We start from the raw sequence: 55468 nt of genomic DNA on the forward strand, positions 1-55468 counted from the left end.
CTCCGGCCGGGCCGGCAAGGCTGGATGCGCAAAAGGCTGGCCAGTGGTTTGCCGAGCGCGGTTATCGCTGCCGTATCTACCCTGGAGTGGGGCAGGCCGAAGGCTATCTGGCGGGCTCCGATCAGCAACGGTTACAGGATCTGCACGATGCCTTCGCTGACCCGACCATCGACGCAGTCCTGTGCATGCGCGGTGGCTATGGCAGCATGCGCCTGCTCGATCAGCTCGACTTCGACCTGATCCGGCGCAACCCCAAGCCGCTGATCGGCTATAGCGACATCACTGCGCTGCACACGGCTATCTATCGTCATAGCGGCTTGATCAGCTTTCATGGAGCGATGCTCAACGCTGACCTGCTGGGTGCCAAGCTCGCACCGACCGAGTCGTCGCTGATGGCGCAGTTGAGTGGGGCGCTAGGGGAGGGTGATGCCATCGTGCACCCGGCTGAATTCGTCTTGAATTGCGTGGTGCCTGGTGTTGCCAGGGGGCGTTTGCTGGGCGGCAACCTGTCGATTCTGGGGGCGACCCTGGGAACACTGGCGCAGATCGATACGAAGGGCTGCATCCTGTTCATCGAGGACGTCAATGAGCCGCTTTACCGGGTGGACCGGCTGCTGACCCAGTTGCGTCTGGCAGGCAAGCTGGCGGGCGTGAAGGGGGTGCTGGTGGGGGATTTTGCCGGTATCACCGTGGCGGCGTTGACGCCCCTGTTGCTGGACATCTTCGCGCCGTTGGGTGTGCCAGTGCTGGCCGGGTGGCGCAGCGGGCATTGTGACCCGAACGTGTGTTTGCCGCTGGGGGCAGAGGTGGTGCTGGACAGCGAGGCGCGGAGCCTGGTGTTGGCGCAGGATTTGTTCAAGGGGTGAGATTGTCGGGGCCGCTTTGCGGCCCATCGCGATACGAGGCCGCTCCTACAGGGGGATGAGCAGGAGCGGCCTTGTGTCGCGATGGGGCGCAAGGCGCCCCCGGCATTATCACCGTTGACGCAGGCTATCGAGCAACTTGTGCGTCGGGTACCCATCTGCTGGCCACCCAAAACCCTGCTGCGCATTGCGAATGGCCTTGCGCGTATTGGCACCGATGATGCCATCGGGGTTGCCCGCATCATGCCCATTGGCGTTGAGCAGGTTCTGCAGCTCCATGCGCTCGCTGCGGCTCAGCGGCAGGTCTTCCTTCGGCCAGCTGCCTGCGATGAAGCCCCAGCCCGAGAAACGATCGCCCAGCAAGCTCACGGCCAGTGCATAGGACGATGAGTTGTTGTACTTGAGAATGGCGCGGAAGTTGTCCAGCACCAGGAATGCTGGGCCACGGGCGCCGGCCGGCAGCAGCAGGGCTGCGGAAAGTTCGTTGCTGCCCATCGGCAGTTTGGTGCCCGCCGGCAGTTTCACACCCAATTGCAACCACTCACTGACGGGCTTGCGCAGCGCGCCATCGGCCAGCCAGAAGTCGAAGCCTGCAGGTACCTGAACCTCGAAGCCCCATGGTTGCCCGCGCTTCCAGCCGGAGCTTTGCAGGTAATGCGCAGTCGATGCCAAGGCATCCGGAGTGCTGTTCCAGATATCGCGGCGGCCGTCACCGTCGAAGTCCACTGCATGGGTGTTGTAGGTGGTGGGGATGAACTGGGTCTGGCCCATGGCGCCGGCCCAGGAGCCACGCATGGCCTCTGGCTGAATGTCACCATGCTGGATGATCTGCAGCGCGGCAATCAGCTGATCCTGGGCAAACTGCGGGCGGCGGCCTTCATACGCCAGGGTCGCGAGTGAGCGAATTACCGACTTGCTGCCTTGGAACTGGCCAAAGTTGCTCTCCATGCCCCAGACCGAGACCAGGACCTGACGGTCTACACCATAGCGCTGTTCGAGGCGGGCCAGCAGCTCGGCATTCTGCTCAAGCAGTTTCTTGCCGTTTCGCACTCGCAGTGGCGACAGCGCTCCTTCCAGGTATTCCCACACCGGGCGGGTGAATTCGGGCTGGCTGCGGTCTGCCTTGATCACATCCATGTCCGGCGTCACGCCAATGAACGCGCGGTCGAAAGTGCTTGCCGAGATACCAGCCTGCAGCGCTTGCTGGCGGAAGCCGGCCTGCCATTGGGCAAATGTTTGCAGCGGCTGAATTTCAGTGCTGACGTCGGGCGTGGCGCTGGGCAGAGTCACTACCGGCGCGGGCTGGGCGGGGGCCAGCGGCAGGGCGTCGGCGGCGGTGGGCTTTTCCGCGCAGGCGACGAGCAGGATTAAGCTGGAGGCCGCGAGCAGCTGGCGGGATTTCCAGCGAGGGGTAAGACTGAAGGGCATGCACAGATCCAGAATTTCAGGTCAGGTGCCGACCATATCATGCCTGCGCTTTCGATGCTTTCATGCGGCCAAAAAGTAAGAAGCCTCCCAATCTCTCGATTGGAAGGCTTCGCGGCGGTAGCTGCCTTTGCCCTTGTCCGGTCGCTCCTGGCGGCAGCGGAACAAGGGTTGGGCGACGATGGATTTGGCCTTGTTGGGGCCGTGCTTCTTCGGCTTTTTGCTCATGGCGGAATTCCCGGGGCGGGTGGGTTTCGGGGCGGACTCTAGGCCTGTAGAGAGGCCGGGGCCAATTGATTGTGTCAATGGTTTGAAATACCGGGGCTGCAAACAAGCTCCCAGTATTTGAGTCACTCAGGCGGTAGAGCCAACCGCTGCCCGGCCATGAGCAATGACAAGCGTGACAGCCCGGTCCATGGTGACCCCACGGCTTGCCCCTTGATCTGTGCATCGATGCGCTGGGCATCCTGCAGCAGCTGCGCCCAGCGCTGCGCCGACAGGCGCTGCAGGGCTTTGCTGACCAGCGGCCGGCGCTTGTCCCATACCGGTGGGCGGGCCTGGCTGAAGGCCTTGTCCAAGGGCACACCCTGGCTGAACTGCTGCGAAAGCCCCGCGAGCAGACGCAGTTCGCGCGCCAGGGCCCAGAGAATCACAGGTGGCTCCACGCCTTCACCGCGCAGGCCTTCGAGCATGCGCAGGGCATGCGCAGCTTCGCCATTGAGAATGGCATCGACCAGGCCGAAGACATCGAAGCGCGCGCTGTCGGCAACGGCCGCCTGCACAGTGTCTACGGTGATCTGGCTGCCGTCGGCGAGCAGTTTGAGCTTTTCGATTTCCTGGGCAGCAGCCAGCAGGTTGCCTTCGACACGTGCGGCAATGAGGTCGACCGCATCACGCTGGGCCGAAAGGCCGGCCTGTGCCAAACGCTGGTTGATCCACTGCGGCAACTGCTGGGCATCCACCGGCCAGATCTGGATGAACTGGCAATGGCTGCCCTCGATCAGGGCCTTGCCCCATTTGGTCTTCTGCGCACTGCCATCGAGTTTGGGCAGGCTGACCAGCAGCAGGGTGTCCTCGGCAGGGTTGGCGCAGTATTCCATCAGCGCCGCTGCGCCTTTGTCACCAGGCTTGCCCGAGGGCAGGCGCAGTTCCAGCAGCCGGCGTTGGGCGAACAGGGACAGGCTGGCGCCCGCCTGCAGCAGGGTGCCCCAGTCGAAACTGGCGTCGGCGCTGAACACCTGGCGCTCGTCAAAGCCCTGCTGACGCGCAGCATTGCGTATGGCGTCGGCGGCTTCCTGGCACAGCAGCGGATCGTCGCCACTGACCACATAGACCGGGGCCAGAGCGCCTTGCAGGTGCTTGTTGAGTTGGGCGGGGGCGAGCTTCATCGGAAACAGGCGGGGCACCGGAGTGCCCCGCACGGGCTTAATTGCCCGGAATTTCCAGCGGCGATTGCTGCGGCGTTTCCGCCTGCTGGCTGCGCGCGGCCTCCAGTGCGGCGGCTTCGGCCTTGGCGCGTTCGTCAGCTTCGCGCTGCAACTGGTCCAGCTGAGGCGGCGTCAGCATCTGCAGGCGCACGACCATGGCGTTGACCAGGTCGCGGCGCATTTCTTCGCGGGCAACAGTGGCTTCCTGGTCGGAACCGGTGATGTTGCCGCCGTCGCGTACATAGATTTTGCGCACTTCCAGCTTGTCGCTCATCAGCTCCAGGTTGTTCAGGCCAAGGATGCTGTAGCTGAGCACTGTGGTCAGTTCGTACTCGGCAGATTGGTTGCTGCTGGCGTAGGACGCTGCGCGCTGGGTTTGCTGTTCGTTGGTCAGTACCAGGCGATACGGGGCGCCGGTGTGCACATTGACGCCGCTGCGCTCCAGTACTTCGCGCAGTTGAGTCACGGTCGGGCCGTAGGCATCACGTGCACTGACGTCCATTTCCTTGACGCTGAGCTCGGAGGTGCCGGTGCCGCGCAGCTGGAAACCGCAGGCGCTGAGCATGATGGCCAGGCCCAATACCAGCAGATTGCGTTTGATCATGTTGTTGCTCCCTTGTGGGCCGATACCGCCCACCCGCACTGGCTGCAGGTGGGCGTTGCCATCAGTTGGCGACGATGTTGACCAGCTTGCCTGGCACTACGATGACCTTGCGGATGGTCAGGCCATCGATGAAGCGCAGGACATTTTCGTTGTTGCGGGCGGCGGCTTCGATTTCTTCGCGGCTGGCGGCTGCAGGCATTTCTACCTGGCCACGCAGTTTGCCGTTGACCTGGACCACCAGGGTGACGGTGTCCTGCACCAGAGCGCTTTCATCGACAACTGGCCACCCAGCATCGATAACCGCTTGCTCATGGCCCAGCGCCTTCCACAGTTCGTGGGAAATGTGCGGGGTGATCGGGGCCAGCAACAAGGTGACGGCCTCCAGGCCCTCTTGCAGCAGCGCACGGTCTTGCTCGGTGCCCTGGGGGGCCTTCTCCAGGACGTTCATCACGGTCATCACCTGGGCGATGGCGGTGTTGAACTTGTGGTACTGGCCCACATCGGTGCTGGCCTGCTTGATCGCGGCGTGAATTGCACGGCGGATGACCTTCTGCTCGTCGTTCAGCGTGGCGAGGTCCAGTTTACCCGGCAGGCCCTGGTTGACGTGGCCCTGGGCCAGGCGCCAGACACGACGCAGGAAGCGGCTTGCACCTTCGACGCCAGAGTCCGACCATTCCAGGCTCATGTCGGGCGGCGAGGCGAACATCATGAACAGGCGGCAGGTGTCGGCGCCGTAGGCTTCGATCATCGACTGCGGATCGACGCCGTTGTTCTTCGACTTCGACATCTTCTCGGTGCCGCCGATTTCCACCGGCAGGCCGTCGGTCTTCAGGCGTGCGCCAATGATCTTGGCCTTGGCATCGCGCTCGATTTCGACGTCGGCCGGGTTGAACCAGTCCTTGCCACCGTTGCTGGCGACGCGGTAGTAGGTATCGGCGACCACCATGCCCTGGGTCAGCAGGTTCTTGAACGGTTCATTGGAGGTGACCAGGCCTTCGTCACGCATCAGCTTGTGGAAGAAGCGCGCGTAAAGCAGGTGCAGAATGGCGTGTTCGATGCCGCCGATGTACTGGTCGACCGGCAACCAGTGGTTGGCTGCTTTCGGATCGACCAGGCCCTTGTCGTAGTTCGGCGAGGCGTAGCGGGCGAAGTACCAGGACGACTCGACGAAGGTGTCCATGGTGTCGGTTTCACGCTTTGCCGCGGCGCCGCATTTCGGGCAGCTGCACTCGTAGAACTCGGGCATGCGCGCCAGTGGCGAACCGGCGCCGTCCGGCACCACGTTCTCTGGCAGGGTGACCGGCAGCTGGTCTTCCGGCACCGGCACGTCGCCGCAGGACGGGCAGTGGATGATCGGGATCGGGCAGCCCCAGTAACGCTGGCGGCTGATGCCCCAGTCGCGCAGGCGGAACTGGGTGCGGGATTTGCCCAGCTCCTTGCGGATCAGGGCCGCCTCGATGGCATCGAAGGCACCAGCGAAGTCCAGGCCGTCGAACTCGCCGGAGTTGATCAGCTGGCCGTGCTCGCCGTAGGCCGCCTGCCATTCGCTGCCGACTTCGTCGCCGGCGCTGGTGCGCACCACAGCCTTGACCGGCAGGTTGTACTTGTGGGCGAACTCGAAGTCGCGCTCGTCGTGGGCCGGTACGGCCATTACGGCACCGTCGCCGTAGTGCATCAGCACATAGTTGGCGACCCATACCGGCAGCTTTTCACCGCTCAGGGGGTGCTCGACCAGCAGGGAAGTGGGCATGCCCTTCTTCTCCTGGGTGGCCATGTCGGCCTCGGCAACGCTGCCGCTCTTGCACTCGTCGATGAATGCCTGCAGCGCCGGGTTGCCCTGGGCGGCCTGGGTAGCCAATGGGTGCTCGGCGGCAACGGCAACGTAGGTCGCGCCCATCAGGGTGTCCGGACGGGTGGTGAAGACTTTCAGCGTACCTTCGTGGCCGATGCTCGCCTGATCGTACGGGAACTGTACTTCCATGCCGCGCGACTTGCCGATCCAGTTGCGCTGCATGGTCTTGACCTGCTCAGGCCAGCCCGGCAGCTCGTCGAGGCTTTCCAGCAGCTCGTCGGCGTAGTCGGTGATGCGGAAGTAGTACATGGGGATTTCGCGCTTTTCGATCAGCGCGCCCGAACGCCAGCCGCGGCCGTCGATGACCTGCTCGTTGGCGAGCACGGTCTGGTCGGCCGGGTCCCAGTTCACGGTACCGTTCTTGCGGTAGATGATGCCTTTTTCGAACAGGCGGGTGAACAGCCACTGTTCCCAGCGGTAGTAGTCCGGCTTGCAGGTGGTGACTTCACGTGCCCAGTCGATGGCAAGGCCCAGGCTCTTGAGCTGGGTCTTCATGTAGTCGATGTTTTCGTATGTCCACTTGGCCGGGGCGACGTTGTTTTTCATCGCCGCGTTTTCCGCTGGCATGCCGAAAGCGTCCCAGCCCATCGGTTGCAGGACGTTCTTGCCCAGCATGCGCTGGTAGCGGGCAATCACGTCGCCGATGGTGTAGTTGCGCACGTGGCCCATGTGTAGCTTGCCGCTCGGGTACGGGAACATCGATAGGCAATAGTAGGTGTCTTTGCCTGGCTGTTCGGTAACAGCGAACGACTGTTGCTCGTCCCAGAAATGCTGGGCGGCGGCTTCGATATCACGGGGCGTGTATTGTTCGTGCATGGCTACTTTTGGCTGAGAGAGAAGAGACCTTGTTCCAGGCAGCGGAACCTCGCTGCGTCCGGCACTCCGGTGTCGTGAGAGTGAACGCCGTAGCATACAGTAGCGCCGCGCATCGTGGGAAACCCTGATTGCGAATGGCCGCTGGTCGCTGCATCGGGCTGCTTTTCGAAGCGGCGCTAAGCTCAGGTGTGGGGGGAGATATTCTTTATCTTCAATGAGGTGAACGGATGGGAGAGACGCAGCTACCCGCAATCAAACCGGAGCTTTACGAACGCCTGATCGACCGTCTTGGCCTGGCCCTGGAAGTCGCCAGAACGTCGGTACGATTGCGCGACGAGATGCCAGCCGAGCTGGAGTTGCGTGGCCTGAGCCATGCAGAGTTCGAAGTGATCAAGGCTTACCTGGACTCGGTCCCGGAACGCCGTAATGCCTGCGCCGGTAGTTACCCGCATGCGGAACCGACATCGGCGAAGATCATCTGGCTCAAGGACAAGAAACGCCCCGCCACGACGGCGACACCCAGGACGCTGCCACATCGCTAGCCGTTCAGGGCGCCCGGCGCAGGCCATCGCGCCCCGGTAATTCAACAAACACTTCACTCGATCGGCGCCGGCAGCGCACTTGTTGACCGGCGCCGATCCTCATAGGCTGCACGCCTGCCAAGGAGGTGTAGCCGATGCCGATTCGATTTTTCATCAAACAATGGTTGATGCCGCCGGGCATCCTGTTCCTGCTGTTGCTGGCGGCCTGGTGGTTGCGCGCCCGGCGCCCGCGCCTGGCGGCGCTGTGCTTTGTGCTGGGGCTGGGTGGGTTGTGGTTGATGAGCCTGCCGCTGGTGGTGCAGCACGGTGCGCGCCTGCTGGAAACCGAGCCCCCGCTGGCATCCGGCGATTGGGCCAGCCTGGCGCGCAGGGCGGATGCCATCGTCGTGCTCGGCGCAGGGCGTGAGCGCGGTGATCCGGCCTGGGGCGGTGAGGACCAGCCCTCGGCAACGGCGCTTGAGCGTATGCGCTTTGCCGCGCGACTGGCCAAGGCTTCGGGCTTGCCGGTGCTGACCAGTGGTGGTTTGCACTACGGTACCCCGCCGAGCGAGGCGCGGCTAATGGCGGATCGGCTGCGTGAAGATTTCGCTGTCGAGGTCAAATGGAAGGAAGAGGCCAGCCGAACTACGTGGGAAAATGCCCAATTCAGCGCGCAATTACTCAAGCCACTGGGTATTGGGCGTGTGGTGCTGGTGACCCAGGCGTGGCACATGCAACGTTCGCGCTGGAGCTTCGAGCAGGCCGGGTTTGAAGTGATACCGGCGCCGATGGGGTTCCTTGGGCGGGACCATGCGCGGCCGTTTGCCGGGTTGCTGCCGGAAAGCCGGGCGATGTGGCAGAGCGGGCAATTGCTGAATGAAGCGGTAGGGTTGGCGGGGTATCGGTTGTTCTATTGATTCAAGAGAGCACTCGAGCCCGTGGAGCGGCCTTGTGTCGCGAAAGGACTGCGCAGCAGTCCCAGGATATCTGTGGCGCCGCTGATATCCTGGGGCCGCTTCGCAGCCCATCGCGACACAAGGCCGCTTCTACGGCCTGATCAGACGGTTTTGGCTATGCGCCCCGCCAGCAATGCCCAACCCAGCAGCAAGGCACAGACAATCGCCAGCGGCCACGAGCGCCATTGCAGGTACGGCGTCAGTTGCTGCATCGGTACCACTTCGCCATACAGCACGGCCCGCTGGAACTGCGGAACCTGGGCCGTAATCCGGCCAAACGGGTCGATCAGGGCGGTGACGCCGTTGTTGGTGGCGCGGATCATCCAGCGGCCGGCTTCCAGCGCGCGCATCTGCGCCATCTGCAGGTGCTGCAGCGGGCCGATCGAGGTGCCGAACCAGGTGTCGTTGCTGATGGTCAGCAACAGGTCGCTGCGCGCCGCCAAGCCCGCAGCGAACTCGGGGTAGACCACCTCGTAGCAGATGTACGGGGCAATCTGGTAACCCTTGGCCTGGAGCAGTGGCTGGTCCTCAGGGCCGCGGGCGAAGTCCGACATCGGCAGGTTGAAGAACTCGATCAGGCCGCGAAGCATGTCCTGCAGTGGCACGTATTCGCCGAAGGGCACCAGCTTCTGCTTGAGGTAGGTGCCATCGCCTTCGCCTGTCACGGTCACGCCGTTGTAGTAGCGGCGTTGCTGATGCACCACTTCGCGCACCGGCACGCCGGTGATAAGTGCCGAATGCCGGTCGGCGGCAAAACGCCCCATCACGTCGATGTAGCCTTGGGCCTGGTCCTTGAGGATCGGCACGGCTGTCTCTGGCCAAACCAGCAGATCCACCGGTTTTGAGCTGAAGCTCATGTCGCGGTACAGCGCCAGTTGTGCATCGATGTGCGCCGGGTCCCATTTCAGCTCTTGTTCGACGTTGCCCTGCAGGGCTGCGACCGTCAGGGGGTCGCCAGCAGGCTTGGTCCAGGCGTGGTCTTTGAGGGCCATGCCGACAACCCAGGGGGCCAGCAGCAACAAGGCTCCCACGGCAAGGAACGATGGGCGTGCACGCAGGCGGTGCAGGTTGCACAGCAGCGCCGCGCTCAATGCCAGGGCGAAAGAGATCAGCCACACGCCGCCCAGCGGCGCCAGGCCAGCCAAAGGCCCGTCCAGTTGGCTGTAGCCGGCATAAAGCCAGGGGAAGCCGGTCAGGAACCAGCCTCGGAAAGCCTCTTGCAGCAGCCACAGGGCGGCAAAGCACAGCGCATCGGCCAAGGGGGCTTCATTGCGGCGCAGCCAGCGCGCCCACAGCCAGGTGGGCAGGGCAAAGAACCAGGCAAGGGCGGCGAAGAACGCCACCAGCAGCACGATCGCCAGCAGCGGCGAGGCGCCGCCGTAGGTGTTCATGCTGACGTAGATCCACCAGGTGCCGGCCCCGTACAGGCCAAACCCGAACCACCAGCCGCGCCACATGGCCTGGCGCGGGGTGAGCTCGCGCAGGCCGAGGTAGAGCACCGCGATGGACAACAGGGCCAGCGGCCAGATGTCGAATGGCGCCAGGGCCAGAAGGGTAGAGGCGCCGGCCGCCAAGGCCAGCAGGTTACCGGGCCAGCCGGGGCGGGTGATCCAACGCATGTTTGTCCTTAGCGGGTGATCGGGGTCAGGCGCAGCAAGTGTATCCGCCGGCTGTCGGCATTGAGAATACGGAACTTGTAGGGCCCGATCTCAGTGGTCTCGTTGCGCTTGGGCAGGTGGCCGAAAGCGCTCATCACCAGGCCGCCAACCGTGTCGAACTCATCATCGGAGAACTCGCTGTCGAAGAACTCGTTGAAGTTCTCGATCGGCGTGAGCGCCTTGACCAGGAAGTCGCCGCTGGGCAGTGGCTTGATATAGCTGTCTTCCTCGACATCATGCTCGTCTTCGATGTCGCCGACGATCTGTTCGAGCACGTCCTCGATGGTGACCAGGCCCGCCACGCCGCCGTACTCGTCGATGACGATGGCCATGTGGTTGTGGTTGGCGCGGAACTCGCGCAGCAGCACGTTCAGGCGCTTGGACTCGGGCACGAACGTGGCCGGGCGCAGCAGGTCCCTGATGTTGAAGCTGTCGCCGTTCTCTTTGAGGATCAGCGGCAGCAGGTCCTTGGCCAGCAGGATCCCGAGCACATCGTCATGGCTTTCGCCGATCACCGGGTAACGCGAGTGCGCGGCGTCGATGACGGCCGGCAGGAATTCGCGAGGTGACTGGGTAGCCTTGATGCTGATCATCTGCGAACGCGGCACCATGATGTCGCGTACCTGCAGGTCGGCGACCTGGATGGCGCCTTCGACGATGGTCAGCGCTTCGCTGTCGAGCAGCTTGTTCTGATGGGCTTCGCGCAGCAGCTCGAGGAGCTCCTGGCGGTTTTTCGGCTCATGGGCAAAAGCCTGGGTCAGTTTACCCAGCCAGGACTTCTGCCCGTTGCTCGATCGATCTTCGCTCATGGCGGTTCTCGTGATCCTTGCAGTATCAGTGTGTGATTGAATCGTTTTCATCATCGGCATACGGGTCGGGGTGACCCAGTTCTGCCAGCAATTCCCGTTCCAGCGCTTCCATTTCCTCGGCCTCATCGTCTTCGATGTGGTCGTAGCCAAGCAGGTGCAGGCAGCCGTGGATGACCAGGTGCGCCCAATGCGCTTGCAGCGATTTGCCCTGTTCGGCAGCCTCGCGCTCGACCACCGGCACGCAGATAACCAGGTCGCCCAGCAGCGGGATATCGAGCAGTTCATCGGGCACATCGGCCGGGAACGACAGCACATTGGTCGCGTAGTCTTTGTGCCGGTAGGTGTGGTTGAGCTCGCGGCCTTCGGCTTCGTCGACCAGACGGATGGTCATTTCCGAGTCGGCGCTGCGCTGGCGCAAGGCCAGTTCGCACCAGGCGCGCAAAGCGGCATCGTCAGGGGTGGCGGCATCCGTGGCGCGCTGCAGGTCAAGTTCAAGCATCTTTGCCGGGCGCCTCGGGCTTGGCCTGGCGGGCATCGAAGCGGTCATAGGCCTCGACAATGCGCTGCACCAGTGGGTGACGAACCACATCTTTGGGTTGGAAGTGGGTAAAACTGATACCCGGAACGTCCTTGAGCACCTCGATCACATGAGCCAGGCCCGACTTGGTGCCACGTGGCAGGTCGACCTGGGTGATGTCGCCGGTGATCACCGCAGTGGAGCCGAAGCCGATACGGGTCAGGAACATTTTCATCTGCTCGAGCGTGGTGTTCTGGCTCTCGTCGAGGATGATGAAACTGTTGTTCAAGGTACGGCCGCGCATGTAGGCCAGCGGGGCGATCTCGATCACCTGGCGCTCGATCAGCTTGGCCACGTGCTCGAAGCCGAGCATTTCGTACAGGGCGTCGTACAGCGGGCGCAGGTACGGGTCGATCTTCTGGGCCAGGTCGCCAGGCAGGAAGCCAAGCTTTTCGCCGGCCTCGACCGCCGGGCGCACCAGCAGGATGCGTCGCACCTGCTCGCGCTCCAGGGCATCGACGGCGCAGGCCACGGCCAGGTAAGTCTTGCCGGTACCGGCCGGGCCTACGCCGAAGTTGATGTCGTTGGCCAGGATTTCCTTGACGTAGCGCTGCTGGTTGACGCCGCGTGGGCGAATGTTGCCCTTGCGCGTGCGCAGGGAAACGCTGACCTCGTTGACTGCCGGGTTATCGATGTTCTCGACGGTCGACTCCTGCAGGTACAGGTGCACGGTTTCCGGCGACAGCTCGGTGGCCTTTGCCTCGCGATAGAGGCGGCGCAGCAGTTGCTCGGCAGCAGAGGTTGTCTTGGGTTCGCCGATCAGCTCGAATTGATTGCCGCGGTTGCGGATTTCGATAGCCAGGCGTTGTTCGATCAGGCGCAAGTGCTCGTCGAACTGGCCGCACAGGTTGGCGAAGCGGTGGGCCTCGAAGGGTTCGAGGATGAAGCGATGAGGTTGTATGGGTGCGTTCAAGGTCGTTTTTAGCCGCTCGACGGCAATAATGGTGAACTCAAGAATAACCCTTGAAGGGCAGGGGCGAAAGCACTGAAACGTTCAACGGTATCGGCGGCACAGATCAACGGGCCTGTCTGTTATGATGCGCGCCTTTTCTTACGCATGTGTTATCCCGGCAAACATGAGCAAACGCGAACCCGCCATCTATAAAGTGATCTTCCTCAATCAGGGGCAGGTCTTCGAGATGTATGCCAAACAGATCTATCAGAGCGACCTGTGGGGCTTCCTGGAAATCGAGGAATTCGTTTTTGGGGAGCGCACCCAGATCGTGGTCGACCCGAGCGAAGAGAAGCTCAAGAACCAGTTCGAAGGTGTGATCCGCAGCTTCGTGCCGATGCACTCGATCGTGCGTATCGACGAGGTCGAGCGCCTGGGCACGGCCAAGATCAGCGAAGCCAAGGGAAGTGGCAATGTGATGCCGTTCCCTATGCCGATGCCAGAGAAGTAAAGCGAGTCAGGGGAGCGGCGAGAACGGCGTGCGCCCTTCGGCGCTTTGCAGTTCCAGCAGGTATTTGCGGAAGATCTGGCCGAGCACCTGGGTGGCATGCTCCAGTTCATCGCGGGGCATCTGCTCGGTGACTTCGTCGGCCATGTCCAGCGCATCTTCGGCGCCGTTGACCGCCGCCATTTTCAGCAGGATATAGGCCTGTACGTTGTTGGCCTCGACCCCTTCACCATGAAAGAACATGCCGCCAAGGCGATACTGGGCTTGTGCATGGCCCTGCAGCGAGGCTTTTTCGAACCAGTCCAAGGCCATTTTCAGGTCTTTGGGGGTTTGCGCGTAGTAGTACTCACCCAGTTCGTACTGCGCCTGGGCGTCCCCGGTCGCCGCCATCTGCTCGCAAGCCTTGAGGGCGTTTTGCTGGTCCTCTGGCTGGACATTGAGCGTGCAGCGCCCCGTTGCAGGAATCAGCAACGAGTTACCGCCCTCCGCCAGTGCCAGCAGGGGCTGAAGAAGCAACAGGCAGCCCAGGGCAAGGGCGCGGCCGGTGCGGTTCATGGGGATCGACTTACCTCTGCAAAGCTACGGCCAATGTCTCTGGTGGCACATTATGGGATAAGCAGCGCCAACCTTACAAAGTTTTACTCGAATTTATGTACCGGTGGGAAAAGTTACTGGTGATGGACGGGCATTTATCGCCAGAGCTCTTCGCGGGTTTACCCGGCGAAGAGCTCTGGCCGCGCTTTACTTCAGTGCGGCAAATGCCCGCTCAGCCGCATCCAGGGTGATCTGCAGCTCCTTGTCACCGTGTGCGATCGAGGTAAAGCCGGCCTCGAACGCGCTAGGTGCCAGGTAGACGCCACCGTCGAGCATCAGGTGGAAGAAGCGCTTGAAGCGCTCGGCATCGCTGGCCATCACGTCATCGAAGGTGACGATATCGTCGGCGCCGCTGAAGTACAGGCCGAACATGGCACCTGCCTGGGTTGTCACGAACGGCACGCCAGCGGCATCTGCGCGCTGCTGCAGGCCGTCGAGCATGCGGCTGGTGAAGCCGCTCAGCTCGTCGTGGAAGCCCGGGCGGCTGATCAGCTTCAGCGTGGTCAGGCCTGCGGCCATGGCCAGCGGGTTACCCGACAGGGTACCGGCCTGATACACAGGGCCCAGCGGGGCGATGCAGCCCATGATCTCGCGCTTGCCGCCGAAGCAGCCGACCGGCATGCCGCCGCCGACGATCTTGCCGAAGGTCGACAGGTCCGGCGTGATGCCGTAGTAGCCTTGGGCGCCGCCCAGCGAGACGCGAAAGCCCGTCATCACTTCGTCGAAGATCAACACTACGCCGTGCTTGTCGCACTGCTCGCGCAGGCCTTCGAGGAAGCCAGGCGCTGGCGGTACGCAATTCATGTTGCCGGCCACTGGCTCGACGATGATGCAGGCTACGGTCTGGCCGACTTCGGCCAGGGTCTTCTCGACTGCAGCGATGTCGTTGAACGGCAGGGTCAGGGTGTGCTTGGCGAAGTCCGCCGGCACGCCTGCCGAGCTTGGCACGCCCTGGGTCAGCAAACCGGAACCGGCCTTGACCAGCAAGCTGTCGGAGTGGCCGTGGTAGCAGCCTTCGAACTTGATGATGGCGTCGCGGCCGGTGTAACCCCGGGCCAGGCGGATCGCGCTCATGGTGGCTTCGGTGCCGGAGCTGACCATGCGTACCATTTCCATGGACGGCACCAGCGAGCAGACAAGGTCTGCCATCTCGGTTTCCATGGCGGTCGGCGCGCCGTAGGACAAGCCGTGCTGCAACTGGTTGCGCACCGCGTCGAGCACCTGTGGGTGGCCGTGGCCGAGGATCATCGGGCCCCACGAACCCACGTAGTCAACATAGCGCTTGTCGTCTTCGTCGACGACATAGGCGCCTTCGGCATGTTTGAAGAACAGCGGGGTGCCGCCGACGCTCTTGAAGGCGCGGACCGGCGAGTTGACGCCACCTGGGATGTGCTTCTGGGCTTGGGCGAACAGGGATTCGGAACGGGACATGGGATCTTCTCTTGAAATCAGGAAGCGAACAGGGCGTTGAAGGCGCGGGCGCGGCGGGTGACTTCCTGCGCGCTGTCGGCACCGAACAGGCCATGGATCACCGCCAGCAGGTCGGCACCGTGGGCGACCAGCGGAGCGGCGTTGTCGAGGGTGATGCCGCCGATCACGGCGAGCGGCAGTTTGACCTGGGCCCGGGCCTGCGCGAGCAGGCCAACATCGGCAGCGGGTGCACCGGGCTTGGTCACGGAATTGAAGAAACGGCCAAAGGCGACATAACTGGCGCCTTCGCTGGCGGCCTGGGCGGCCAGGTCGAGGCTGGCGTGGCAGGTCGAGCCAATGATGGCCTGGCGGCCCAGCAGCGCACGCGCCGGGGTCAATGGGCCGTCGGTCTGCCCCAGATGCACACCGACGCCCAGGCGCGCAGCCAGTTCGGCGTCGTCGTTGATGACCAGCTCGGTGCCGTAGCGTTCGCAGAGCTTGAGAAGCGCTTGGGCTTCACGCAGTCGACGGGCGTCATCATCGCTTTTATCGCGGTACTGCAGCAGGCGCACGCCGCCTTCCAGTGCCGCCTCGACATGGGACAGGAAACGGCCGGCGAGCAGCTGGCTGTCGGTGATTGCATACAGACCGCGTAGCTTCATCAGAAAGCCTCGTATCAGGAGCAGAAGTCCAGGGGCAGGCGGCGCGGGACGAACTGGCCCTTGCCCAGCTGCTCGGCGTCACGCAGGGTGCGCCAGGTGTAGTCGAGTGCACTGCGCACGGCGCTTTGCAGGGCTTCGCCCAAGGCCAGGCGGCCGGCCAACGTGCTGGCCAGGGTACAACCCGAGCCGTGGTAGCTGCCAGGCAGGCGCTGGCAGGTCCAGGTATGACGCTGGCCATCGCGGCTGTACAGGCGGTTGTGGATTTCGTCTTCGTCGCCGTGGCCACCGGTAATCAGCAGGTGTTTGCAGAACGGCAACAATTTTTCGGCACACTCATCTGCCGTACCTTCGGGCAGTTCGGCAAGAATGCGGGCCTCGGGCAGGTTCGGGGTGGCGATGGCGGCCAGCGGCAACAGGCGCTCGCGCAGGGCATAGCCGACCTCGTCCTTGCCCAGCCGGCCACCGCCACCGGCGCGCAGCACCGGGTCGCAGACCACCGGCAGGTGCGGGTGGGCACTGAGCAGTTCGGCGACGGTATCGACCATTTCGATCGAGCCGAGCATGCCCAGCTTGACCGCGGCTACCGTGGAGTCGGCCAGTACGGCATTGGCCTGGGCCAGCACCCACTCGCGGTCGAGCACGCGGAAGTCGGAAACATTGACGGTATCCTGCACGGTCAGGGCGGTCACCGCAGGTGCGGCGTGACAGCCTTGGGCGATCAGGGCTTCGATATCTGCCTGCAAGCCGGCACCGCCACTTGGGTCGTGGCCGGATAGACAGAGGACAACGGGGCGGGAGCTGTAGGTATTCATGGTCGGCGAGCTTACCACCAAACCCTTTTGTACGGATCGTCCTACAAACGGGTTTTGTTGATCGATGGGTCAGCTTTATGCTTTTAACTTGCCTGAAAGCACTGATCTAGAGCCTTTTAAGCTTAAATCAAGATGGCCCGTTGCCAGCCTTCAAAGCTATGCTAGAGTGCTCGGATAACTCGATAAACGGGCTTTACCGGAATTCGTCGTCTCATAGGGATAGGGGGCCATTGCGACGTGTCCGGGCACGCCATGCTGGGGCCGTATGCGCTATTTGCTGATTTTGCTTCTGGGCTGCTTGCCCGTGCTGGCCACTGCGGTCGATTTCGACGACACCACCCGGTACCTTTCGCTGGGCAGCACCATGCAGGTCTATGAAGACCGCGAGGGCAGCGCCAGCATCGCCCAGGTTACCGCGCCCACCTTCGCCAAGCGTTTTCGCCTGCACCGTGAACAAGTGCTGAATGCCGGCTATTCGACTTCGGTGTTCTGGCTCAAGGTCGATTTGCGCTACCTGGCCTCGGCCAACCCCGCACCGCGCCAATGGTTGCTGGAGCTGGCGTACCCGCCGCTGGATCACCTCGAGCTCTATCTGCCGGGCGCCGATGGTACCTACCGCCTGGCACAGCGTACCGGCGATGCCTTGCCCTACGACAGCCGGCAGATCCGCCAGAACAACTACCTGTTCGAACTGCCGCTGCAGCCCAATCAGGCGACCACCGTCTACCTGCGCCTGCACAGCCAGGGCTCGGTGCAGGCGCCGTTGGCGCTGTGGTCTGCCGAGGCCTACATGGAAGAGCAGCCCACGCGCCTGTATGTACTGGGGATGATCTACGGGGTGTTGCTGGTGATGCTGGTGTACAACCTGTTCATCTTCCTCAGCGTTCGGGACGTCAGTTACCTCTACTACATCCTCTATATTGCCTCGTTCGGCCTCTACCAGGTGTCGGTCAACGGCGCAGGGGTGGCGTACTTCTGGCCGAACAGCCCCTGGTGGGCGAATGCCGCCACGCCCTTGTTCATTGGTGCTGCCGGCTTGTTCGGTTGCCAGTTCGCCCGCCACTTCCTGCGCCTGGGCACGATCAGCCGAGGGTTCGATCGGCTGCTGCAACTGTTGATGCTCGGGGCAGTGCTGGTGATGCTGCTGGCGGTGAGCATGCCCTATGGCATTGCCTTGCGCATGGCCACTGTGCTGGCCCTGCTGTTCACCGTCAGCATTTTCACTGCGGGGCTATACGCCTGGGTGCGCGGTCTGCGCGTGGCTCGCTGGTTCATCATTGCCTGGACGGCGTTCCTGCTGGGCGGGCTGGTCAATACCCTGATGGTGCTGGGGTACCTGCCCAATGTGTTCCTGACCATGTATGCCAGCCAGCTCGGTGCGGCGCTGGAAGTGGCGTTGTTGTCCCTGGCCCTGGCCGACCGTATCAACAGCATGCGCGAACAACAGGCGCAGACCCTGCGTGATACCGGGCGGACACTGGAACAACTGAACCAGCAGCTGGCCAGGAGCAACCACCTCAAGGATGAATTCCTCGCCACGATCACCCATGAACTGCGCACCCCGATGAACGGTGTTATCGGCTCGCTGGAGCTGATGCACACGTTGCCGCTGAGCGCCGAGATGGCCCAGTACCATCGCACGGCGGTGGGCTCTGCGCAGAACATGATGGACATGGTCGACGATATTCTTACCCTCACCGAGCTGCAGGCAGGTCGCCTGCGCGCGCAGCCAGTGCCGTTCAGCTTGCGCCGCACGCTTCAGGACCTGCGTGCCGGCTATGCTGGAACCGCCCTTGGCAAAGGGCTGTACCTGAGCCTGGACATTCCCGCAGAGCTGCCGGACGAACTGCTTGGCGATGCGCATAAGTTGACGCGCTGCCTGGGTTGCCTGGTGGACAATGGCCTGAAGTTCACCCACCAGGGCGGTGTGATGGTTCAGGTGCGCGGCCGTCGGCTTGGGCCCGACAGCCTGGCGCTGACCTTCACCGTCAGTGACAGCGGCATCGGCTTCGATGACCTGGACCAGGCGATCCTGTATCAGCGCTTCTTCCAGGTCGATGGCTCGATGACCCGGCGCTACGGTGGCCTGGGCATCGGCCTGTCGATCTGCCGGCAGTTGGGCGAGGTGCTGGGGGGCACGTTGATGCATGAGTCTACGCGGGGGTTGGGCAGCCGTTTCGAGTTGACGCTGAATGTGGCGATAGCGCAGGTGCAGGTAACGGCGGGCAGGGCGGCTTCGGGGGTTACCCGGTTCTGAAGGCTGCCGGGCGCATGCCACGATGGTGTGCGTTGCCACCTGTTTAGTCATTATTGTCACTTTGACTGGCCCACAGGGAGTGCTTCACTGGGACTTTCATGCATACCCGGCCCCAGGAGCTCCCGATGAACCTGCACCAGTACGCTGAAACCCACGAAGTCACCAATCAGCCACCGTCCCTCGACGGCGCCAACCTGTACCGCCTGGACCTGCCACTGCAGGAGTGGTCGCGGCGTTTCGGTGCCGGCTGGGCCGAATCGCGGATCGATGCCTACGGTGCCTTGGCCGGTGGGCCCCTGATGGCCGCAGGCTTTCTGGCCAACGCGCACAAACCAGCGTTCAGCAGCCATGACCGTTACGGGCACCGCATCGACCTGGTGGAGTTCCACCCCGCCTACCACGAGCTGATGCGTACGGCCGTCGAACACGGCCTGCCGTCGTTGCCCTGGGCCGAGCCGCGCCTCGGCGCCCATGTAGCCCGGGCATCGATGACTTACCTGCACAGCCAGGCAGAAGCCGGTACCGGTTGCCCGCTGACCATGACCTTTGCCGCTGTCCCCGCACTCAGGTTGCAGCCTGAGCTGGCCGAGTACTGGTTGCCGAAGATTCTCGCCCGCGAGTACGACCCCCGCAACGTCGGCGATCAGCACAAGGCGGGCGTGACCATCGGCATGGCCATGACAGAAAAGCAGGGCGGTACCGATGTACGCGCCAACACCACCCGCGCCTATCCTGTCGGCAGCCCGGGGCCGGGCCAGGCCTACGAGCTGGTTGGGCATAAATGGTTCTGTTCGGCGCCGATGTGCGACGCCTTCCTGACACTGGCGCAGACCGACAAAGGCTTGAGCTGTTTCCTGTTGCCACGCCATCGCCCGGATGACAGCCGTAACCAGTTCTACATCCAGCGCCTGAAGAACAAGCTTGGCAACAGCTCCAATGCTTCCAGCGAAGTGGAACTGCGTGGCGCTCTGGCCTGGATGGTCGGCGAGGAGGGGCGGGGAGTGCCAACCATCATCGAGATGGTGGCCATGACCCGCTTCGACTGCATGGTCGGCTCAAGCGCCCTGATGCGCCAGGCCTTGACCCAGGCCAGTCACCACTGCGCGCACCGCAAGGTCGGCGGCCGGCTGCTGAGCGAGCAGCCGCTGATGCAGAACGTGCTGGCCGATCTGGCACTGGAAAGCGAAGCGGCCCTGGCCTTGAGCCTGCGCATGGGGCAAGCGCTGGAGCAACTCGATGATCCGCAGCAGGCGCACTTCGCCCGGTTGGTCACGGCGGTGGGCAAGTACTGGATCTGCAAGCGCGCGCCCGCGATGATCAACGAAGCTGCCGAATGCCTGGGCGGCGCCGGTTATGTCGAGGACAGCATCCTGCCGCGCTTGTACCGCGAAGCACCGGTCAATTCCACTTGGGAGGGGTCGGGCAACGTCCAGTGCCTGGACGTACTGCGTGCCTTGTCCAAGGAGCCGGGTGTGCTCGACGCGCTGTTCGCTGAACTGGGCGATGGCCATGGCGATCCACGGCTGGCGGCGCACATCGGCAATCTCAAGGGCGCGTTCGCCGACACGGGCGACATTCAGTATCGTGCCCGGCAGCTGACCGAGGACATCGCCCTGGCCCTGCAGGCCAAGCTGTTGCTGGAAGCGGGCAACACCTCAGTCAGCGATGCCTTCATCGGCAGCCGGCTGGCCGGCGGCGGCCGCGTTTACGGGGCATTGCCGCGCGGCGCCGATGTCCAGGCGCTGGTGGCACGGGCCACGCCGGTCTGGCCCGGCTGACAGGGGGTGTTTTTACCGGCGAAGGCAGGCAAGATGGCTGACATGCATGTCCAGACAGGAAGCACAGTGTGAGCCAAGCCTTTGTAGTCGTTGATACCCCCGAACAGGCCGTCGACCGTCTGGCGGCCTTGCATGAACAGGCCACCGGGGCCCTCAGCCAGGCCCTCAAGCGTTACCTGAAGGACCGCACCGAGCCGGACGCCGACGAGCGCGCCGTTTACCGCTACCCGGCCTTGCGCCTGACCTATTACAGCCACGGCGAAGTCGCCGCCACCACCCGTGCCTATGCCAAGGTACAGGTGGCGGGCACCTACAGCGTCACAGTCACCCAGCCTGCGGCATTTAGGGGTTATCTGCTCGAGCAGTTGCGCCCCTTGATGCACGACTACACCGTGACCGTCGAGGTAGGCGTCAGCGAGCAGAACATCCCGTACCCTTACGTGGTCGACCAGGGCGATGAACTGGCGGGCAGCGGCATCACTGCCGCCGAGCTGGCACGGGTATTCCCCAGTACCGACCTGTCCGCCGCCACCGACAACATCGCCGACGGGCTGTGTGACTGGGGCAGTGCCGAAACCCTCCCGCTGGCGCTGTTCGACGCCGCCCGCGTGGACTTCTCGCTGCGCCGCCTGGTGCATTACACCGGCAGCGACTGGCGCCATGTGCAGCCTTGGATCCTGCTGACCAACTACCACCGTTATGTCGACCAGTTCATCAGCCATGGCCTTGAACAGCTGCGTGACGACCCGCGTTTCGTGCGCATGGTGCTGCCGGGCAACGTGGCGATCGAAAAGGGCATGGACCATGGTGAGGCCCAGGCCCTGGTGGCCAGCGTGGTCTGGCACCGCTATCAGATGCCGGCGTATCACCTGATCGCCGCTGACGGTGATGGTGTCACCCTGGTCAACATCGGCGTCGGCCCGTCCAACGCCAAGAACATCACCGACCACCTGGCCGTGCTGCGTCCGCATTGCTGGCTGATGATCGGCCACTGTGGGGGCCTGCGTCAGTCGCAGACCATCGGGGACTATGTGCTGGCGCACGCTTACATGCGCCGCGACGGTATCCTTGACCGGGTGGTGCCGCCGAACATCCCGATCCCGGCCCTGGCCGAGGTGCAACTGGCGTTGCAGGAGGCGGCAGCCCAGGTTACCGGCGAGCGGGGCGAGGAATTGAAGAAGCGCCTGCGCACCGGCACCGTGCTGACATACGACGACCGTAACTGGGAGCTGCGCTGGGCCCAGGAACGGCCGCTGATCAACCTGTCGCGGGCCGTGGCGGTAGACATGGAGAGCGGCACCATCGCCGCCCAGGGTTATCGCCTGCGAGTGCCATATGGCACCTTGCTGTGTGTGTCCGACAAACCGCTGCACAGCGAAATCAAGCTGCCTGGGTCGGCCAACGCCTTCTACAACCGCGCGGTCAGCCAGCACTTGAAGATCGGTATCGCCGCCCTCGACCTGCTGCGCACCGAGCTCAATTCGCTGCACTCGCGTAAACTGCGCAGCTTCGATGAGCCGCCGTTCCGCTGAGGATCCATGCCACTGCCACCCCGTTCCAAGCCGCGCCACCCCAAGGCGCGGCCTGCCGGCCCAAAGCGCCAGCCCAAGGCGCCACCGGCCGAGCCTCGCCTGATCCTGTTCAACAAGCCATTCGATGTGCTTACCCAGTTCAGCGAGAGCGATGGCCGTGCCACGCTCAAGGATTACATCGATATTCCTGGCATTTACCCGGCCGGGCGGCTGGACCGTGACAGTGAAGGTTTGCTGCTGCTGACCAACGACGGCGGTTTGCAGGCGCGCATCGCCGACCCCAGGCACAAGCTGGCCAAGACGTACTGGGTGCAGGTGGAAGGCGAACCGAACGATGAGCAGCTAAAGCGGTTGCGCGAAGGCGTGGAGCTCAATGACGGGCCGACCTTGCCTGCCGAAGCACGGCGCCTCGATGAGCCTGAGCTGTGGCCGCGCAACCCGCCGGTACGCTTTCGCAAGAGCGTGCCGACCAGTTGGCTGGAGCTGGTGATTCGCGAGGGGCGTAACCGCCAGGTGCGGCGCATGACAGCGGCGGTGGGCTTGCCGACTTTGCGCCTGGTGCGGGTGCGGATCGGTGATTGGGCGCTGGATGGGCTGGAGCAGGGGTGTTGGCGCGAGGTGCCGGCCAAGCTGTAATGCTCGCTGGCTTCATCGCCGGCAAGCCGGCCCCCACAGAAAATGCGCAGGCCTTGGCATTTGTGGGCGCCGCCTTGCCGGCGATGCGGCTTGAGAGGGCGCTACACCCCTTCCAGAAACCCCACGACCACGGTCTTGATGATAAAGGCCAGCACCCCCAGCCCCAGCACGAAGAACAGGATCATCGTGCCAAAGCGCCCGGCCTTGGATTTCTTTGCCAAGTCCCAGACGATGAAGCCCATGAAACCGATCAGCACGGTGACCAGGATGATCATCATCCATTCTTCAAATACAGCCGGATCCATCTGTGTGTTCTCCAGGCAAGCTCAGCAGCCAATCAACGAAGGTGGGTCAGGGGCAGTTCGGTACTCGCCAGCACCTGATTGAGCACGAAGCTCGAGCGCACGCTGGTGACGCCTTCGATGCGGGTCAGGCTGCCCAATAGCAGTTTCTGGTAGTGATCCATGTCCGGTACCACCACCTTGAGCTGATAGTCGGCATCCATGCCGGTTACAAGGCTGCATTCGAGCACCTGTGGCAAGTTGCGGATGGCTGCCTCGAAGGTCTCGAAGCGCTCCGGGGTGTGCCGGTCCATGCCGATCAGCACGTAAGCCGTCAGGCTCAGGCCAAGCTTTTTGCGGTCGAGCAGGGCGACTTGCCGTGAGATATAGCCGTCGTCTTCCAGTTGCTTGACCCGACGAGAGCAGGGTGAGGGCGACAGGCCAATGCGTTCGGCCAGCTCCTGGTTGGAAATGCGCGCATCGCGCTGCAATTCGGCGAGGATGCTCAGGTCGTAGCGGTCAAGCTTGCTCATGGAAAAGGCCTTTTCTGATCAGATTGCGGTGAATTATCGATCCAGGGTTAAAAATTGCGCAAGTGCTATTTATCTGAGCAATCTTCGCAATCCGCTGCCGCCCCCTGTCCCGTATCTTTATCAACAGAATCACTGCCCGGACATCAGTCCACGGCGACGCGCCCTAGGCGGGCGGTCGCGGCCAGCCATCCAACAGGATCCGCCAGGCCCCCGGGCTACGTACCTCCACAAGAGCGTATGAGGTGAGCCGGCACCACAAGTGCCGAGCACGGACGACAATTCTTAAAGGGAGGCCTCAAGGCCTCCCTTTTTTCATGGCCGCGATTTCATCTGTTTGTCCGTTACAGGCACGGTAGACTGGCAGCGTGCCGTTATCTTGACCGTGAGGAACAACATGAAGTCGCGCATCTGGCAGTTGGCAGGTGTTGGTTTGCTTGGCGTGAGCATCTGCCTGGGGGCGATGGCCCAGGGCCCTGACGACGGGCATGGTGGCAATGGCCGGCAGGATCCCAACGGTAGTTACGAAGGCCGTTCGCCGCTCAACTCGCGCGATGAAGTGCACCAGACCCAGCCCGCCCGCCAGGGCTACTACCAGGATATTCCCCGGCGCAATGCCGATTACCGGCACTGGGAGGCTGGCGGCCCTGGTCAACGGCCTGGTGGCGACTGGCAGGGGCGGCCGGATGGCCATGGCAATGGTTGGGGGCCGGGGCCGCAGTATCGTCCGGGGCACAGCATCGACCATTTCCCGGACCGCTACTGGAAAGTGCCGTACCGTGGGCAGGACTATTTCTACTCAGGTGGTTACTGGTACCGCCCGCAGGGCGGCAGCTACATCGTGGTAGCTCCGCCTTACGGGGTGCGGGTCGGCTACCTGCCATCCTATGCACGTGAAGTGTGGGTGGGGGGTGCCTTGCTCTTCCTGGTGGCCGATACGTATTACCAGTACCTGGCAGACAGCCAGGAGTACGTGGTGGTCAGCCCGCCCGCGGTTGCACCGGCACCGGTGCCCGTGGCGCAAGCCCCCTCAGGCAACGCATACGATGTGGTGGCCTACCCGATGCATGGGCAAGGCCAGGAGCAGCAGGACCAGGACCGCTACCAGTGTCACCGTTGGGCGGTGAGCCAGTCCAACTTCGACCCTGCAACCGCCCCCAGCGCACCGCCGGCCAATGTTGCAGACAACTACCGGCGGGCGCTGGGGGCGTGTTTCAGTGGCCGGGGCTACAGTATCAATTGAGCCTCAGACGGGGTCGGCATGCACCATCACATCGGCCTGTGGATAACGCTGGCGGATGACTTCAGAGGCCTGGACGCACAGGGCATGTGCTTCGTGCAACGGCAACTGGCCCGGCAGCTCCAGATGCAGTTGCACGAACCACTGATTGCCCGACACCCTGGTGCGCAGGTCATGCACCCCCTTGACCCCGGCGATGCCCAGCACCAGTTCGACCATGCCCTCGCCGATGTCACCGGGCAGTTCCTTGTCCATCAGGATTGCCGTGCTTTCCCGGGCGATCTGCAGTGCGCTCCACAGGATGTACAGCGCGATACCCAGGCCAAACAGCGCATCCAGCTGTGGCCAGCCGTAGCGCGCCAGCAGCAAGGCCAGCAGGATGCTGCCGTTTAGCAGCAGGTCAGAGCGATAATGCAGCGAGTCGGCACGCACCGCCGTTGAGCCTGTCACACGTACCACCTTGCGTTGCAGCGCCAGCAAGGCCAGCGTCAGCACCAGCGACAGCAGCATCACGCCGATACCGATTGCAGTATCACCCAAGGGCTGTGGCGATTGCAGGCGCTCGGCGGCCTGAACCCCGATCAGTACCGCACTCACGCCGATGAACACTGCCTGGGCCATGCCTGCCAAGGCTTCTGCCTTGCCGTGGCCGAAGCGATGGTCATCATCAGCCGGGCGTAGCGCATAGTGCACTGCGAGCAGGTTGAGGAACGAGGCGACCGCGTCCAGCGCCGAATCGGTCAGCCCGGCCAGCAGGCTGACCGAGCCACTCAGCCACCAGGCCACGGCCTTGCTCAGCACGAGGATGCTGGCCACCGCGAGCGAGGCGCGGGTGGCCAGGCGTAGCAGGCGCTGGTGTTCAGCCGAGGTGATCATGCCGAGGGTGGTTTCCTTGCAGGTTTCAGGCTGTCGGCACCAGGCCGAACGCTGCCAGTTGCTCGACGCTGCCGCGATGCTGGATCAACCGCGGGTCGTCCAGCGGCAGGCGCTGGCCCAGTTCGCTTTCGAGAATGGCCTGCAGCTTGAGGTTGTCGACCTTGCCATCGGGCTTGATGGCTTCGCGCAGTTTCTCTGGCGCTACTTGTGCCGTGGTGCCCCCAGGGTAGTAGATGGCACCTGTGGCGAAGTCGACGCCAAAGGCAATCAGGCCTGGGATCACGTAGAACAGGATGCCGATGGCATCGAGGGCGACGATTACCGGGTCGACCTTGCCCTCGATCTGCCCGCGGCGTTCGGGGTAGAACAGTGTGCCGCAGGCCGTCAGCTGGGTCAGCAAGGTGGCGATGAGGGCGCCACCGATGACGCGGGATGGGATGCGCATTTGAATCTCCGAAGAAAGTTGCCACAAGGTGGGGCGATACGCCGGCACCTGATGCTAAGACCATGATAGAGCAGGCTGGGTTCGCCGTTATACTCGCCAGACTGTTCGAGGACCACCATGATTTCCTTACCGATCGATGCTGCCCTGCCGGCTTTGCGCCATGCCTTGGAAAACCGTCACGAAGCGGTGCTCGAGGCGCCGCCCGGCGCAGGCAAGACCACCCGTGTACCGCTGGCACTGTTGAATGAAGCCTGGCTGGCCGGGCAGACCATCGTGATGCTGGAGCCGCGCAGGTTGGCGGCGCGTGCGGCGGCCGAACGGCTGGCCAGCGAGCTGGGCGAAAAAGTCGGCGAAACCGTGGGTTACCGCATTCGCCTGGACAGCAAGGTCGGGCCCAATACCCGTATCGAAGTGGTCACCGAAGGTATCCTGACCCGCCGGTTGCAGGCAGACCCTGCGCTGGAGGGGGTAGGGCTGCTGATCTTCGATGAGTTTCACGAGCGCAGCCTGGATGCCGACCTGGCCCTGGCGCTGAGTCTCAATGGCCGGGAACTGCTGCGCGACGATCCGCCGCTGAAAATTCTGCTGATGTCCGCAACCCTGGAGGGCGAGCGCCTGTCCCGGCTGCTCGACGACGCGCCGGTGATCAGCAGCGAAGGCCGCATGTACCCGGTTGATATTCGTTGGGGCCGGCCGTTCCAGCCTGGGGAATTCATCGAGCCACGGGTGGTGGACAGCGTGCTGCAGGCCTTGGCCGATCAACCCGGCAGTGTGCTGGTGTTCCTCCCAGGCCAGGCTGAGATCCGCAGGGTTCACCAACGTTTGCAGGAATCATTGGCCGAGCGCCCGGACATTCTGCTGTGCCCCTTGCATGGCGAACTCGACCTCAATGCCCAGCGTGCCGCCATCGATCCGGCGCCCCAGGGCCTGCGCAAGGTCGTGCTGGCCACAAACATCGCCGAGACCAGCCTGACCATCGACGGCGTGCGCGTGGTCATCGATGCCGGCCTTGCCCGGGTACCGCGTTTCGACCCCGGCAGCGGCATGACGCGCCTGGACACCCAACGCATCTCCCGTGCCAGCGCCACCCAGCGGGCTGGCCGTGCCGGGCGCCTGGAGCCGGGCGTGTGCTACCGCTTGTGGTCAGAGGCGCAGCACGACCAGCTGGCAGCGCATGGCAGTGCCGAAATCCTCCAGGCAGACCTTGCTGGCCTGGCGCTGCAACTTGGCCGATGGGGTGTTGCGCCTGACCAGTTGCGTTGGCTGGACCAGCCTCCAGCGGCGGCATTTTCCCAGGCGCAGGACCTGCTGGCGCGGCTTGGCGCTTTCAAGCTGGGCAGCCGCGACAACCTCAGTGAACACGGCCAGGCCATGGCCGAGCTTCCGGCTCACCCGCGTATCGCTCACCTGCTGCTGCGCGGCCAGGACCTGGGCTTGGCCGCGATGGCTTGCGATGTTGCCGCCTTGTTGGGCGAGCGCGACAGCCAGCGCGCAGGTGGCGCCGACCTGCATGACCGGCTGGCGCTGATCAGCGGTGACAGCAAGGCCAGCCGTGGCGGCCAGGGCGGTGTGCAGCGTGCCCGGCAGTTGGCCCGCCAGTATCGGGGGCTGTTGCGCGGCAAGGCCGGTGCGGCGGTTGCCGATCCCGAGCATCCACGCTGGCTCGGCGCCCTGCTGGCGTTGGCTTATCCCGACCGGGTTGCCCAGCAGCGTCGCGAGGGCGGGGCCGAGTATCGCCTGGCCAACGGCCGTGCCGCGTTGTTCGCCGAGGCCGATGCGCTGATGAAATGCCCGTGGTTGGTCATCGCCGACCTGGGCAGCCGCCAGGGGCAGCGGGAAGAGCGGATTTACCTGGCTGCCGAATTCGACCCGGCGCTGCTCGACGATGTGCTGGCCGAACAGGTCGAGCGCGTCGACATTCTCGACTGGGACGAGCGCGAGCAGGTGTTACGTGCCGAGCGTCAGACCAAGGTCGGCGAACTGGTACTCAGCCGTGAACCGTTGCCTGGGCTGGATGATGACGCCCGCGCCAGGGCACTGCTAGGCCTGGTGCGGCGCAAGGGCCTGAACCTGCTGAGCTGGACGCCAGAGCTACGCCAGTGGCAGGCGCGAATAGCGCTGTTGCGCCAGCTTGACCTGGAAAAAGACGGCCACAGCGAGTGGCCCGACCTGGGCGATGAGGCGCTGCTGGCCAGCCTGGAGCACTGGCTGCAGCCTTATCTGGGCAAAGTGTCCCGGCTGAGCCATTTCGCCGCCCTCGACCTGCCTTCGATCTTGCGTAATCTGTTGCCCTGGCCGCTGCCCCAGCGCCTGGACGAATGGGCGCCCGCGCACCTGGCTGTGCCGTCGGGCTCCAGTATCCGCCTCGACTACAGTGAAAACCCGCCGATCCTCGCCGTGCGCCTGCAAGAGCTGTTCGGCCTGGCTGACACGCCGCGCATCGCCCAAGGTCGCCAGCAGGTCAAGCTGCACCTGCTGTCGCCAGCGCGCCGGCCAGTGCAGGTGACGCAGGACTTGGCCAACTTCTGGCGCACCACTTATGCAGAGGTGAAGAAGGACCTCAAGGGTAGATACCCCAAGCATTACTGGCCGGACGACCCGCTGGTGGCGGAGGCCACCGCGCGGGCCAAACCGCGCGGTACCTGACTGGGAGGCAGTTCAGGCGTCGCTCTTGCTTTCCAGCAGCATGAACAGGCGATACAGCACCACGGTACTGAACAACTGCAGGAAGCCGAGCAGGCTGGCCATGGCCAGCTCCAGGGCGGGTGCAGGCTCGGGGAAGGCGATCAGCAGCAGCCCGTCAATCAGCCAGATCGGTGCGAGCACGGCAAGTACGCAGAGCATGATGCGCATGAAGTGCCCGGTGGTCATGCGTGCGCTTTCGCGCATCGACTGCACCACCGGCAGGCCGCGCAGCACCAGCAGATACTCGGCGAACACCAGGTTGATCATGATCCATACCCCCGGGAAGACCAGCAGCGCCAGGCCCGCCATGATCAGCAGCGAACTGATCATGATCAGCAGTGCCAATTGCGGCCATAGCTGCATGGCGCGGGCAAATAGGTCGCGTTTGGGGATGTCCTGGCCGTTGCTGCGGGTGTCGAGGTAAAGAATCAGCGCTGCACTGTAAAGCGGGTAGAACAGCAGGCTCACCAGCATGCTGTAGGCCGGTGATGCCTGGTCGCCCAACTGCTGGTACAACAGTTGGGTTACCAGGGCTTCGAGTACGACCAGCGGCAAGCACAGCGGGATGATGTTTGCCAGGTGGCGGCGGAAGAAGTAGAGGGAGTCGCGCAAAACGCTCAGCGGATTCATCGGTCAACATCGCATGGCAGTAAAAGCAGGGGCCTAACTTTAGCCCAGAGCAGTCAATTGCTGAAAAAAGTTTCACCAGGCCAGTGATTGAATCCGCCGCCTGCGCGCCCCATCTTTGACACGTCCGATGTCCCGCTTCCCACGAGGTAGCCCATGAACACTGAAGAACAAACCCTGATCGATGGCCTGTTTGGCCGCATCAAACAAGCCGAAGACCCCAGCCAGCCGCGTGATGCACAGGCCCAGGCGCGCATCGAGGAACACCTGCGCGAGCAGCCGGCGGCGCCTTACTACATGGCCCAGGCAATCCTGGTACAGGAGGCTGCGCTCAAGCGCCTGGACGAACAGAACAAGCAACTGGAAGCAGAGCTCAAACAGGCTCGTGCCCAGGTCGAGGCTTCCCGCACCAGCAGCACCAGCAGTGGTGGCTTCCTCTCCAGCATCTTTGGCGCCAGTGGGCGTAATCCGCAGCCTGCCCAACCATCACAGCAGCCCCAGCGGCCTGCCACGCCGGTCGCGTCGGCAGGCGGTTGGCGTGAGCCGAGTGCCCCGGGCTTCTCCCAGCCGCAGGCTGCGCAACCTGGTTTCGGCGCCGCGCCGGCTCGGGGTGGTGCCAGCAGCTTCCTGGGTGGTGCGATGCAGACCGCTGCCGGTGTGGCCGGTGGTGTGTTGCTGGCACAAGGCATCAGCAGCCTGTTCAACCACCACTCGCAGCCGGAAGAGGTGGTCGAGGTGATCAAGGAAGAACCGGCCCCGGCCAGTGATACCGCTGGCTGGAACGACGAGGGCGCGCAGCCGCAGGTGGCCGACAATGGTGGCTGGGGCGCTGACCAGGGTGGTTTCGCTGACAGCGATTATGGCAGCGATGATGGCGGCTTCTTCTCGGACGACGACACCTTCGTCTGATCGGTCTGGCATACTGCTGGCATTTTCGGGGGCGCGTTGCGCCCCTTCAGCCGAGGGTATGTAGTGAAGAAAATCGCACTGTTCGCCGATGTGCAGAACCTCTACTACACCGTGCGCCAGGCCCATGGCTGTCACTTCAACTACACCGCGCTGTGGTCTGAAGTCAGCCGCGAGGGTGAGATCGTCGAGGCCGTGGCGTATGCCATCGACCGTGGGGACAGCAAACAGCAGCAGTTCCAGCAGATCCTGCGCAACCTTGGTTTCGATGTGCGCCTCAAGCCGTTCATCCAGCGCAGCGATGGTTCGGCCAAAGGTGACTGGGATGTGGGGATAACCCTGGATGTGATCGATGCAGCCAGCCGTGTCGATCAGGTCGTACTGGCTTCGGGCGATGGTGATTTCGACCTGCTGCTGGAGCGGGTGATACAGCGTCATGGCGCCGAGGCGGTGGTCTACGGTGTGCCGGGGTTGACCGCCATGTCGCTGATCCGAGCGGCCAGCCGCTATGTGCCGATCGAAGGGCGTCTGTTGTTGAAGCATTGAGGCTCGGCGGCGCTTGATTGCCATTGCGCCGGATACCCAGCCATTACGCAAATTGTGCCGCCCAATTAATCCGGTTTTGTAACTTAATTTTGGCGGCGAGGCTCCCTAAACTCATTTCCCCGTAAACGGATTTCGAGTTTTGCCATGCCTGCCTCCCGCCGCTTCCCGTTATTGCTGATTGGTGCCTTTCTGGCCTTGTACCTGGTCTGGGGCTCGACCTACCTGTTCATTCGCATCGGTGTGGAGTCCTGGCCGCCGATGCTGATGGCCGGGGTGCGATTCCTTATCGCCGGGGGCCTGCTCTATGGGTTTTTGCGCTGGCGCGGGGTGCCGGCACCGACCTGGCCGCAATGGCGTGCAGCAGGGGCCGTCGGTTTTCTGCTGCTCAGTTGCGGCAATGGCGGCGTGACGGTTGCAGAGCATGCTGGCGTTGCCTCTGGCGTCGCTGCGCTGGCGGTGGCTACGGTTCCGCTGTTTACCTTGGTGTTTGGCCTGCTGTTCGGCCATCGCAATTCGCGCCTGGAGTGGGCGGGCATCTTCCTTGGGCTGGTTGGCATCGGCCTGCTCAACCTCGGCTCTAACTTGCAGGCCAGCCCCATCGGTGCGGCGCTGATCCTGTTTGCGGCTGCCGCGTGGGCGTTCGGGTCGGTCTGGAGCAAGAGCCTGCCGTTACCCCAAGGCCCCATGGCCAGTGCGGCCCAGATGCTGGTCGGTGGTGCGGTATTGCTGCTGGGCAGCGCCCTGTCGGGTGAGCGCCTGACTCAGATGCCCACTGCGGCAGGCTGGGGCGCATTGGCTTATCTGGTCTTGTTCGGCTCTATCCTGGCATTCAGCGCCTACATGTACCTGCTCAAGCATGTGCGCCCGGCGGCGGCCACCAGCTACGCCTATGTCAACCCGGCGGTTGCAGTGTTGCTTGGTATCGTCTTTGCCGGCGAGCAGATCGGCGCAGAGGAATGCCTGGCGATGGCGGTGATCATCAGTGCCGTGGTGCTGATCGGCCTGCCGCAGTGGCGCAGGCCGGCGCAGCCCACTGCATCGCTCGAGGGCGAAACCTGCAAGTAGGCCGGGGTGTTGCGGTAAACTTGCCGCCTTCGCTGAACCCCCTGACGGTATTGCCATGAATTTCGCCAAACTCGGCCTGATCGAACCGTTGCTGCGTACCCTGCAGCAGCTGGACTACACCACCCCGACCCCGGTTCAGGCCCAGGCCATCCCCGCCGTGCTGGCCGGCCGCGACCTGATGGCCGCAGCCCAGACCGGCACCGGCAAGACTGCCGGTTTTGCGCTGCCTGTGCTGCAGCGCCTTGCCCTGGAAGGGGAAAAGGTCGCCAGCAACTCGATCCGTGCGCTGGTGTTGGTACCGACCCGCGAATTGGCCGAGCAGGTGCACAACAACGTGCGCGAATACGCCGAAAACCTGCCGCTCAGCACTTACGCGGTGTATGGCGGGGTCAGCATCAACCCGCAAATGATGCGCCTGCGTCGTGGCGTCGACCTGCTGGTGGCCACCCCGGGGCGCTTGCTCGACCTGTTCCGCCAGAACGCGGTGAAGTTCAACCAGGTGCAGACCCTGGTGCTCGACGAAGCCGACCGCATGCTCGACCTGGGTTTTGCCGAAGAGCTGCAGTCGGTATACGCGGCCCTGCCGCGCAAGCGCCAGACGCTGCTGTTTTCCGCTACTTTCTCCGACCAGATCCGCATGCTGGCAGGGCTGGCGCTCAATGACCCGCTGAGCATCGAGGTCAGCCCGCGCAACGCGGCTGCCACCACGGTCAAGCAGTGGCTGGTGCCGGTGGACAAGAAGCGCAAGGTCGACCTGTTCTGCCACCTGCTGCGCAAGCAGCGCTGGAAGCAGGTACTGGTTTTTGCCAAGACTCGCAATGGCGTAGACCAGTTGGTCGAGCGGCTGCTGGGCGAGGGCGTGAACGCCGATGGCATTCACGGTGACCGCCCGCAAGCCACGCGCCAGCGCGCGCTGGACAGCTTCAAGGCCCGTGAGATCCAGGTACTGGTCGCCACCGACGTTGCCGCACGTGGCTTGGACATCGACGACCTGCCGTTGGTGGTCAACCTCGACCTGCCGATCGTGGCCGAGGATTATGTGCACCGTATCGGTCGCACGGGCCGTGCCGGCAATAAAGGCGAGGCGATCTCGCTGGTGTGCGCCGATGAAGTGCAGCAGTTGGCCACGATCGAGACGCTGATTCGCCAGACCTTGCCGCGCCATGAAGAACCGGACTTCATCCCCGATCACCGGGTGCCGATGACCGATGCCAGTGGCCAGGTGATCAAGAAGCCGAAAAAGCCCAAGAAGCCGAAAGAGAACAGTGCCAAGCGCGGGCTGGGGCGCTGGATGGACAGTGGCGACGAGGCTCCGGTCAAGTCGGTGCGCAAAGTGCCCAGCTTCAATACCGGGCCGAAGAAGCGCAAGCCTTGAGGTTTTGGGGCTGCTTTGCAGCCCTTTCGCGACACAAGGCCGTTCCTACGGGCGGTCGCGAAAGGGTCGCAAAGCGGCCCCGCATCCTGTCACGCAGACCGCGTCAGCCATTGCGCCGCTGCCCGCCCGGCCCGTAACCCGCTGGCAAAGCACGCCGTCAACAGATACCCCCCCGTCGGCGCCTCCCAATCGAGCATCTCGCCGGCACAGAACACGCCAGGCATGCCCTTGAGCATCAACCCCTCATCCAGCCCCTCGAAGCGCACGCCACCGGCACTGCTGATCGCCTCGTCCAGCGGCCGGGTGCGTACCAGCGTGATGGGCAGCGCCTTGATCGCCCGTGCTAGCGCGGCCATATCGGCAAACGTCGCCTGATCCGTCAGTTCACGCAGCAGTCCCGCCTTCGCCCCGTCGATGCCCAACTGGCTGTGCAGGTGCTTGGCCATCGACCGCGAACCACGCGGCTTGGCCAGGGCCTGGGCAATCTTGTCCACAGGCTTGTCCGGCAGCAGGTCGAGCAGCAGCGTTGCCTGGCCGTCTCGGTTGATGGCCTCGCGCAACGGTGCAGACCAGGCATACACCAGGCTGCCCTCGACACCCTGGGCGGTAAGGATGAACTCACCTTTGCGCGTTGCCGTGCCTGGCATGCCCAGGGCGATGTTCTTCAGCGGCGCGCCGGCGAACTTGTCCTTGAGCAGCGCACTCCAGCCTGCGACTTCAAACCCGCAGTTGCTCGCTTGCAAGGGGGAGATATCCACAGCCCGTTCGGCCAGCACAGGTTGCCAGGCGCCGTCGGAGCCCAGCCTGGCCCAACTGCCGCCACCCAAGGCCAACACGACAACATCAGCCTTTACCTGCAGTTCGCCCTGTGGATAAGCGATTTGCAAGGCGCCGTCGGCGTGCCAGCCCAGCCAGCGATGGCGGGTGTGGATAACTACGCCGCTGTCGCGCAGGCGTTTGAGCCAGGCGCGCAGCAACGGCGCGGCTTTCATGTCGGTCGGGAAGACTCGGCCCGAAGTGCCCACGAAGGTTTCGATGCCCAAGCCGTGAATCCACTGGCGCAGGGCATCGGCATCGAAGTCGCCGAGCAGCTGGTTGATCTCGCTTTCGCGTTCGGCATAGCGCGCCACGAACTGGGGATAGGGCTCGGAATGGGTAATGTTCATGCCGCCGACGCCCGCCAGCAGAAACTTGCGGCCCACCGACGGCATGGCGTCGAACACCTGCACTGCCAGGCCCGCCTGGGCCAGGGCTTCGGCGGCCATCAGGCCGGCGGGGCCGGCGCCGATGACGACAGCCAGGGGAGGGGATGCGGGGCGTAGATCGGACATGGTGGTCAGCAGGCTGTGGAAAAGACCGCGCATTCTAACGCAGCAGGGGTCATGCAAGCACTGAGCAAAAAATGATCAGTATGCTGCAGGGCACGGTGGTAAAGGGCTGTAGCGGCTTTCCAGCAGGTTATCCACAGGCGGTTCCACAGTCATTGTGAACAACTGATGACCTTCGCCGCGCTGTGGTGGAGGATGCCGTGGCGCCGCGCCAAGGCTTCCCTGTCCTTGCTGTAGCCGCCGCCGATCACGCCGACCACCGGGATATCCCGCCCCAGGCAGTGGCGCATGACATGCTCGTCGCGCGCAGCCAAGCCGGCATCGGTCAGTTGCAGGTAGCCGAGGGCATCGTCCTTATGTACGTCCACACCGGCGTCGTACAGCACCAGGTCGGGTTGATACAGCGGCAACAGGTAGTTGAGCGCGTCTTCCACCACCTTCAGGTAGGCGGCGTCACCCATGCCCCGCGGTAGCGGAATATCCCAGTCACTGTGGGCCTTGCGCGCCGGGAAGTTCTGTTCGCAGTGCAACGATACGGTGATGGCGTCCGGGGTGTCCTGCAGGATGCGCGCGGTGCCATCGCCCTGGTGCACGTCGCAATCGAAGATCAGCACCCGGTGCACCCGCCCGGCTTCGAGCAGGTAGCGGCTGATCACGGCCAGGTCGTTGAAGATGCAGAAACCGGCTGGGTGGTCATAGTGGGCGTGGTGGGTACCGCCGGCCAGGTGGCAGGCCAGGCCGTGCTGCAGCGCCATTTCGGCAGCCAGCAGCGAGCCGCCCACCGCCCGCACGGTGCGCCGCGCCAAGGCCTCGGTCCAGGGCAAGCCCAGGCGGCGCTGGTCCTCGCGCGACAGCTCGCCGTGCATGTAGCGCTCGATATAGTCGCGGTCGTGGGCCAGGGCGAGGATGTCGTTGGGGCAGATTTGCGGGCGCAGCAAAGCCTGGTCGGTGGTCAGCCCGCTCTCGACCAGGTGGTCGCGCAGCAGGCGGAACTTGTCCATGGGGAAACGATGCTCGGGTGGGAACTCCGGGCTGTAGTCATCGTGGTAGATCAGCGGCAACGGCATGGTGGGTTCGCAATCGGGGCCAGTGCTGATCTTGCCAGTTGTTGGGTTGTGGGTAAAAGTACTGCGCCGCGCCTACGCTGAACCTGTAGCACGGCAAAACCGGAGCACGCCCCATGACCCCCATCCTTGAACTGGAAAGCGCCCGCCTGGTCTTGCGCCAATGGCATGACGACGACCTGCGCGAGTTCGCCGCCATGAGCGCCGACCCGCAGGTGATGCGTTACTTTCCAGCCCCCATGACGCGGCTGGAGGCGGCGGCACTGATCGGCAGGATCCGCGGCCATTTCAACGAATACGGTTTCGGCCTGTGGGCCCTGGAGCGCAAGGACAGCGGCGCCTTCATCGGCATGACCGGCCTGCTCAACGTCAACTTCGATGCGCCGTTCGCGCCGGCCGTGGAAATCGGCTGGCGCCTTGCCCGGCGCCACTGGGGCCTGGGCTTTGCCAGCGAGGCGGCGTGGACCTGCCTGCGTTGTGCTTTCGCCCAATTGCGCCTGGAGGAGGTGGTGTCGTTCACTACCGAGGCCAACCTGCCGTCGCAGAAGGTCATGCAGGCCATCGGCATGGAGCAGGACCTGCAAGGCAGTTTCGAGCACCCGCGCCTGCCCGCCGGGCACCCGCTGCGGCCCCACGTGCTGTACCGCATCGACCGGCCCCGCTGGGAGCAGACCTTGCGCGCTGAATGAGCGGTCATGCGCGGTGCCGATGACAAACCCTGTATCATTTGCCTTCATGAAAGCGCCGTAGAGCTGTGATGCCTTGCTAGGAGAACCCCCGATGAGTCATGTGTTGGACGACCTGGTCGACCTGTTGAGCCTCGAATCGATCGAGGAGAACCTGTTCCGTGGACGCAGCCAGGACCTGGGCTTCCGCCAGCTGTACGGTGGCCAGGTGCTGGGCCAGTCACTGTCGGCGGCCAGCCAGACGGTCGAAGACGCGCGCCATGTGCATTCGCTGCACGGCTACTTCCTGCGCCCGGGCGATGCCAGCCTGCCGGTGGTCTATTCGGTCGACCGTGTGCGCGATGGCGGCAGCTTCAGTACCCGGCGCGTGACGGCCATCCAGAAGGGCCAGACCATTTTCACTTGCAGTGCGTCGTTCCAGTACGACGAGGAAGGTTTCGAACACCAGGCGCAGATGCCTGATGTGGTCGGGCCGGAGAACCTGCCGAGCGAAGTCGAACTGGCCCGCGCCATGGCCGACCACCTGCCTGAGCGCATTCGTGACAAGGTGCTGTGTGCCAAACCGATCGAGATACGCCCGGTCACCGAGCGCGACCCGTTCAACCCCAAGCCCGGCGACCCGGTGAAGTACACCTGGTTCCGCGCCGACGGCACCCTGCCGGACGTGCCCGCGCTGCACAAGTACCTGCTGGCCTACGCCTCGGACTTCGGCCTGCTGACCACCTCGCTGCTGCCCCATGGCAAATCGGTGTGGCAGCGCGACATGCAGATCGCCAGCCTCGACCACTCGTTGTGGTTCCACGGCAACCTGCGCGCCGATGAGTGGCTGCTGTACGCCACCGACAGCCCATGGGCCGGCAATGCCCGGGGTTTCTGCCGGGGCAGTATCTACAACCGTGCGGGGCAGCTGGTGGCGTCGTCTTCGCAGGAAGGCTTGATCCGTCACCGCAAGGACTGGGCATGAGCCTGGCCGATATCCGCAACTGGGTGTTCGACATGGACGGCACCCTCACCGTGGCAGTGCATGATTTTGCCGCCATTCGTGAGGCACTGGAGATTCCGCCCGAGGACGACATCCTCACCCACCTGGCGGCATTGCCTGCGGCGCAAGCGGCCGCCAAGCATGCGTGGCTGCTGGAGCACGAGCGCGACCTGGCGGTTGCCTCGACTGCAGCTACCGGTGCTGTGGAGCTGGTGCGGGAGCTGGCCGGGCGTGGCTGCCGGTTGGGCATCCTTACCCGTAATGCGCGTGAGCTGGCGCATGTCACGCTGGAGGCGATCGGCCTGGCGGATTGCTTTGCCGTCGAGCACGTGCTCGGTCGTGACGAGGCGGCGCCCAAGCCCAACCCCGATGGCCTGCTGAAGATCGCCAGTGCCTGGGGTGTGGCACCGAGCGAACTGGTGATGGTGGGTGACTACCGCTTCGACCTGGATTGCGGCCGAGCGGCCGGGGCGCGCACAGTGCTGGTGAACCTGCCGGATAACCCGTGGCCGGAACTGGTGGACTGGCATGCGGTGGACTGCCGGGCTTTGCGGGCGTTGCTGGGCTGAGTTTTCGGTCGCCTGCGCTTGCCCTGCCGCCGGCAAGTTGATCACCGCTGCTGAAGGCTGCCCGAGCACCTGTGGGAGCCAGCTTGCCGGCGATAGGGCCGTTACTGTCTATGCTCACCCCCAGTCTTTTCCCCAAATGGAGAACCAGCCATGACCCATAAAGCCATCTACGTGCAACCCGGCGGCGGCTACGACAAGGTCGAAGTCGGCACCTGCGAGGCTGCTGCGCCCAAGCCCGGCGAGATCACCGTACGCCTGCACGCCAGCTCCCTCAACTACCACGACTTTGCCGTGGTCAGCGGCATGTGGGGGCCGAGCGAGCGGCGCATTCCCATGGCCGATGGCGCCGGCGAAGTGATTGCGATCGGGGCGGGCGTCAGTGAGTTCAAGGTAGGCGACAGCGTGGTCAGCACCTTCTTCCCGGACTGGCTCGATGGCCAGGCACTGGTCGAAGGCTTCGCCAGCGTGCCGGGCGATGGCATCGACGGCTACGCGCGTGAACAGGTCACCGCCCGCGCCACCTCCTTCACCTTGGCGCCCAAGGGCTACAGCCACGCCGAAGCCGCCACCCTGACGACCGCCGGCCTCACGGCCTGGCGTGCGCTGATGAGCGACGATTACCTCAAGCCCGGTGACACCGTACTGGTGCAGGGCACCGGCGGCGTGTCGATCTTCGCCCTGCAGTTCGCCAAGCTGGCAGGCGCCACGGTAATCGCCACCTCGTCCAGCGATGCCAAGCTCGAACGCCTCAAGGCCCTGGGCGCCGACCACCTGATCAACTACAAGAGCACCCCGGCCTGGGGCGAGAAGGTGCGTGAGCTCACCGGCAACCGTGGCGTCGATCATGTGATCGAGGTAGGCGGGCCGGCGACGCTGGAGCAGTCGATGATTGCCGCACGGATCGGTGGCCATGTGTCATTGATCGGCATCCTTACCGGTGTCGCCGGGCAGTTGCCGCTGGTTCAGGCGCTGGTTCGGCAGATCCGTCTGCAGGGTGTGCTGGTGGGTAGCCGCGCGCAGCAGCAGGCGATGGTCCGGGCGATCGACGCCAACGGCTTGCTGCCTGTGGTGGACAAGCATTTTGAGCTGGAGCAGATCGTCGAAGCGTTCCGCTACCAGGAGAGCAACCGGCATTTCGGCAAGATCTGCCTGACCTGGTAATCGCCAGCCTCAGTCCGGCAACAAGCGGTCCCGGCTGTTGGACAGATGCAGGCAGATCGCCGCCCGCGCCGCATCCGGGTCCTGCCGGCCAATGGCGTTGAGAATCGCCTCATGCTCCAGGTTGGCCAGGTAGGCATGCCGGGCCAGGTTGGCCCCGGCGCGTTCGGCGATGGCCATGCGGTTGCGTGGAATCAGGCCATTGCCCAGCTGCGCCATCATCTCGCTGAAGTACAGGTTGCCGGTGGCCTCGGCGATCAGCAGGTGAAAGCGGCGGTCCGCTTCGATGCAGCTGTCACCGGCGGCGGCGAGGTCCTGATAATCGTCCAGCGCCTGGCGCATGCGTGCCAGGTGGTGTTCGTTGCGGCGCACGGCGGCGAGGGCGGCTGCCTGGCCCTCGAGGCCGATGCGCAGTTCCAGCAGGTCGCGCACGCTTGCGGCATTCTCCACTCCCACCCGTAACCCGGCCTGCGCCGGGCGCGCCATCACGAAGGTACCAATCCCGTGGCGCGGTTCTACCAGGCCGGAGGCCTGCAGCTTCGACAGGGCTTCACGCACCACGGTGCGGCTGACACCGTGCTCGCGCACCAGGGTGTTTTCCGACGGCAGTTTGTCGCCCGGCTTGATGGTGCCCAGCAGGATCTGCTGGGTCAGGCTGGAGACCAGGTCGTGGGCACGGCTGTGGCCTGTTTTGCGGGACTGCTGGGGCATGGGCCGCTCCGGTTGGCGAGTTAGCTTGTACGACAAGTTAGCCGATAAAAATATTTTCTGCCTGTTTTTTCGCAGCGCCGGGCAACCTGAAAAGTGAACTTATTAGCTTTATCGCCGCTTTTATACGATCTATAAGCTTGTATTTTGTGTTTTTAACGACAATCGCCATCTTGTCGTACAACTTCGCCGCGCATATGCTCTGCCCACTGTCATGTCAGACCACCTCGACCCGCACAAAAACAATTAGTGGGAGATACACAAGTGAACGACACCCTCGATCCGTCTGCCCGTAACGGCGGCGACGTGCTGGCCAGCGCCGTGGCCAAGGTCAAGCGCCACGTCCTGCCGCTGTTCGTGATCATGTTCATCGTCAACTACCTCGACCGCGTCAACATCGGCTTCGTCCGGCCACACCTGGAAAGCGACCTGGGTATCAGCGCTGCGGCCTATGGCTTTGGTGCCGGGTTGTTCTTCATCGGCTATGCGCTGTTCGAAGTGCCCTCGAACATGCTGTTGCAGCGCGTCGGCGCCCGCCTGTGGCTGACCCGCATCATGTTCACCTGGGGGCTGGTGGCCACGGCCATGGCCTTCGTGCAGAACGAAACCCAGTTCTACGTGCTGCGCTTTTTGCTCGGTGTTGCCGAGGCCGGCTTCTTCCCTGGGGTGATCTACTACTTCACCCGCTGGCTGCCAGGTGCCGAACGCGGCAAGGCGATTGCCATCTTCCTCAGCGGCTCGGCGCTGGCCTCGCTGATCTCCGGCCCCCTGGCCGGCGCGCTGATGCAGATCCAGGGCCTGGGCATGCATGGCTGGCAGTGGATGTTGTTCATCGAGGGCATGGCCTCGGTCACGCTGTGCTTCTTCGTGTTCTTCTGGCTCGACTCCAAACCGCACGACGCGAAGTGGCTGAGCAAGGCCGAGCAGGACGCGTTGGTCGATACCATCGACCGCGAGCAACGTGAGCGCGAAGCCACCGGCGCCGTCAAGGTATCTTCCTGGAGCCTGCTCAAGGACCGCCAGATCGTGCTGTTCTGCCTGATCTACTTCTGCATCCAGCTGACCATCTACGCTGCGACCTTCTGGTTGCCCAGCATCATCAAACGCATGGGTGACCTGAGCGACCTGCAGGTCGGCTTCTTCAACTCCATCCCGTGGCTGATCTCGATTCTGGCCATGTATGCCTTCGCCGCTGGCTCCTCACGCTGGAAGTTCCAGCAGGCCTGGGTGGCTGCTGCCCTGGTGATCGCGGCCATCGGCATGTTCATGTCGACCACGGGCGGGCCGGTGTTCGCCTTTGTCGCGGTGTGCTTTGCCGCCATCGGTTTCAAGTCGGCTTCGTCACTGTTCTGGCCGATCCCCCAAGGCTATCTGGACGCGCGTATCGCTGCGGCGGTGATCGCCCTGATCAACTCGGTGGGCAACCTGGGCGGCTTCGTCGCGCCCACCACCTTCGGCCTGCTCGAGCAGCAGACCGGGTCGATCCAGGGTGGCCTGTACGGCCTGGCCGTGACCTCGGTGCTGGCGGCCATTGCGGTGTTCTTCGTGCGCACTCGCCCAAAGGGCGTCCCCTCCAATGACCTCAAGGCCCCTTCGGCCTTGGGCCAGACCCACTGATGACTGCGAGACAACAACCATGAACATGCAGACGACTCCCGCACTCCACACCAGCACCCCCGTGGTCACCGACCTGCGCGTGATCCCGGTAGCCGGCCATGACAGCATGCTGCTCAACCTCAGTGGCGCCCATGGCCCGTTCTTCACCCGTAACGTTGTGGTGCTGCGTGACAGCGCCGGCAACACGGGCCTGGGCGAAGTGCCCGGCGGCGAGAAGATCCGCCAGACCCTGGAAGATGCCCGCAGCCTGGTGGTCGGCCAGCCGATCGGCCACTACCAGCGTGTGCTCAATGCCATGCGCCAGACCTTCGCCAACCGCGATGCCGGCGGGCGTGGCCTGCAGACCTTCGACCTGCGCATTACCGTGCATGCGGTGACGGCCATCGAGTCGGCGCTGCTCGACTTGCTCGGCCAGCACCTCAATGTGCCCATGGCCGCGCTGCTCGGCGAAGGCCAGCAGCGCGACGCGGTGAAAATGCTCGGCTACCTGTTCTATATCGGTGACCGCCAGCAGACTGACCTGGCTTACCGCAATGAGGCCGATGCCGATGATGACTGGTTCCGCCTGCGTCACGAGAAGGCACTGACCCCTGAGGCCGTGGTGCGCCTGGCTGAAGCCGCCAAGCAGCGCTATGGCTTCAGCGACTTCAAGCTCAAGGGCGGCGTGCTGCGTGGCGAAGAGGAGATGGAGGCGGTGACGGCGCTGGCCGAGCGCTTCCCCGAAGCGCGTATCACGCTAGACCCCAATGGCGCCTGGTCATTGCAAGAGGCCATTGCCCTGTGCCGTGACAAGCACCACGTGCTGGCCTACGCCGAAGACCCGTGCGGTGCCGAAAACGGCTATTCGGGCCGTGAGGTGATGGCCGAGTTCCGCCGTGCCACCGGCTTGCCCACCGCCACCAACATGATCGCCACCGACTGGCGCCAGATGGGCCATGCGATCCAGTTGCAATCGGTGGACATCCCCTTGGCCGACCCACACTTCTGGACCTTGCAGGGCTCGGTACGGGTGGCGCAGATGTGCAACGACTGGGGCCTGACCTGGGGTTCGCATTCGAACAACCACTTCGATATTTCGTTGGCGATGTTCACCCAGGTGGCCGCGGCGGCGCCGGGTGAGATCACGGCGATCGACACCCACTGGATCTGGCAGGACGGCCAGCGCCTTACCCGCGAGCCGCTGCGCATCGTCGACGGCCATGTGCGCGTGCCAGAGCGCCCAGGGCTAGGGGTGGAGCTGGATGAAGACCAACTGGCCAAGGCCCATGAGTGCTACCGCAGCATGGGGCTGGGAGCGCGGGATGACGGTGTGGCGATGCAGTTCCTGATCCCCGGCTGGACGTTCGATAACAAGCGGCCTTGCCTGGTGCGTTGAAGCCCGTGGCAAGCCGGCCCACAGGTACCCCGCTGCTCTCAAGCTCAGCGCAAACCAGTGGGAGCCGGCTTGCCGGCGATTGGGCTGCGCAGCAGCCCCCTCACCCCGCCTCAAAAAATGCCCGAGCCATCGCCACAAACGCGCCCAGCACTGGGTTCGGATTATCCCGGCAATACGCCAGAAAGATCTCCGCCTGCTGGTCCGTCCCCACCATTGGCTTGAACACCACCTGCTCCAGCCGCAGCGCCTGCGCCGATGCCGGCACCACCGCACAGCCCAGCCCGACATTGACCAACCCCAGAATCGAATGCGTCTGCCCCAGTTGGTGCAGATAACGCGGCTGCACCTCGTGGCGGGCAAACAGATTGGCGATGCGGTCATGGAAGTAGCGCCCCTCGTTGGCGCTGTACATCACGAACGGCTGCTGATCGAAATCGGTCGGCTTGAGCCGCTCGCGCGCTGCCAGTGCATGGCCGGCGGGCAGGGCAGCGACGAAGGGCTCGCGGTGGATCGGCAGGTACTCCACGCGCGCGCTGGGCAGTACCTGGCGCACCAGACCGACATCGATCAGCCCAGCCTCCAGGTCATGCACCTGGGTTGCGGAGATGCGCTCGCTGAGCACCAGTTCGATGTCGGGCACTGTCTTGGCGGCGTGCACCAGCAGGCGCGGGATCATGCTGTAGGCCCCGACCGCTGTGAAGCCCAGCGTCAGTCGGCCAGCCTCGCCATGGGCAATGCGCCGGGCCGACTGGCTGGCCGATTCGGCAATCTGCAGTATGCGCCGGGCATCTTCCAGAAAGCTCTGCCCGGCGAGCGTGAGCCGCGCCTGGCGGTTGTTGCGCTCGAGCAGCAGCACCCCCAGCGAATGCTCCAACAGCTGGATCTGCCGGCTCAACGGCGGCTGGGTCATGTGCAGGCGGCTGGCGGCACGGCCGAAATGCAGCTCCTCGGCAACCGCTACGAAGCAGCGCAGCTGGTGCAGCTCCATGATTCAATTCCTGAATTATTCGATCCACCATCTATATTAGACCTGTATCGCATGCCGGCCTAGCATCGAGTCACACCTTTGAAGTTGCCGGATATCAACGATGAACAACGACAACACCGCAGCCGTCGAGCTGCTGCTGACCCAGCCGGTACCGGATGCCATCGATGCGCAACTGGTCAGTGCCTACCAGGTGCATCGGCTGTATCGACATGACAATCCTCAACAACTGCTCGATGAGGTCGGCCCTCGTATTCGTGGGGTGGTCACCGGTGGCGCCAAAGGCTTGGCCAATGCGCTGATGGATCAACTGCCAGCGCTACAGATCATCGCCATCAGTGGCATCGGCACCGACGCTGTCGACCTGCACCACGCGGCGAAGCGCGGCATACATGTCACCACGACCCCGGGGGTGCTCACCGATGACGTGGCCGATATGGCCATGGGGTTGATCATCAACACACTGCGCCGCCTGGGCGAAGGTGAACGCCTGGTGCGTGACGGCTTGTGGGGCACGGTCAACCTGCCGTTGGCGCGCAAGGTCAGTGGTAGTGCGCTGGGCATCGTCGGCCTTGGGCAAGTCGGCAAGGCCATCGCCCGCCGCGCTGCCGCCTTCGACATGCACATTGCCTACAACGGCCGGCGCGAACAGCACGGCTGTGGCTACCGCTTCGTCGCTGACCTGGTCGAACTGGCGCGTGCGGTGGATGTGCTGGTGGTAGCGGCCTCGGCTGATGGCGGCAAGGTGCTGGTGAGCGCCGAAGTGCTCGACGCGCTGGGCCCGCAGGGCTACCTGATCAACGTGGCGCGCGGCAAGTTGGTGGATGAAGGCGCACTGGTCGAGGCCTTGCGCGAACGGCGCATTGCCGGTGCGGGGCTGGATGTGTTCGTCGATGAACCCCATGTGCCACCGGCTTTGTGTGACCTCAACCAGGTCAGCCTGCAGCCGCACCGAGGCAGCGCCACCCTGCAGACCCGCCTGGAAATGGGGCAAATGGTGCTGGACAACCTCGCTGCCTGTTTCCGCGGCGAGGTGCCACCGAACTGCGCGTAGCCCCTATCGCCGGCAAGCCGGCTTCCACTGGGAGCCCACTGCTTTGCAGCCCGGTGATGTACCTGTAGGCGCCGGCTTGCCGGCGATAGGGCCACTAGCGACACCACAAGGCCACACCTTCTCTGCACAAGAACAATCGCTTCCATCGAGAAGCAAGAGGGTACACATGAACAGCAAATCCGCCGTCGCCGCACCGCAGGCCGTCGCCGCAATCGGCCGCCATCGCTTCCTTGTCCTGGCGCTGATCTTTGTCATCACGGTCATCAACTATGCCGACCGCGCCACCCTGTCGATCACTGGCACCGAGGTACTCAAAGACCTTGGCCTGGACCCGGTCATGCTCGGCATGATCTTCTCTGCCTTCGCCTGGGCCTATGCCCTTGGCCAGGTGCCAGGCGGCTGGTTGCTGGACCGCTTCGGTGCACGCCGCGTATATGGCATCAGCCTGATTCTCTGGTCGCTGTTCACCCTGCTGCAAGGCACAGTGGGCTGGCAGGGCCTGGCCGGTGTGTCGGCTGCGGTGGCGTTGTTCTCCATGCGTTTCATGCTCGGCCTGGTGGAGTCACCGGCATTCCCGGCCAACTCGCGCATCGTCAGTTGCTGGTTCCCCACCCGCGAGCGCGGTACCGCATCGGCGCTGTTCAACTCGGCGCAGTACATGGCAGTGGTGGTGTTCGCGCCGCTGATGGCGTGGATGACCCACACGATGAGCTGGGAGCAGGTATTCATCTGGATGGGCGTGCTCGGCCTGCTGCTGAGCGTGGTGTGGTTCCGCCTTTACCATGAGCCGCACAGCGCACCAGGGTTGAGCCGTGAAGAGTTCGACTACATGCGTGAAGGCGGAGCGCTGGTCGACCTGGAAAAAGAGCGCAAGACGGCCAAGAGCAAACCGACCCGCGCGGAGCTTGCACAGCTGTTCACCAGCCGCAACCTGTGGGCGGTCTACCTGGGGCAGTACTGCATTACCGCGCTCACCTATTTCTTCATCACCTGGTTCCCGATCTACCTGATCAAGGGCCGTGGCATGACCATCATGGAGGCCGGCTGGGTGGCCGCGTTGCCGGCCATCTGCGGCTTTACCGGCGGCATCCTTGGCGGCTTTGTGTCCGACTGGCTGATCCGCCGCGGCGTGCACCCGTCCAGGGCGCGCAAGACGCCGTTCGTGATCGGCATGGCGTTGTCCATCACCTTGGTGCTGGCCAATTACGTGGATGGCAATGCGGCGGTAATCGCCCTGATGACCTTGGCATTCTTCGGCAAGGGCCTGGCAGCGGTGGGTTGGGCGGTGCTGTCGGATGTGGCACCGAAGAAAATGGTCGGCCTGTGCGGTGGCGTGTTCAACGGCATCGGCAACATTGCCGGCATCGTCACCCCGCTGGTAATCGGCTACGTAGTGGCCAGCACCGGCTCCTTCGACAACGCACTTTGGTTCGTGGCCGCCCATGGCGTGCTGGGGATCTTCGCTTATCTGTTGCTGGCCCGGCGCTTCGAACGGACGGGGCAGGCGTAGGCAGACGCCTGAGCAACAGAGGCCCCGGGAGACCGGGGCTTTTTTGTACCTGTTACGCATACCCAGATGAAAAAAAAACCCTCAAATGGCCATCAGGCGTGTCTGGACATGCCATCCACGACATCTGACGTTTATGGAAAAGCGCTGTCGTGATCGAACAGTTGCGAGGCGTTCTCGTGTAATTTCCTGCAGCCTCAGCCGGCTTAAATGAACCCCGAACCGCACTGACGCCCTGCTTTGTGACGCGCGCCAAAGATCAACAACAGCGCGCCAGCAAGGTGTCGACTCATTGAATCCAAAGGAGATATTTTCGCCTACGCCTGCCCGTCCTTCCTTGTGTCAGCAAAAAGAGAACAACATCAATGAACACCGTGGGAACTGATGGCAACCTTGCACAAGGTTTCAAGCCACGTCATGTAACGATGCTGTCCATCGCGGGCATCATCGGCGCCGGTCTTTTCGTCGGCTCCGGGCACGCCATCGCGGCAGCCGGGCCAGCCACCATTGTTTCTTACTTCGTGGCCGGGACCCTGGTGGTGCTGGTCATGCGCATGCTCGGCGAAATGGCCGTGGCGCACCCCGACACCGGTTCGTTCTCCACCTATGCCGACCAGGCCATCGGCCGCTGGGCCGGCTACACCATCGGCTGGCTGTACTGGTGGTTCTGGGTGCTGGTGATCCCGATCGAAGCACTGGCCGCCGGGCATGTGCTCAACGCCTGGTTCCCACAGGTGGACAGCTGGATCTTCGCCCTCGCTTCGGTGCTGCTGCTGGCGTGCACCAACCTGTTCAGCGTGGCCAAGTACGGTGAGTTCGAGTTCTGGTTCGCCATTCTCAAAGTCACGGCAATCCTTTGCTTCATCGGCTTGGGCTTTGCGGCCCTGATGGGCTGGTTGCCCAACCGCGAAGTCAGCGGGTTGAGCGGGTTGATGAGCGCCTACGGCGGCTTTGCGCCCAACGGCTGGTCTGCCGTGATTGGTGCATTCATCACCGTGATGTTCAGCTTCATCGGCACCGAAGCGGTGACCATTGCCGCCTCCGAATCCAGCGACCCGTCGCGTAACATCGCCAAGGCCACGCGCTCGGTGATCTGGCGTATCAGTACCTTCTACATCCTGTCGATCTTCGTGATCATCTCGATCGTGCCATGGAACGACCCGCAGCTTGCGGTGGTGGGTTCTTACCAGCGTGCGCTGGAAATCATGAACATCCCCAATGCCGCCTTCATGGTCGACCTTGTGGTGCTGGTGGCGGTGACCAGCTGCATGAACTCGTCGATCTATATCGCTTCGCGGATGATGTACTCACTGGCCAAGCGCGGTGATGCACCGGCCTTCCTCAACAAGACCTCCAAGGTCGGCGTGCCACGCGCTGCCGTGTTCGGCAGCACCCTGATCGGCGCGGCCATCGCCATCCTCAACTACTTCGCACCCAAGGGTGTGTTCGAGTTCCTGCTGGCCAGCTCTGGCGCCATTGCGCTGCTGGTTTACATGGTCATCGCCATCTCCCAGCTGCGCATGCGCCGCCGCCTGGAGCGCGAAAACGCGGAACTGAAATTCCGCATGTGGCTGTTCCCTTGGCTGACCTGGGCGGTGATCATTTTCATTGGCGGGGCGCTGGCGGTGATGATGTATACGCCCGAGCACCGGGTGGAGGTGAGTTCGACCTTGGGCTTGGCGATCGTGATTTCCTTCCTTGGGATTGTCACTTCGCGGGGGCATGAACGACAGGCGGCGGTGGTGCGCTCGCTCGGTTGAGCGGCGGCTGTGACGCCTCCATGGTGGCCGGGTTGCTCGGCCACCATGGACCGGTCGGCGTGATGTATCCGTGCCATCACTTTTTTCGTACACTCCGGTCTCCTAGCTTGCAAGGGAGTGTGCAACATGTGTCGTGGGATTCGACTGGCTTTGGCCTTGAGTATGTTGCACCTGCCACTGGCGCTGGCCAATGAAGCATCAGGCGACCCGCTGCTGGACACGCCGAGCGTCGGTAACACGGGCGCCGAGCACAGCGCCCGTGGCGTGTTGCGCGCGCGTCACCAGGCAGTGCTGGCCAGTGAGCTGGCCGGGCGCATCGTCGAGATGCCTTATGCTGATGGCGAGGCTTTCAAGAAGGGCAGCACCCTGGCGCGCTTCGACTGCTCGGCCTACCAGGCCCAGCTCAATGCCGCTCAAGCGGCGGTGCGCGCAAGCCGCGAAGAGCTCAACCACAACCGTCAACTGGCCGCATTGAAATCGGTGGGGCAGTTCGAGGTATCGCTGGCTGAGGCCAAGCAAGCCCAGGCCCAGGCCGAAGCCCAGGTCTACCAAGTGCAGGTCAAGCGCTGTGTGGTCACCGCCCCGTTCGACGGGCGAGTGGTACAACGCCGTGCCCAGCCCCACGAAAGCGTCGCCAACGGCGCACCGCTGGTGGAGGTGGTGGACAATCGTTCGCTGGAAATCCAGCTGCTGGTGCCTTCGCGCTGGCTGGCCAGGCTCAAGCCTGGGCAAAGCTTTCAGTTCACCCCGGATGAAACCGGTCAGCCGCTGGGCGCCACGGTCAAGCGTGTGGGCGCGCGAATCGATGAAGGCAGCCAGACGCTGCTGCTGATCGGCGAACTGCCCGCAGATGCTCACGGTTTGCTGGCGGGCATGAGCGGTACGGCCAGCTTTGCGCAGCAGCCATGACCGCCGCTGCCCATGGTACGGCGGAGCGGGCCTTCGCCTTGTTTCTGGGGCTGCAGCGCCAGGCGCGCCAGGCCACCAGTACTGAGCAGCTGGCGTATGCCATGGTCAACGACGGCCAGGCGATGTTTGGTTTTCGCCATGCCGCGTTACTGATCGCCGGCAAGGTGCAGGCGTTGACAGGCATCAGCGTGGTGGAAGCCAATGCACCGTTCGTGGCCTTTGTCGAACGTGCCGTGGGCAAGTTGCAGGCAGCGGGTGTCGCCGGGCAGGCCGGCGAGGTCGAGCCAAGCGTGCTGGATGCCCAGACCCTCGCCGACTGGCAGGCGTTGTCGGCAGGGCAAGCCTTCTGGTTGCCATTGCACGACCGCAAGGGTGAGGCCTTCGGCGGCTTGTGGCTGGCCCGCGAGCAGGCGTTCAACGCCGCTGAGCAGGCCTTGCTGGTGCAGTTGGGGGAAACTTATGCGCATGCCTGGCAGGCGCTGAACCCGGTGCGCCCATGGCGCCTGCGCTGGCCGCGGCGGCGCTTGCTGGCGGTGCTGGCGGCCGCGCTGCTGTTGCTGTTGCTGCCGGTGCGCCAGTCGGTGCTGGCACCGGCCGAGGTGGTGCCGCGCGGTGGCTGGGTGGTGGCGGCGCCGCTGGACGGGGTGGTGGCCGAGTTCCTGGTCAAACCCAACCAGCGTGTGGCGGCGGGGGATTTGCTGGTGCGCTTCGATGCCACCGCCCTCAAGGCCCAGGCCGACGTTGCCGCACGCACCTTGGGCGTGGCAGAGGCCGAACTCAAGGTCAGTACCCAGCGCGCCTTTACCGATGCCGACTCCAGCGCGCGCCTGGACTTGCTGGCCGCACGCGTGGAACAGAAACGCGCCGAACTCGACTATGCCCACCAGTTGCTGGCGCGCAGCGAAATCCGCGCCGAACGTGACGGCATCGCGGTGTTCGCCGATGCCGAGCGCTGGACTGGCAAACCGGTGCAGACCGGCGAGCGGCTGATGCAACTGGCCGACCCTGTGCACGCCGAACTGCGCCTGGAATTGCCGGTCGGCGATGCCATCGCCCTGCAGCCGGGGGCCGAGGTGGCGCTGTTCCTTGACAGCGACCCACTGCATCGGCACGTGGCGCAGCTTGAACGTGCTGCCTACGAGGCGCAAACCACCGCCGCCGGGCAGCTTGCCTACCGGCTGGATGCAACCTTCGTCGAGGCCTCACCACGCATCGGCCTGCGCGGTACGGCAAAGCTGTACGGCGAACGCGCGCCATTGGCCTATTACCTGCTGCGCCGGCCTTTGGCGGCCCTGCGCCAAGGGCTGGGCTTGTAATGTTGCCGGCGCTGCGTGCGGACCTGCAGCTCTCGCCAGCGGCACCGGCGTTGGACGGTGCCCCGCAATGGACCTTGGCCGACCCGTTGCGCGGCCGTTATTTCAAGCTTGGCGCGGCAGCGGTGCGTTTGCTCCGCCACTGGCCGCTGGGTGAGCCGCAACGGGTGCTGGCAGCTGCCAATGCCGAGCCGGGCCTGCCTCTGGATACTCAGGCGGTAGAGGACCTACTGGCGTTTCTCGGCCACCACGACCTGCTTAGCGCCAACGATCCCAAGCAGCGCCAGAGCTATGCCGTGAAGGCCGCCGCCAGCCAACAGGGGCTGTGGCACAAAGCATTGCACCAGTACCTGTTCTTCCGCATCCCGCTGTGGCGCCCGGATGCCTTTCTCAACCGTACCTGGCCGCTGCTCGAGCGCCATGGTGGCTGGCTGCTGCGCGTTGGCCTGCCGGTGCTGCTGGTGCTTGGCGTGTTCCTGGTGATTCGTGACTGGTCGCGCTTCATCGCCACGTTCCCGCACCTGTTCAGCCTCGGCGGCATGCTCGCCTTTGGCCTGGCCCTGGCTTTCGCCAAGCTTTGCCACGAGTTCGGCCATGCCTACATGGCCAAGCGCGCGGGTTGTCGTGTGCAGAGCATGGGGCTGGCGTTCATGGTGCTGCTGCCGATGTTCTACACCGATGTCAGCGACGCCTGGCGCGTCAGCGACCGGCGCTCACGGCTGCTGATAGATGCAGGTGGCGTATTCGCCGAGCTGGTACTGGCGGTGGTGGCACTGCTGGCCTGGTCGCTGCTGCCCGATGGGCCGCTGCGCACCGCGGCGTTCATGCTGGCCAGTGCCACGTGGATCACCACCTTGCTGGTCAACCTCAACCCGTTCATGCGCTTTGACGGGTACTTTCTGGTCAGTGACCTGTTAGGTGTGGAAAACCTGCAGCAACGCGCGTTTGCCCTGTGCCGGTGGCGCTTGCGCGAGGCGTTGTTCGGCTATGGCGAGACGATGCCCGAGCCGTGGCCACCGGTAATGCGCCAGCGCCTGCTGATATGGGGCTATGGCGCCTGGGTCTGGCGGGCGCTGTTGTTCTTTGGTATCGCCCTGGCGGTGTATCACCTGTTCTTCAAGGTGCTGGGCATTTTCCTCATGCTGGTGGAACTGTTGTGGTTCATCGGCTTGCCGGTATGCAAGGAGCTGCAGCAGTGGTGGCTGCGCCGTGACCAGGCCCAGCCGCGCAAGGCGCTGGGGCTTGGCCTGGGGTTGATGCTGCTGCTGGCGCTGCTGGCCGTGCCTTGGCGCAGTGCAGTGGAGGTGCCGGCGATGCTCGAGGCGTCGCGGGTGAGTGCCTTGCATGCACCTGTGGCGGCGCGAGTGAAGCAGTTGCAGGTGCACGATGGCCAGGCGGTCGCTCAGGGGCAGTTGCTGCTGGCGCTGGAATCGCCGGACCTGGATTCGCGCCTGAAGATTGTGCGCCGCGAAATAGAAATTCTGCAGTTGCTGTTACGCCGTCAGTCCGGGCGCAGCGCCACCGCCAGCGATGCCGGGGTGCTCGAGCAGCAACTGGCCGAGGCAGTGGCCGAGTACCGTGGCCTTGCCGCGCAGCGTGAACGCTTGCAATTGCGCGCGCCGGCGGCGGGAGTTTGGCGCGACATGCCCAGGGACCTGCAGGCCGGGCAGTGGGTCAATACCGGCCAGGCCCTGGGGCGGGTCGTCGAACCGGGGGTGCGCCTGCGTGGTTACTTGGGCGAGGCCGATCTGTGGCGCGTGGCGGCTGGCAGTGAAGGGCGCTTCATTGCCGATGACCCGGCGCGGGCGGCGTTGCCCGTGCGCGTGGAGCAGGTGGATGCTACCGGGGTTGCCGCGCTGGAACTGCAGGCGCTGGCGTCTGACCGGCATGGCCCGGTGGCCGTGCGCCGCGATGGCCAACAGCGGGCCCAGCCGCTGCAGGCGCAGTACGGGGTGCGCCTGAGCCCGCTGACGGATGTGGCTGACGTGGCCCAGCCGTTGCGTGGGGTGGTGGTGCTCGAGGGTGCTCGCGAATCGCTGCTGGGCGCTGCCTGGCGCCGGTTGGCGGCCTTGGGCGTGCGTGAGAGTGGTTTCTAGTGCGAATTCACTGCAAGGAGCAGCCATGAGCGAAGTCTCGCTGCCGCTATGTTCCCGACTGCCCCTTGCCATGGACCTGCCGGCATTGCTGCAGGCTTTGGCACGGGTGGAGGCAGGGGCCTGGCAGGCGCATTTCAACCGCGGTTATCACGAGGGCGACTGGAGCGGTGTGGCGCTGGTCAGTGCCGAGGATGCTCCTGTGCCGCTTGCACCGGGCCGGGGCGCGCCCGTGAGGCAGGACTGGTGGCGCCATGAGACGGCGTGGCAGGCCGCGCTGGCGCCATTTCGCGCGTCCCTGCAGGCCGCACGTCTGCTGCGCCTGGGCGAGGGCGCGCGGATTCACGAGCACCGCGATCCCGACCTGGGGCGCCCTGGAGGCTGCCTGCGCCTGCATGTGCCACTGCTGAGCCCACCGGGCGTCGAGTTTATCGTCGACGGCCTGCAGGTCCCCATGCAGGCTGGCGAGTGCTGGTTCGTTGACCTGTCACGTGCGCATCGGGTGCATAACCCCGGCCCCGGTGAGCGTATCCACCTGGTGCTCGACTGCTTGGCCGACAACTGGCTGCTCGGGTTGATCGAACAGGGGCGGGCACGAACCCCGTCATTGAGCCCAGGGCGGGCAGGGCAGGCATTCGAGCGCTTTCGTGAGCAAGTGGCGCATGCCCCTGCACTGGCAGCCAGCCTGCAGACACTGGACGATCCACGGGCATTCGTGGCAGCGGCCATTGCCCTCGGTGCAACCATGGGCCTGGTGTTTTCCGAAGCCGAGGTGCTGAGTGCCATGCGCCAAGGCAAGCAAGCATGGAGCGATCAATGGCGAATCTGAATGCGTCAGGCAGTTTTCACGGCTGGATGCCCATTCGCCTGTGGCGTGACAAGGCTGAGTGGCGCCTGGACTGGTGCTGGTTTGGCCAGCAGCCCCTGACCAGGCCGTTTTTCCGAGACGACGTCGATCAGGCCTTACGCCTGCCGTTCAACCAGGCCCTGCGCCGCGACACCAACTTGCAGGCACTGTTGGACTGGCAAGTGCGCAGCCCAGGCCTGGCACCTTCGGTGCTGGTGTTCCATGCCTCGCGATGTGGCTCCACGCTGATCGCACAACTGTTGGCCAGCCAGGCGCGCAACATCGTGCTCAGTGAGCCGCCACCCCTGGACAACCTGCTGAGGGCATCGCTGCAGGACCCAGGCGCCAAGGACTGGCAGGCCGAAGGCGTGCGCGCACTGCTTTCAGCCTACGGCCAGCGGCGCCAGGGCGATGAGCGCCAGTTGGTGATCAAGCTTGATGCCTGGAACGTGTTCGAAGCGCCCTTACTGGCCGAACTGTACCCCGAAGTGCCGAGGATCTTCCTCTATCGCGACCCACTGGAGATCGTTGTCTCGCAGTTGCGCCAGGCCGGCATGCACCGGGTGCCGGGCCTGCTTGGCGCCTCGCTGCTGGACACCTTGTTGGGCAGCGGCAAGGGCATGGACACGGTGCAATACACCTGCCGGGTGGTAGGCGAGATCCTCAAGGCCGGCCTGCAGCTATGCCGGGAACACGGCGGCATTGCCGTCAACTACAGTGAACTGCCTGAGGCCATCTGGGGGCGCCTGGCCCCAGTGTTCGGGGTGATGCCCAACGATGTGCCGAGGTTGCGTGAAGTGGCAGCGTTCGATGCCAAGCAACCGGGCATGAACTTCAGTGCTGACAGCCAGCGCAAGCGAGCACAAGCCAGCGAGCAAGTAATTGAAGGTGTGCGTAAATGGGCGCTAGAACCCTATAAGTGCTTGGAATTCATACGCTTGCATAACGACTGAAAACTGGCGCCAAAAGGCTTCGAACACCTGTTTGAGGAAACTGTGTAAATCGCCCGACACAGTGGTGGCGATTTGCCTCGTCAATCGACTACGCTCTACGCCATCGTGTAGGACAATCCACTTGGAAGTGCTCCCCCACCATGGGGTAACTACAGCAGGGAAGCGTGACCCGATGTCGACCTCTGAAGTGCTTCTCCGTCCCGTGGTGGACGCTGACCAAGTGTTTCTGCGCGCCTTGTACGGTACCACCCGGGCCGCCGAAATGGCCGCGCTGGCGTGGGACCAGGCAACGATCGAGCATTTTCTCGACCAGCAGTGGCGTGCCCAGCACTTGCATTACCAGGCGCAGTACCCCGACGCCTGCTTTCTGATCATCGAAACCGCCAACGAACGTATCGGCCGTGCTTCCCTGCAATGGGCCGACAGCCACCTGCAGATCATTGATATGGCAATTTTGCCCGCCTGGCAGGGCCAGGGTATCGGCTCTCGTCTGCTGCGCCAGTGGCTGGCACAGGCTGACCGCCAGGGCCTGAGCGCCGGTTTGCACGTCACTTCGCACAGCCCGGCAGTGCGCCTGTATCGGCGCAGTGGCTTCGCGGTTGTCGAGGACAATGGTCTGTACCTGAAGATGCATCGTTCCTGAACCCATTTCGCGGGCCACCAGGTCCGCCTTGCAGGTAGTCATAGGAGAGCAGCAAATGGATCCGTTTCTCGGTGAGATCAAGATGTTCGCAGGCAACTTTGCGCCTCGCGGTTGGGCATTCTGCCAAGGTCAGCTGATGAGCATTGCCCAGAACAACGCGTTGTTCGCACTGCTTGGCACCACGTATGGCGGTGATGGCAAGACCACTTTCGCCCTGCCAGACCTGCGCGGTCGCGGGCCAATCGGTTTCGGCACCGGGCCAGGCCTGGCCGATGTGGTGCAGGGCGAAGCTGGCGGTGTCAACGATGTCACGCTGTTGCAGTCGAACATGCCGATGCAGCAGGCGGTGATCCCTGCTCAGACCGTTTCGGTGGCCATACCGGCGGTGGAGGGCGATGCCAACGCTGCGGCACCTTCGTCTGGCAACGTGCTGGCCAAGTCTTTTGACAGTTCGGGGGCAGGGGCGGCGGCGGATATCTATTCCAGTGACGTGCCCAACACCAGCCTCAAGCCGTTCAACGTCACGGTGCCTCAAACCAGCGTCAACCTGGGTGGTGCCTCGCTGCCAGTTTCTGTGCAAAACCCCTACCTGGGCATGAACTTCATCATCGCCCTGGAAGGCATCTTCCCGAGCCGTAACTAAGTCAAGGCAAGCAGTGCAGTTCATCGCGGGGGGCATGTCGGCTCCCCGCGGTGCGTCAGGATTCTCGACAAGGATGCGCCATTGCCTGGCGCAGTTACAGGATCAACCA

52 protein-coding genes (1 of these 52 running past the window's edge) are annotated in these 55468 nt (G+C 63.9%); 30 read left to right on the forward strand and 22 right to left on the reverse strand.

Annotated features, from left to right (window positions below; genetic code table 11):
• On the forward strand, positions 1 to 866 hold the 3' portion of the coding sequence (locus EGJ09_RS07070) for an LD-carboxypeptidase (protein WP_125923512.1). Its footprint begins 73 nt before the window's first position; 866 of the gene's 939 nt are visible here — the last part of the coding sequence; its start codon lies beyond the left edge, outside the window; its stop codon occupies positions 864 to 866.
• A gap of 108 nt (positions 867 to 974) precedes the next feature.
• Here the strand turns inward: EGJ09_RS07070 and EGJ09_RS07075 are convergent, their stop codons facing one another.
• From EGJ09_RS07075 to leuS, 5 genes are all read right to left on the reverse strand, one after another.
• On the reverse strand, positions 975 to 2291 hold the full coding sequence (locus tag EGJ09_RS07075; RefSeq protein ID WP_115273493.1) for a lytic murein transglycosylase: 1317 nt from the start codon (positions 2289 to 2291) through the stop codon (positions 975 to 977).
• Between the two features lie 60 nt (positions 2292 to 2351).
• Complete coding sequence (gene arfA / locus EGJ09_RS07080) at positions 2352 to 2516, reverse strand: alternative ribosome rescue factor ArfA (protein ID WP_016489355.1); 165 nt, start codon at positions 2514 to 2516, stop codon at positions 2352 to 2354.
• Between the two features lie 122 nt (positions 2517 to 2638).
• Positions 2639 to 3676 carry a DNA polymerase III subunit delta gene (holA, locus tag EGJ09_RS07085; RefSeq protein WP_115275467.1) on the reverse strand — a complete coding sequence of 346 codons (1038 nt, stop codon included), beginning with the start codon at positions 3674 to 3676 and terminating at the stop codon, positions 2639 to 2641.
• A 37-nt stretch (positions 3677 to 3713) separates the two neighbouring features.
• Positions 3714 to 4319: an LPS assembly lipoprotein LptE gene (gene lptE, locus EGJ09_RS07090; protein ID WP_012312563.1), complete on the reverse strand. Its 606-nt coding sequence runs from the start codon at positions 4317 to 4319 to the stop codon at positions 3714 to 3716.
• Between the two features lie 61 nt (positions 4320 to 4380).
• Positions 4381 to 6987, reverse strand: a complete 2607-nt coding sequence (gene leuS, locus EGJ09_RS07095) for a leucine--tRNA ligase (RefSeq protein ID WP_046785135.1) — start codon at positions 6985 to 6987, stop codon at positions 4381 to 4383.
• 227 nt (positions 6988 to 7214) lie between these two features.
• On the opposite strand from leuS, the gene EGJ09_RS07100 reads away from it, so the two are divergent.
• Both EGJ09_RS07100 and EGJ09_RS07105 read left to right on the forward strand, forming a co-directional pair.
• On the forward strand, positions 7215 to 7529 hold the full coding sequence (locus EGJ09_RS07100; protein WP_012312565.1) for a hypothetical protein: 315 nt from the start codon (positions 7215 to 7217) through the stop codon (positions 7527 to 7529).
• A 134-nt stretch (positions 7530 to 7663) separates the two neighbouring features.
• Complete coding sequence (locus EGJ09_RS07105) at positions 7664 to 8425, forward strand: YdcF family protein (protein WP_125923513.1); 762 nt, start codon at positions 7664 to 7666, stop codon at positions 8423 to 8425.
• A 140-nt stretch (positions 8426 to 8565) separates the two neighbouring features.
• On the opposite strand, the gene lnt is transcribed toward EGJ09_RS07105, so the two are convergent.
• The 4 genes from lnt to EGJ09_RS07125 are packed head-to-tail and all read right to left on the reverse strand — an operon-like array spanning position 8566 to position 12421.
• Positions 8566 to 10083, reverse strand: a complete 1518-nt coding sequence (gene lnt, locus EGJ09_RS07110) for an apolipoprotein N-acyltransferase (RefSeq protein ID WP_046785137.1) — start codon at positions 10081 to 10083, stop codon at positions 8566 to 8568.
• 8 nt (positions 10084 to 10091) lie between these two features.
• Positions 10092 to 10931, reverse strand: coding sequence for an HlyC/CorC family transporter (locus EGJ09_RS07115; RefSeq protein ID WP_046785138.1), 840 nt, complete (start codon positions 10929 to 10931; stop codon positions 10092 to 10094).
• 25 nt (positions 10932 to 10956) lie between these two features.
• Positions 10957 to 11430: an rRNA maturation RNase YbeY gene (gene ybeY / locus EGJ09_RS07120; protein ID WP_012312569.1), complete on the reverse strand. Its 474-nt coding sequence runs from the start codon at positions 11428 to 11430 to the stop codon at positions 10957 to 10959.
• Entirely contained in the window at positions 11423 to 12421 is a 999-nt protein-coding gene (locus EGJ09_RS07125; protein WP_012312570.1) for a PhoH family protein, read from the reverse strand. The genes ybeY and EGJ09_RS07125 overlap by 8 nt, the downstream gene beginning before the upstream one ends.
• 163 nt (positions 12422 to 12584) lie before the next feature.
• Here EGJ09_RS07125 and EGJ09_RS07130 point away from each other — a divergent pair, with 163 nt between their 5' ends.
• Positions 12585 to 12911, forward strand: a complete 327-nt coding sequence (locus tag EGJ09_RS07130) for a DUF1820 family protein (protein WP_039601874.1) — start codon at positions 12585 to 12587, stop codon at positions 12909 to 12911.
• Between the two features lie 6 nt (positions 12912 to 12917).
• On the opposite strand, the gene EGJ09_RS07135 is transcribed toward EGJ09_RS07130, so the two are convergent.
• From EGJ09_RS07135 to EGJ09_RS07150, 4 genes are all read right to left on the reverse strand, one after another.
• Entirely contained in the window at positions 12918 to 13463 is a 546-nt protein-coding gene (locus tag EGJ09_RS07135) for a tetratricopeptide repeat protein (protein WP_119688210.1), read from the reverse strand.
• A 186-nt stretch (positions 13464 to 13649) separates the two neighbouring features.
• Positions 13650 to 14933: a glutamate-1-semialdehyde 2,1-aminomutase gene (gene hemL, locus EGJ09_RS07140; protein ID WP_115273497.1), complete on the reverse strand. Its 1284-nt coding sequence runs from the start codon at positions 14931 to 14933 to the stop codon at positions 13650 to 13652.
• Positions 14934 to 14950: 17 nt separating this feature from the next.
• Positions 14951 to 15574 (reverse strand): thiamine phosphate synthase, encoded by a 624-nt coding sequence (gene thiE, locus EGJ09_RS07145; protein WP_046785140.1) that lies wholly within the window; start codon positions 15572 to 15574, stop codon positions 14951 to 14953.
• 14 nt (positions 15575 to 15588) lie between these two features.
• On the reverse strand, positions 15589 to 16386 hold the full coding sequence (locus EGJ09_RS07150) for a hydroxymethylpyrimidine/phosphomethylpyrimidine kinase (protein ID WP_046785141.1): 798 nt from the start codon (positions 16384 to 16386) through the stop codon (positions 15589 to 15591).
• A gap of 265 nt (positions 16387 to 16651) precedes the next feature.
• Between EGJ09_RS07150 and EGJ09_RS07155 the strand changes: the two genes are divergently transcribed.
• The 4 genes from EGJ09_RS07155 (at position 16652) to EGJ09_RS07170 (ending at position 22589) form a co-directional block, all read left to right on the forward strand.
• Positions 16652 to 18643 carry a hybrid sensor histidine kinase/response regulator gene (locus tag EGJ09_RS07155; protein WP_119688211.1) on the forward strand — a complete coding sequence of 664 codons (1992 nt, stop codon included), beginning with the start codon at positions 16652 to 16654 and terminating at the stop codon, positions 18641 to 18643.
• A gap of 125 nt (positions 18644 to 18768) precedes the next feature.
• Positions 18769 to 20421, forward strand: coding sequence for an acyl-CoA dehydrogenase family protein (locus tag EGJ09_RS07160; RefSeq protein WP_125923514.1), 1653 nt, complete (start codon positions 18769 to 18771; stop codon positions 20419 to 20421).
• Between the two features lie 68 nt (positions 20422 to 20489).
• The gene (amn, locus tag EGJ09_RS07165; RefSeq protein ID WP_046785144.1) at positions 20490 to 21953 is read left to right on the forward strand and encodes an AMP nucleosidase; all 1464 of its coding nucleotides are present in this window, start codon (positions 20490 to 20492) and stop codon (positions 21951 to 21953) included.
• Between the two features lie 6 nt (positions 21954 to 21959).
• Positions 21960 to 22589, forward strand: a complete 630-nt coding sequence (locus tag EGJ09_RS07170) for a pseudouridine synthase (RefSeq protein WP_125923515.1) — start codon at positions 21960 to 21962, stop codon at positions 22587 to 22589.
• A gap of 101 nt (positions 22590 to 22690) precedes the next feature.
• On the opposite strand, the gene EGJ09_RS07175 is transcribed toward EGJ09_RS07170, so the two are convergent.
• Both EGJ09_RS07175 and EGJ09_RS07180 read right to left on the reverse strand, forming a co-directional pair.
• Positions 22691 to 22894, reverse strand: a complete 204-nt coding sequence (locus EGJ09_RS07175) for a DUF2788 domain-containing protein (protein WP_012312580.1) — start codon at positions 22892 to 22894, stop codon at positions 22691 to 22693.
• A gap of 32 nt (positions 22895 to 22926) precedes the next feature.
• Complete coding sequence (locus tag EGJ09_RS07180; protein ID WP_003249795.1) at positions 22927 to 23403, reverse strand: Lrp/AsnC family transcriptional regulator; 477 nt, start codon at positions 23401 to 23403, stop codon at positions 22927 to 22929.
• Between the two features lie 394 nt (positions 23404 to 23797).
• Here EGJ09_RS07180 and EGJ09_RS07185 point away from each other — a divergent pair, with 394 nt between their 5' ends.
• Entirely contained in the window at positions 23798 to 24643 is an 846-nt protein-coding gene (locus EGJ09_RS07185) for a DUF6515 family protein (protein ID WP_125923516.1), read from the forward strand.
• A 3-nt stretch (positions 24644 to 24646) separates the two neighbouring features.
• Here EGJ09_RS07185 and EGJ09_RS07190 read toward each other — a convergent pair whose 3' ends face one another.
• Together EGJ09_RS07190 and EGJ09_RS07195 are read right to left on the reverse strand one after the other, a co-directional pair.
• Positions 24647 to 25516 carry a cation diffusion facilitator family transporter gene (locus tag EGJ09_RS07190; RefSeq protein ID WP_012312582.1) on the reverse strand — a complete coding sequence of 290 codons (870 nt, stop codon included), beginning with the start codon at positions 25514 to 25516 and terminating at the stop codon, positions 24647 to 24649.
• A gap of 25 nt (positions 25517 to 25541) precedes the next feature.
• Positions 25542 to 25961 (reverse strand): hypothetical protein, encoded by a 420-nt coding sequence (locus EGJ09_RS07195; RefSeq protein WP_012312583.1) that lies wholly within the window; start codon positions 25959 to 25961, stop codon positions 25542 to 25544.
• Positions 25962 to 26078: 117 nt separating this feature from the next.
• Here EGJ09_RS07195 and hrpB point away from each other — a divergent pair, with 117 nt between their 5' ends.
• Complete coding sequence (gene hrpB, locus EGJ09_RS07200) at positions 26079 to 28607, forward strand: ATP-dependent helicase HrpB (protein WP_125923517.1); 2529 nt, start codon at positions 26079 to 26081, stop codon at positions 28605 to 28607.
• 12 nt (positions 28608 to 28619) lie between these two features.
• Here hrpB and EGJ09_RS07205 read toward each other — a convergent pair whose 3' ends face one another.
• Positions 28620 to 29276, reverse strand: coding sequence for a YciC family protein (locus tag EGJ09_RS07205; protein WP_125923518.1), 657 nt, complete (start codon positions 29274 to 29276; stop codon positions 28620 to 28622).
• 153 nt (positions 29277 to 29429) lie between these two features.
• Between EGJ09_RS07205 and EGJ09_RS07210 the strand changes: the two genes are divergently transcribed.
• The 4 genes from EGJ09_RS07210 (at position 29430) to EGJ09_RS07225 (ending at position 33165) form a co-directional block, all read left to right on the forward strand.
• Complete coding sequence (locus tag EGJ09_RS07210) at positions 29430 to 30182, forward strand: DUF2076 domain-containing protein (RefSeq protein ID WP_125923519.1); 753 nt, start codon at positions 29430 to 29432, stop codon at positions 30180 to 30182.
• A gap of 63 nt (positions 30183 to 30245) precedes the next feature.
• The gene (locus tag EGJ09_RS07215; RefSeq protein WP_012312588.1) at positions 30246 to 30725 is read left to right on the forward strand and encodes an NYN domain-containing protein; all 480 of its coding nucleotides are present in this window, start codon (positions 30246 to 30248) and stop codon (positions 30723 to 30725) included.
• Between the two features lie 144 nt (positions 30726 to 30869).
• The gene (yedA, locus tag EGJ09_RS07220) at positions 30870 to 31790 is read left to right on the forward strand and encodes a drug/metabolite exporter YedA (RefSeq protein ID WP_125923520.1); all 921 of its coding nucleotides are present in this window, start codon (positions 30870 to 30872) and stop codon (positions 31788 to 31790) included.
• Positions 31791 to 31845: 55 nt separating this feature from the next.
• Positions 31846 to 33165: a DEAD/DEAH box helicase gene (locus EGJ09_RS07225; protein ID WP_012312590.1), complete on the forward strand. Its 1320-nt coding sequence runs from the start codon at positions 31846 to 31848 to the stop codon at positions 33163 to 33165.
• An 89-nt stretch (positions 33166 to 33254) separates the two neighbouring features.
• On the opposite strand, the gene EGJ09_RS07230 is transcribed toward EGJ09_RS07225, so the two are convergent.
• Together EGJ09_RS07230 and EGJ09_RS07235 are read right to left on the reverse strand one after the other, a co-directional pair.
• Positions 33255 to 34496 carry a TIGR03862 family flavoprotein gene (locus tag EGJ09_RS07230; protein WP_125923521.1) on the reverse strand — a complete coding sequence of 414 codons (1242 nt, stop codon included), beginning with the start codon at positions 34494 to 34496 and terminating at the stop codon, positions 33255 to 33257.
• Between the two features lie 149 nt (positions 34497 to 34645).
• Positions 34646 to 35560 (reverse strand): histone deacetylase, encoded by a 915-nt coding sequence (locus EGJ09_RS07235; RefSeq protein WP_125923522.1) that lies wholly within the window; start codon positions 35558 to 35560, stop codon positions 34646 to 34648.
• Positions 35561 to 35673: 113 nt separating this feature from the next.
• Here EGJ09_RS07235 and EGJ09_RS07240 point away from each other — a divergent pair, with 113 nt between their 5' ends.
• From EGJ09_RS07240 to EGJ09_RS07255, 4 genes are all read left to right on the forward strand, one after another.
• Positions 35674 to 36246 (forward strand): GNAT family N-acetyltransferase, encoded by a 573-nt coding sequence (locus EGJ09_RS07240; protein ID WP_046785152.1) that lies wholly within the window; start codon positions 35674 to 35676, stop codon positions 36244 to 36246.
• 91 nt (positions 36247 to 36337) lie between these two features.
• On the forward strand, positions 36338 to 37207 hold the full coding sequence (tesB, locus tag EGJ09_RS07245) for an acyl-CoA thioesterase II (RefSeq protein WP_012312594.1): 870 nt from the start codon (positions 36338 to 36340) through the stop codon (positions 37205 to 37207).
• Positions 37204 to 37794 carry an HAD family hydrolase gene (locus tag EGJ09_RS07250; protein WP_012312595.1) on the forward strand — a complete coding sequence of 197 codons (591 nt, stop codon included), beginning with the start codon at positions 37204 to 37206 and terminating at the stop codon, positions 37792 to 37794. Before tesB ends, EGJ09_RS07250 begins: the two co-directional genes overlap by 4 nt.
• Before the next feature lie 150 nt (positions 37795 to 37944).
• Entirely contained in the window at positions 37945 to 38955 is a 1011-nt protein-coding gene (locus EGJ09_RS07255; RefSeq protein ID WP_125923523.1) for an NAD(P)-dependent alcohol dehydrogenase, read from the forward strand.
• A gap of 9 nt (positions 38956 to 38964) precedes the next feature.
• Here EGJ09_RS07255 and EGJ09_RS07260 read toward each other — a convergent pair whose 3' ends face one another.
• Positions 38965 to 39663 carry a FadR/GntR family transcriptional regulator gene (locus EGJ09_RS07260; RefSeq protein WP_125923524.1) on the reverse strand — a complete coding sequence of 233 codons (699 nt, stop codon included), beginning with the start codon at positions 39661 to 39663 and terminating at the stop codon, positions 38965 to 38967.
• A 261-nt stretch (positions 39664 to 39924) separates the two neighbouring features.
• Here EGJ09_RS07260 and EGJ09_RS07265 point away from each other — a divergent pair, with 261 nt between their 5' ends.
• Together EGJ09_RS07265 and gudD are read left to right on the forward strand one after the other, a co-directional pair.
• Complete coding sequence (locus EGJ09_RS07265) at positions 39925 to 41277, forward strand: MFS transporter (protein WP_046785155.1); 1353 nt, start codon at positions 39925 to 39927, stop codon at positions 41275 to 41277.
• Between the two features lie 19 nt (positions 41278 to 41296).
• Positions 41297 to 42652, forward strand: a complete 1356-nt coding sequence (gene gudD / locus EGJ09_RS07270; protein ID WP_012312599.1) for a glucarate dehydratase — start codon at positions 41297 to 41299, stop codon at positions 42650 to 42652.
• 100 nt (positions 42653 to 42752) lie between these two features.
• On the opposite strand, the gene EGJ09_RS07275 is transcribed toward gudD, so the two are convergent.
• The gene (locus EGJ09_RS07275; RefSeq protein WP_080952079.1) at positions 42753 to 43640 is read right to left on the reverse strand and encodes a LysR substrate-binding domain-containing protein; all 888 of its coding nucleotides are present in this window, start codon (positions 43638 to 43640) and stop codon (positions 42753 to 42755) included.
• Between the two features lie 100 nt (positions 43641 to 43740).
• Here EGJ09_RS07275 and EGJ09_RS07280 point away from each other — a divergent pair, with 100 nt between their 5' ends.
• The 10 genes from EGJ09_RS07280 to EGJ09_RS07325 all read left to right on the forward strand — a co-directional run bounded on the left by EGJ09_RS07280 (position 43741) and on the right by EGJ09_RS07325 (position 55359).
• A complete protein-coding gene (locus tag EGJ09_RS07280) occupies positions 43741 to 44691 on the forward strand; it encodes a 2-hydroxyacid dehydrogenase (RefSeq protein WP_125923525.1) in 951 nt (316 codons plus the stop codon).
• A gap of 166 nt (positions 44692 to 44857) precedes the next feature.
• Positions 44858 to 46201, forward strand: a complete 1344-nt coding sequence (locus EGJ09_RS07285; RefSeq protein ID WP_125923526.1) for an MFS transporter — start codon at positions 44858 to 44860, stop codon at positions 46199 to 46201.
• A gap of 362 nt (positions 46202 to 46563) precedes the next feature.
• A complete protein-coding gene (gabP, locus tag EGJ09_RS07290; protein WP_046785159.1) occupies positions 46564 to 47958 on the forward strand; it encodes a GABA permease in 1395 nt (464 codons plus the stop codon).
• Between the two features lie 162 nt (positions 47959 to 48120).
• Complete coding sequence (locus EGJ09_RS07295; RefSeq protein WP_231386316.1) at positions 48121 to 48867, forward strand: efflux RND transporter periplasmic adaptor subunit; 747 nt, start codon at positions 48121 to 48123, stop codon at positions 48865 to 48867.
• Positions 48864 to 50183, forward strand: coding sequence for an efflux RND transporter periplasmic adaptor subunit (locus EGJ09_RS07300; RefSeq protein WP_125923527.1), 1320 nt, complete (start codon positions 48864 to 48866; stop codon positions 50181 to 50183). Before EGJ09_RS07295 ends, EGJ09_RS07300 begins: the two co-directional genes overlap by 4 nt.
• Positions 50183 to 52276 (forward strand): biotin/lipoyl-binding protein, encoded by a 2094-nt coding sequence (locus EGJ09_RS07305; protein ID WP_125923528.1) that lies wholly within the window; start codon positions 50183 to 50185, stop codon positions 52274 to 52276. The genes EGJ09_RS07300 and EGJ09_RS07305 overlap by 1 nt, the downstream gene beginning before the upstream one ends.
• A 25-nt stretch (positions 52277 to 52301) precedes the next feature.
• A complete protein-coding gene (locus EGJ09_RS07310; protein ID WP_125923529.1) occupies positions 52302 to 53102 on the forward strand; it encodes an aspartyl/asparaginyl beta-hydroxylase domain-containing protein in 801 nt (266 codons plus the stop codon).
• Positions 53090 to 54073: a sulfotransferase family protein gene (locus EGJ09_RS07315; RefSeq protein ID WP_125923530.1), complete on the forward strand. Its 984-nt coding sequence runs from the start codon at positions 53090 to 53092 to the stop codon at positions 54071 to 54073. Before EGJ09_RS07310 ends, EGJ09_RS07315 begins: the two co-directional genes overlap by 13 nt.
• A 172-nt stretch (positions 54074 to 54245) precedes the next feature.
• Positions 54246 to 54716, forward strand: a complete 471-nt coding sequence (locus EGJ09_RS07320) for a GNAT family N-acetyltransferase (protein ID WP_119688228.1) — start codon at positions 54246 to 54248, stop codon at positions 54714 to 54716.
• A gap of 55 nt (positions 54717 to 54771) precedes the next feature.
• Positions 54772 to 55359: a phage tail protein gene (locus tag EGJ09_RS07325; protein WP_012312610.1), complete on the forward strand. Its 588-nt coding sequence runs from the start codon at positions 54772 to 54774 to the stop codon at positions 55357 to 55359.
• Positions 55360 to 55468 lie beyond the last annotated feature (109 nt).

The sequence above is a fragment of the Pseudomonas sp. p106 genome, from assembly GCF_003936645.1.
Classification (GTDB): Bacteria; Pseudomonadota; Gammaproteobacteria; order Pseudomonadales; family Pseudomonadaceae; genus Aquipseudomonas; species Aquipseudomonas putida_E.

What these genes read in the sequence shown, in the direction of transcription:
- EGJ09_RS07075 (WP_115273493.1), bottom strand. Translation starts at nt 2,291, where the DNA reads ATGCCCTTCAGTCTTACCCCTCGCTGGAAATCCCGCCAGCTGCTCGCG.
- arfA (WP_016489355.1), bottom strand. Translation starts at nt 2,516, where the DNA reads ATGAGCAAAAAGCCGAAGAAGCACGGCCCCAACAAGGCCAAATCCATC.
- holA (WP_115275467.1), bottom strand. Translation starts at nt 3,676, where the DNA reads ATGAAGCTCGCCCCCGCCCAACTCAACAAGCACCTGCAAGGCGCTCTG.
- lptE (WP_012312563.1), bottom strand. Translation starts at nt 4,319, where the DNA reads ATGATCAAACGCAATCTGCTGGTATTGGGCCTGGCCATCATGCTCAGC.
- leuS (WP_046785135.1), bottom strand. Translation starts at nt 6,987, where the DNA reads ATGCACGAACAATACACGCCCCGTGATATCGAAGCCGCCGCCCAGCAT.
- EGJ09_RS07100 (WP_012312565.1), top strand. Translation starts at nt 7,215, where the DNA reads ATGGGAGAGACGCAGCTACCCGCAATCAAACCGGAGCTTTACGAACGC.
- EGJ09_RS07105 (WP_125923513.1), top strand. Translation starts at nt 7,664, where the DNA reads ATGCCGATTCGATTTTTCATCAAACAATGGTTGATGCCGCCGGGCATC.
- lnt (WP_046785137.1), bottom strand. Translation starts at nt 10,083, where the DNA reads ATGCGTTGGATCACCCGCCCCGGCTGGCCCGGTAACCTGCTGGCCTTG.
- EGJ09_RS07115 (WP_046785138.1), bottom strand. Translation starts at nt 10,931, where the DNA reads ATGAGCGAAGATCGATCGAGCAACGGGCAGAAGTCCTGGCTGGGTAAA.
- ybeY (WP_012312569.1), bottom strand. Translation starts at nt 11,430, where the DNA reads ATGCTTGAACTTGACCTGCAGCGCGCCACGGATGCCGCCACCCCTGAC.
- EGJ09_RS07130 (WP_039601874.1), top strand. Translation starts at nt 12,585, where the DNA reads ATGAGCAAACGCGAACCCGCCATCTATAAAGTGATCTTCCTCAATCAG.
- EGJ09_RS07135 (WP_119688210.1), bottom strand. Translation starts at nt 13,463, where the DNA reads ATGAACCGCACCGGCCGCGCCCTTGCCCTGGGCTGCCTGTTGCTTCTT.
- hemL (WP_115273497.1), bottom strand. Translation starts at nt 14,933, where the DNA reads ATGTCCCGTTCCGAATCCCTGTTCGCCCAAGCCCAGAAGCACATCCCA.
- thiE (WP_046785140.1), bottom strand. Translation starts at nt 15,574, where the DNA reads ATGAAGCTACGCGGTCTGTATGCAATCACCGACAGCCAGCTGCTCGCC.
- EGJ09_RS07150 (WP_046785141.1), bottom strand. Translation starts at nt 16,386, where the DNA reads ATGAATACCTACAGCTCCCGCCCCGTTGTCCTCTGTCTATCCGGCCAC.
- EGJ09_RS07155 (WP_119688211.1), top strand. Translation starts at nt 16,652, where the DNA reads ATGCGCTATTTGCTGATTTTGCTTCTGGGCTGCTTGCCCGTGCTGGCC.
- EGJ09_RS07160 (WP_125923514.1), top strand. Translation starts at nt 18,769, where the DNA reads ATGAACCTGCACCAGTACGCTGAAACCCACGAAGTCACCAATCAGCCA.
- EGJ09_RS07170 (WP_125923515.1), top strand. Translation starts at nt 21,960, where the DNA reads ATGCCACTGCCACCCCGTTCCAAGCCGCGCCACCCCAAGGCGCGGCCT.
- EGJ09_RS07175 (WP_012312580.1), bottom strand. Translation starts at nt 22,894, where the DNA reads ATGGATCCGGCTGTATTTGAAGAATGGATGATGATCATCCTGGTCACC.
- EGJ09_RS07180 (WP_003249795.1), bottom strand. Translation starts at nt 23,403, where the DNA reads ATGAGCAAGCTTGACCGCTACGACCTGAGCATCCTCGCCGAATTGCAG.
- EGJ09_RS07185 (WP_125923516.1), top strand. Translation starts at nt 23,798, where the DNA reads ATGAAGTCGCGCATCTGGCAGTTGGCAGGTGTTGGTTTGCTTGGCGTG.
- EGJ09_RS07190 (WP_012312582.1), bottom strand. Translation starts at nt 25,516, where the DNA reads ATGATCACCTCGGCTGAACACCAGCGCCTGCTACGCCTGGCCACCCGC.
- EGJ09_RS07195 (WP_012312583.1), bottom strand. Translation starts at nt 25,961, where the DNA reads ATGCGCATCCCATCCCGCGTCATCGGTGGCGCCCTCATCGCCACCTTG.
- hrpB (WP_125923517.1), top strand. Translation starts at nt 26,079, where the DNA reads ATGATTTCCTTACCGATCGATGCTGCCCTGCCGGCTTTGCGCCATGCC.
- EGJ09_RS07205 (WP_125923518.1), bottom strand. Translation starts at nt 29,276, where the DNA reads ATGAATCCGCTGAGCGTTTTGCGCGACTCCCTCTACTTCTTCCGCCGC.
- EGJ09_RS07210 (WP_125923519.1), top strand. Translation starts at nt 29,430, where the DNA reads ATGAACACTGAAGAACAAACCCTGATCGATGGCCTGTTTGGCCGCATC.
- yedA (WP_125923520.1), top strand. Translation starts at nt 30,870, where the DNA reads ATGCCTGCCTCCCGCCGCTTCCCGTTATTGCTGATTGGTGCCTTTCTG.
- EGJ09_RS07225 (WP_012312590.1), top strand. Translation starts at nt 31,846, where the DNA reads ATGAATTTCGCCAAACTCGGCCTGATCGAACCGTTGCTGCGTACCCTG.
- EGJ09_RS07230 (WP_125923521.1), bottom strand. Translation starts at nt 34,496, where the DNA reads ATGTCCGATCTACGCCCCGCATCCCCTCCCCTGGCTGTCGTCATCGGC.
- EGJ09_RS07235 (WP_125923522.1), bottom strand. Translation starts at nt 35,560, where the DNA reads ATGCCGTTGCCGCTGATCTACCACGATGACTACAGCCCGGAGTTCCCA.
- EGJ09_RS07240 (WP_046785152.1), top strand. Translation starts at nt 35,674, where the DNA reads ATGACCCCCATCCTTGAACTGGAAAGCGCCCGCCTGGTCTTGCGCCAA.
- tesB (WP_012312594.1), top strand. Translation starts at nt 36,338, where the DNA reads ATGAGTCATGTGTTGGACGACCTGGTCGACCTGTTGAGCCTCGAATCG.
- EGJ09_RS07250 (WP_012312595.1), top strand. Translation starts at nt 37,204, where the DNA reads ATGAGCCTGGCCGATATCCGCAACTGGGTGTTCGACATGGACGGCACC.
- EGJ09_RS07255 (WP_125923523.1), top strand. Translation starts at nt 37,945, where the DNA reads ATGACCCATAAAGCCATCTACGTGCAACCCGGCGGCGGCTACGACAAG.
- EGJ09_RS07260 (WP_125923524.1), bottom strand. Translation starts at nt 39,663, where the DNA reads ATGCCCCAGCAGTCCCGCAAAACAGGCCACAGCCGTGCCCACGACCTG.
- gudD (WP_012312599.1), top strand. Translation starts at nt 41,297, where the DNA reads ATGAACATGCAGACGACTCCCGCACTCCACACCAGCACCCCCGTGGTC.
- EGJ09_RS07275 (WP_080952079.1), bottom strand. Translation starts at nt 43,640, where the DNA reads ATGGAGCTGCACCAGCTGCGCTGCTTCGTAGCGGTTGCCGAGGAGCTG.
- EGJ09_RS07280 (WP_125923525.1), top strand. Translation starts at nt 43,741, where the DNA reads ATGAACAACGACAACACCGCAGCCGTCGAGCTGCTGCTGACCCAGCCG.
- EGJ09_RS07285 (WP_125923526.1), top strand. Translation starts at nt 44,858, where the DNA reads ATGAACAGCAAATCCGCCGTCGCCGCACCGCAGGCCGTCGCCGCAATC.
- gabP (WP_046785159.1), top strand. Translation starts at nt 46,564, where the DNA reads ATGAACACCGTGGGAACTGATGGCAACCTTGCACAAGGTTTCAAGCCA.
- EGJ09_RS07295 (WP_231386316.1), top strand. Translation starts at nt 48,121, where the DNA reads ATGTTGCACCTGCCACTGGCGCTGGCCAATGAAGCATCAGGCGACCCG.
- EGJ09_RS07300 (WP_125923527.1), top strand. Translation starts at nt 48,864, where the DNA reads ATGACCGCCGCTGCCCATGGTACGGCGGAGCGGGCCTTCGCCTTGTTT.
- EGJ09_RS07305 (WP_125923528.1), top strand. Translation starts at nt 50,183, where the DNA reads ATGTTGCCGGCGCTGCGTGCGGACCTGCAGCTCTCGCCAGCGGCACCG.
- EGJ09_RS07310 (WP_125923529.1), top strand. Translation starts at nt 52,302, where the DNA reads ATGAGCGAAGTCTCGCTGCCGCTATGTTCCCGACTGCCCCTTGCCATG.
- EGJ09_RS07315 (WP_125923530.1), top strand. Translation starts at nt 53,090, where the DNA reads ATGGCGAATCTGAATGCGTCAGGCAGTTTTCACGGCTGGATGCCCATT.
- EGJ09_RS07320 (WP_119688228.1), top strand. Translation starts at nt 54,246, where the DNA reads ATGTCGACCTCTGAAGTGCTTCTCCGTCCCGTGGTGGACGCTGACCAA.
- EGJ09_RS07325 (WP_012312610.1), top strand. Translation starts at nt 54,772, where the DNA reads ATGGATCCGTTTCTCGGTGAGATCAAGATGTTCGCAGGCAACTTTGCG.